Source organism: Streptomyces sp. NPDC037100 (assembly GCF_055606225.1).
Genome location: NZ_JBVJSX010000001.1, coordinates 227374 through 282915 on the forward strand (window position 1 = coordinate 227374; position 55542 = coordinate 282915).

Genomic DNA, 55542 nt, shown 5'->3' on the forward strand with positions numbered 1-55542 from the left:
GCACTCCCTCCCGGCGGCGTTCGCCGAGGTCCCGCTCACGGACCCGGGCCGCGGGTCCCGCGACACACGGGCCCGGCCGTCTGACGCACGGCACTCGCTCCGGCGGCTGGGCGGGTGAACCGCACCCCCGACACCCCTGCCCGGTCGGCCCACGGGCGGCGTGGCGCGTCGGCGGGCGACCGCCACTGCCCAAGGATCCGGGCGCGTGGCACACACCTTCGAAGAGCTCGTGGAGAAGCAGCGCGCGGCGGACGAGGCGTACGCCCGTGTGCGTCAGCTGCAGGACGCGTACGGGCCGCCCACCCAGACCACGTGGAGCGACCAGCAGACCAGCACCTGGGAGACGGCCTGGCGGGCCTGGCGCGATCTCGCCCGGGACGTCCAGGCGGCGGTGACGGGGTACGCGAAGCAGGAGGGCACACCGCGTCAGGAGGTCGAGGCGCGGGTGAAGGAGGCGGTACGGCACGGGGACAGCGGCGGGAACGGGGCGTAGCCGCCACCCGTCGGGCCGTCCTCGGGCCGCTGCCCCCGCTCACGGCCGCTAGGGTGGCTGGCGTGTCGTACGTAGGCCCGGACTTCGAACCTCCCCAGCCCCGCCGCCCCCGCCGCGGCCCCCTGACCGTCGCGCTCGCCGCGCTGGTGCCGGGGGCGCTGCTCGGCTGGCTGGTGTACGAGACGGTGGGCGGCTCCGGGGACGACGGGGGTTCGGGGCGGGCGACCGCAGGGTCCTCCTCGCCCGCCGCGTCGAGCGCGCCCTCCGACGACGCCAAGGAGCCGAGCGCCTCCCCGAAGCCCACGGCCACGCCCTCGGCGTCCGCGCCCGCCGCCTCCGGCCCGCTCAAGGGCAAGGTCGTCGTCATCGACCCGGGGCACAACCCGGGCAACTTCCGGCACGCTTCCGAGATCAACCGCAAAGTGGACATCGGGACGAACTCCAAGGAGTGCGACACCACGGGCACGTCCACCAACGACGGTTACACCGAGGCGAAGTTCACGCTGGACGTGGCGCACCGGATGCGCACGCTGCTGCAGAAGCAGGGCGCCACGGTGAAGCTGACGCAGGACGGCGACCGGCCGTTCGGGCCGTGCGTGGACGAGCGGGCCCGGATCGGCAACCAGGCGAAGGCCGACGCCGTCGTCTCGATCCACGCGGACGGCTCGGGCGCCGGCAACCGCGGCTTCCACGTGATCCTGCCGGGCGCGGTCCACTCCGGCGCCGCGGACACCCGGGCGATCGTCGGCCCCTCCCGCGATCTCGGCGAGCGCGTCGCGGGCCGCTTCGTGGCCGTCACCGGCAGCGCGCCCTCCAACTACATCGGCGACGGCGGTCTCGTCACGCGTAAGGACCTGGGCGGTCTCAATCTGTCAACGGTTCCCAAGGTGTTCATCGAGTGCGGCAACATGCGCGATAGCAAGGACGCGGCGTTGCTCACCAGCGGCGCGTGGCGACAGAAGGCGGCGCAAGGGATCTCCGAGGGAATCGTGAGTTTTCTGCGCGGGTAGTCCCGGACCGGCAGATCCCGGCGGACACCCTGACGTGGCGGACGATAGGGTCCTCCTTACGATGAGGGGCCTCCCCCGCGCTTCACACCGAGTCCGGACGGCGGCATGGTGACAGCGACGCCTCTACCGACGATGAGACGACCTACGAAGGACCTGAAGTGAATATCCGCTCCCTCACTCGGGGCGACGGCGTGGTGATCGGAGCAGCGGTATTGCTGTTGATCGCGTCGTTCCTCGACCTCTACTCGTTCGACAATGTCCCCGACAGCGTCGACCTCCCCAGCCTGTGGGGCAGCGGCCCGGTCGTGTTCAGCGTCGTGCTGGCCGGGATCATCGGCGCCGCACTCGTCGTCGTCGCGCGTGGCCTGCCGCAGGCCCCGAAGATCGCGGGGATCGAGCTCGGCCAGTTCGGCGCCGCCTTCACGGTGTTCGCCGCGTGGAGCGCGCTCGGCAACATCTTCGACGTGCCCGGTGGCTTCGACAACATCGGTGACAACGGCAGCGAGGGGGCCCCGAGCCCCGGCATCGGCATCATCCTCGCCCTCGTCGCCACGCTGCTGATGGCCGCCGCCGCCCTCGCCACCCCCCTCGTCCCGGCCCTCAAGGGCGCCCTCCTCCCGGCTCCCCGCCCGGCCGCCCCGCAGCCCTACGGCGCCCAGCCCCCCGGTGGTTACGGCTACCCGGGCGCGCAGCAGCCCGGTGGCTACGGCCAGCCGCAGCCGGGGCAGCCGTACGGCGGTCAGCCGCAGCCCCAGCAGGCGCAGGCGCAGGCCCCGCAGCCGCCGGCCGGGGACTTCTCCCCGTTCTGGTTCGCGGTGCCGGTGCCGCGGCCGCTGTTCGCGGAGGACGGCTCGCCGACGCCGATCGCCGAACTCGCCCCGGGCACCTGGTACCTGGCCGTCGAGCAGCGCGGAGCGGCCCTGGTCGCCCAGACGCAGGACGGCCGCCGCGGTGTCCTGCAGGACACGTCGGGCATCCAGCGCGGCTGAGCCCGCACACCTCTCGCACGGCCCCTCGCCCTTCCGGGTGGGGGGCCGTTGCCGTACAGTCGTCGCCTCCGTCAGCTGACGTACCGTCAGGAGGCAGGCATGCGGCTCGGTCTCGCGCTCGGCTACTGGGGCCGCGGCCCCTCCCCCGACCACGTGCGCCTCGCGCAGGAGGCCGAACGGCTCGGCTACGACTCGGTCTGGACGGCGGAGTCCTGGGGCTCGGACGCGTTCACCCCGCTCACCTGGATCGCGGCGCACACCTCCCGCATCCGCCTGGGCACGGCGGTGGCGCAGATGGCGGCCCGGTCACCGGCCACGACCGCGATGCACGCCCTCACCCTGGACCATCTCTCCGGCGGCCGCGTGATGCTGGGCCTCGGTCTGTCGGGCCCGCAGGTCGTCGAGGGCTGGTACGGCCGCCCGTTCCCCGCCTCGCCGCTCACCGCCACCCGCGAGTACGTCGACGTCCTGCGGCAGGTACTGCGCCGCGAGGGCCCCGTGGAACTGGCCGGCCGCTTCCACTCCCACCCCTACCGGGGCCCGGACGCCACGGGTCTCGGCAAGCCCCTCAAGCCGATCACCCACCCGCTGCGCGCCGATCTGCCCGTCCTGCTGGGCGCGGAAGGCCCGAAGAACGTCGCCCAGACGACCCGGATCGCCGACGGCTGGCTGCCGCTGTACTGGGCACCGACCCGGCCGGAGGTCTACGGCCCGGCCCTGGCGGAGCTGCCCGAGGAATTCATGGTCGCGCCGATGACACAGGTCCGGGTCTGCGACGACGTCGCCGAGGGCCTGCTGCCCGTGAAGACGATGCTCGGCTTCTACATCGGCGGCATGGGCCACGCGGCCCGCAACTTCCACGCCGACCTGATGGCGCGCATGGGCTACGAGGAGGAGGCCCGCCGGATCCAGCGGCTGTTCCTCGACGGCCGCCGGGAGGAGGCCGTGCTCGCCGTCCCCGACGCCTTCGCCGACGAGATCTCCCTGGTCGGGCCGCGTGAACGCATCGCCGAGCGGCTGGAGGCGTGGCGGAAGGGGCCGGTGACCGACCTGCTGGCCCTCGCCCCCGACCCGCACTCCCTGCGCGTGCTCGCCGACCTCAACTCCCGCTGAGCGGCGGCGCGGTCACCAGAAGATTGCGATCGCCTCCAGCGTCACCTCCCGGGTGTCCTCGCGCCAGCCGGTCATCTTGCCGAGGCAGCGGGCCGTGAAGGTGCCGGCCGGGATGGAGCGGCGCGCGTCCCCGGGGGCCACGACGCGCATGTGCACCGGGGGTTGTCCGGCGCCGTACTCGGCCCGCAGGACGAATCCCTCCGCCGCGTCCGGCACGCGGGTGAACACCCCTTTGACGGAGACGAATTCGCCGATGCGGCTCAGGGTCACCGCGCGGCCGTCCGCCAGGTTGTCGGCGAGGTTCCGGTTCGGGACGACCGTCAGCGTGGTCAGGTCGGCGTGCACGATGGCGTCGGCCCGGTCGAAGGCCTCCATGACCACGCCGATCACGTTGATCGGCTTGTCCTTGCGCACGAACTTGCGGAACGTCTCCTGGCTGACGTCCCGTTTCAGCCGGAACCGGAACAGCCATGTCAGCATCCGGCTCCAGAAGCCGACGCTCGTGTCGACCTTCGTCCGCAGCTCGACGGCCTCCTCCAGCGCGGACCGGTAGTTGCCGAGCTCGTACAGGTCCATCACCGCCTGCTCGTCCAGGTACAGGCAGATGCTGTACGCCGACTGCCAGCGCCGCAGGTTCCTGCCCCGCTCCCGGGCATGGCGCACCAGCACCACCGCGAGCACCACCGCGCCGGCGGCCGTCGCCAGCCAGACCGTCATCCACGGCCACCACAGGCTCCACCACAGTGCGTCAGTGACAGCCACGGATCTCCCTGAAAGCCTCGGAAAGGGACGAGTCGACGGCGTCCACCATCCGTCCGCCCGTTCTCTGCGCCGCGCGCCGCAGCTCACCGGCGTCGGCGTCGCCGAAGTGGACGGGGTAGGTGTGGACGGCGGCGCGCACGGCGGCGGGCAGCGCGCTGTGGCGGCGCACGAACTCCGCGTAGGGCAGGCCCGCGTTGTTCTCGCCGTCGGTCATCAGGACGAGTGAGACGGAGCGGTCGGGGTCGGCGGCCAGTTCGCGGGCGGCGGTGCGGTAGCCGTGGTCGAGGGCGGACCATACGGCGGTGGCGTCGCCGTAGCCTCCCCGGGCGACGGTGTCGGCGAGGGCCGTCAGATCCTTCGGGCCGGTGACGGTGACGGTCCTTTCCCCCAGCACCCGGCCGCCGAACCGGACGACGGTGAGCCGCTCGCCCCGGTGGAAGCGGGCGAACTTGCCGGAGGCGGTGGGGTCCGCGCCGCTGAGCCCGGCGAAGGCCTCGCGCAGGGCGGCCATCCGGGCGCCGCGCATCGAGCCGGAGAAGTCGAGCAGGAAGACCACCTGGCTGGTGGTGCGCCGGTCGGGGTCGCCGTAGTCCGCCAACAGGGTTCGCAGGACGACGGGTCGGTCGGGGTAGAAGAGGGCGTTGCCGACCGGTTCGCGCAGCCGGGCCTCCCGGGTGACCGTCATGTTCACGGGACGGCGCAGCGTGTGCCGCATGATCTGCCGCTGCACCGAGTCGCGCCGCAGCCACTGCGTGACCTTGTCGTACGCGGTGCGCCGGGCCGGGTTCAGCAGGAGCAGCGGGAAGTCCGCCAGGACCGTGCCGTCCTCGGGACGGACGATCTCCAGGCGTTCGTCGAGGCGGCCGCCGGCGTCGAGGGCGAGCAGATCGGACTCGTACGTGATGAGGGCGTTCGCCTCGTCCTGGTGGTCGGCGTAGGAGTCGACGAGGGCGGGGCCGGTGTCGGCGGTGAGGGTCTGGCCGGAGCGGAAGCCGCGCAGCCGGTCGCAGGAGACGTCCTCGGGGCGCAGCGCGGCTCCGGTGCCGGCCGCGGCGGTGGCGACGCCGACGAGAGCGGCCAGTCCGCTGCCGGCGTGCCCGGGGTCTGCCATGCCGAAGCGGACGGTGCCGGTGGCGGCGGCGTCGGCGATGTCGGCCCAGCTGAGCCGGGAGCCGGGCACCTGGGCGCGCAGCCGCCGCGCCACGTCCGGCTTCAGGCCGACGACGACGGGGGACGTCATGGTGGACGTGCGCTGCAGCCCGCGGATCGCGTTCTTGTCGCTGAGACGCAGATAGCTGTCGGAGGACAGCCACGCGAGGTCGTACCGGTCGCGGTCCGGGGCCCTGGTCTCGGCGTCGGCCCGGAGGTCGAGACGCAGATCGACACCGGTCTCGTCCTTCAACTCGTCCAGCAGCGGGGCGAGTACGGCGAGGTCGGGGCCGGCGAGCACGCGCAGCCGGACCGTGTCGCCGTCTCCGTCGCCCGAGCAGGCGGTGAGGAGGCTCGCGACGAGCGCCAGGCAGAGCGCCGGCAGACCCCGGCGGCGCCTCACCGGCTGCCCGCCCGGTCCTGGCAGTCGCCGACGATCTCGATCATTCTCTCCAGCAGGGGCAGGCTGGGCAGCACCGCCCGGGTGTCGTCGGAGGAGGTGGTGGGCACCGGGATGTGCCGCTCGGTGAGGAACCGGGCGAGCTCGTCGCCGGTCGCGCCGCCGGTGGCGTTGCGGGCCCGGAAGCCCAACTCCATGGCCCGGTGCTGGAGTTCCGGATCCTTGGCGACCAGTTCGCCGAGCCGGGCGCCCTTGCCGGTCAGCGCGACGAGCTGGGGTTCGGTGACGAAGCGGGTGGACGGGTAGAGCAGGACGCGCTCGTCGTCGGTCGCGCCCTTCTCGGCCTGGCGCCCGATCTGGTGGGCGAGGAACTGGTGCTCGTAGATCACCGTCACCGGGGCGATGCTCTGCCCGTCGGGTGACAGATACGTTTCGGCCCGCTCGGACGACGGCAGGCCCTGTTCGACGAGGAGCGGCTTGATCTTCCGGGCGAGCCGCTCCGCCTCGGCCTCGTTGTCCGGCGCGTCGTTCCCGTGCTCGACGAAGGCCACGAGTCCGAGGTAGGTGCCGGCGGAGTTGGCTTCGCAGATGTCCGAGGTCTGGGCGAGGATCTTGTTGCCGTTGCGGACGCGGTCGTCGCGGTCGATCTCGTCCCAGCGGTAGCCGTTCTCGGGGTCGCGTCGGACGCCCGCCCGCTTGCCCCGGGCCAGGTCGATGAACTTCCGCATGTCGAGGGTGTAGTACATCGGCCTGCCCGCCGGGCCCGGCAGGCGCTTCGCGACGCCTTCCGCCGTGAGCACCTCGGCGTAGTCCCGGTAGGTGGCCAGCACGATGGGGCTGACGAACGGGCGGTACAGCAGCACCGGACGGTTCGCCCGGGCGCGCTCCCGGCTGATCAGGTCGGCGGCCGGCTGACCGGAGGGGAAGACGACGTCGTATCCCTCGTAGTCCTGCTTGGCGATCTCACGCGAGCCCATGTTGGTGATGTGCACGCGGAAGCCGTGCTTCATCAGCAGCCGCTCGACGACGGGGTCCTGGAAGAAGTCCCTCTTCGAGGCCATCTTGGCCTCGATGGTGACCACCTGCCGCAGCGGCAGCAGCAGGTTCCCGGAGGCCACGAGCAGGGCCAGCCCGACGACCGGGACGGGCAGCGCCGACGCCAGCACTCTGCGCAGACGTCGGCGCGGGGGTCTGGTGACGGTCAGCCGCGGCTCTTCGATGGCGGGTCTGTTCGCGGGCACCTGCATGCTCCCCCCGTGACACCGGCGTCCTCCCCGAGTGGCCGGGCCAGGATCGTCGGTGATGCCGGTGTACCCCGAACGACCCTTCGGGGAACGTGGGTTGGCCGCACGGGGAAGCCCGCGAAGGAGGCCGGAGGAAGCGGCTCGACGGGCCGGGTTTCATCCAGAGTTCAAGGGCAATCCGGAAAGCATGTCCCCTCGATATCGCAACGGTGCGAATCAAGCCGGCACGATCGTCGCAGTCGTGGCCGACATCATGGCCCTCATCCTGGGTCTCTGGATCCTGATGTACCTGCTGGACGCCAACCCCGGCAATTCGTTCGTCCAGTTCATCCACGACGCGGCCCGCTGGCTCGCCGGCTGGTCGCACGACCTGTTCACGTTCGACGAGGCGTGGGCCCGAGTGGTCTGCGGCTACGGCCTGGCAGCCGTGGTGTACCTGCTTGTGGGCCACGCGATCGCCAATCGAGCACGGCACTGACATCCCGGTGAGGGGCTCGCCCTCCAGGGGCGCGGGGAACTGCGCGACAAGCCACGCACACCCCGCGCCCGCGCAACGGGCGAGCCCACCGAGCTCTCAGGCGCAGCAGTCCGAGTCCTCCAGCCCCACGGGCAAGTCCCCGCCGAAAACCTGGCACGTGGCCTCATGCCCACCCAACGCGGCAACGGCCAGCAACAGCGACCCCGCGGTCCACGTCGTCAACTCCCGCGGCCAGATCGCGTCGTCGTCGAAGACGTACCCGGTCCAGTAAAGCCCGCTCTCCGGATCCCGCAGATGCTGGATCGACTGCAGGATCTCCAGCGCCCGGTCGGACTCCCCCATCGCCCACAGCGCGAGCGCGAGTTCGGCCGACTCACCCCCCGTCACCCACGGGTTGGGCACCACGCACCGCACCCCCAGCCCGGGGACGACGAACCGGTCCCAGTCCTCCTCGATCCGGGCCTTGGCCTGCGCGCCGGTCAGGGCACCGCCGAGCACCGGGTAGTACCAGTCCATCGAGTACCGGTTCTTGTCGAGGAACCGCTCGGGGTGGTGGCGTATCGCGTGTCGCAGCGCACCCGCCGCCAACTCCCAGTCCGGTTGGGCCTCTTCGCGCTGCTCGGCGATGGCGAGAGCGCAGCGCAGGGCGTGGTGGATGGAGGAACTCCCCGTCAGCAGGGCGTCCGTGGTCTCGGTTCCGTCATCGTCGCGCCGCCAGCCGATCTGCCCGCCGGGCTGCTGCAGGCGCAGCACGAACTCGACCGCCGCGTACACCGCCGGCCACATCCGGTCCAGGAACGCGTCGTCGCCGGTGGAGAGGTAGTGGTGCCAGACGCCGACGGCTATGTAGGCGACGAAGTTGGTCTCCCGGCCCCGGTCGGTGACCGCGTCGAACTCGCCGTCGGTGTAGGCGGCGTACCAGGAGCCGTCCTCGTTCTGGTGCCGGGCCAGCCACAGGTAGGCCCGCTCGGCGGCCTCGTGCTCGCCGGCCGTGTCCAGGGCCATGGCCGCCTCGACGTGGTCCCACGGGTCGAGGTGGTGCCCCCGGAACCAGGGGATCGCACCGTCCTCGCGCTGCACGGCGAGGATGCCGGCGACGGTCGCGGCGGCCTCCCCCGCGGTGAGGACCCCGGGCAGGACCAGATGTTCCGTCCGGGGAGTGGTCACGTGGCGTCCGCCCCGGTGTCGGCCAGACGCGGCAGGTGCGGCTTGGTCGCGTACGCCACGAAGCTCTTGCCGATCAGCGGGTTCAGTGCCTGCTCGGCGACCCGGGTGGCCAGCGGCTTCTTCATGATGTCCCAGACGAGCAGCTTGTGGTACGCCCGCACCGGCAGCGCCTTGTCGTTGTCGACGCCGAACGCGCACTTGAGCCACCAGTAGGGCGAATGCAGGGCGTGGGCGTGGTGCGTGCCGTAGGGCTCCAGGCCGGCCTCGCGGATCTTCTCCAGCAGTTCGTCCGCCTTGTAGATGCGGATGTGGCCGCCCTCGACCTCGTGGTAGGCGTCGGAGAGGCTCCAGCAGACCTTCTCGGGGCCGTAGCGCGGGACGGTGACGGCGATGCGCCCGCCGGGCTTGAGCACCCGCACCATCTCCGCGAGGACGCCCTTGTCGTCCGGGATGTGCTCCATGACCTCGGAGATGATCACGACGTCGAAGGACTCGTCGGGGAAGGGCAGCGCGAGGGCGTCGCCCTCCATCGCGGTGGCGGTGGCGCCCTCGGGGGCCTCACCGGCCTCCTTCATCGCCGCGAACCACTTCGCGACCTCGCGGATCTCCTCGGCGTTCTGGTCCAGCGCCACGACCTGCGCGCCGCGCCGGTAACACTCGAACGCGTGCCGCCCGGCCCCGCAGCCGAGGTCCAGGACCCGGTCACCCGGGGCGAGCGGGAACCGGGAGAAGTCGACGGTCAGCACGTGGCCCTGCTTTCGGAGTTGACGCCTTCTACATCTGCCGGGGCTGCGGAGACAGCACCTGCCGTGACTGCGGGGGCTGTGGGTACAGCACCTGCCGTGGGGCCCGAACGGCCGGAAACCCGCGGCACGTAGCGCGCCCCGGCCCTGTCGATCGCCTCGCGGTAGCGGGCCACCGTGCCCTCCGCGGCCCTGGCCCAGGTGAAGTGCCGGAGCACGCGCTCCCGTCCGGCCGCGCCGAGGCGGGCGCGCAGGTCCGCGTCGGACAGCAGGCGGCCCAGGCCGGCGGCGAGGGCGTCCGCGTCGCCGGGCGGTACCGCCAGGCACGTCTCCCCGTCGCGGCCGGCGACCTCGGGTATGGCACCGCCGGTCGTGGCGAGCAGGGGCGTGCCCGTCGCCATGGCCTCGGCGGCCGGGAGCGAGAAACCCTCATAGAGCGACGGCACGCAGGCGACCTGCGCCGAGCGCACGAGGTCGACGAGTTCCGCGTCGGAGATGCCCTTGACGAACTCGACGGCACCGGCGAGGCCGTACCGCTCCATCGCCTGGGCGACCGGTCCTTCGGCGGGCCGCTTGCCGACGACGACGAGATGGGCGCCGGGGTGCTCGGTCCGGACCTTGGCCAGCGCCTCGACGAGATGCACCAGGCCCTTCAGCGGCACGTCGGCACTGGACGTCGTCACGATCCGGCCCGGCACGACGGGCACCGAGGGATCCGGCGAGAACAGGTCGGTGTCGGCGCCGATGTGGACCACGTGGATGCGGTCCCGCCGGACGCCGAGGTGGTCGACGATCTCCTGCTGCGAGGTGCCGGACACGGTGAGCACGGACGGCAGCCGGCGCGCGACGCGCTTCTGCATGCGCGTGAAGGCGTACCAGCGCCGCACCGAGGCGCGCCGCTTCCAGCCGTCCGCCGCGTCCAGCTCCAACTGCCGGTCGACGGTGATGGGGTGGTGGATGGTCGTCACCAGGGGCGCGCCGACGTCGCCCAGCAGGCCGTAGCCGAGGGTCTGGTTGTCGTGCACGACGTCGAACTCGCCACGCCGGGCGCGCAGGTGGCGGCGGGCGCGCAGCGAGAAGGTCAGCGGTTCCGGGAAACCGCCCGTCCGCATCGTCGCGACTTCCAGCGCGTCGACCCAGTCGCGGTACTCCCCGCGCCCGGGCGTGCGGAAAGGATCCGGCTGGCGGTACAGGTCGAGGCTGGGCAGCTCGGTGAGGGTCAGCCCGTCGTGGCCCTCGTCGAGGACGGGGTACGGCTGGGCGCCGATGACCTCGACGCGGTGGCCGAGGCGGGCCAGTTCGCGCGAGAGGTGCCGGACGTAGACGCCCTGGCCACCGCAGAACGGGTTCCCTTTATAGGTGAGGAGCGCGATGTCGAGCGGTCGCAAGCCGTCGGCAGCGGGGGCCTCCGGAGCCCCGGCCTCCCTGGCCTCAGCGGTCACTCTGGGCCCCCTTCTCCCTGCACTGTCCCGCGAGATTACGCCGGGACGCTAATCTAGAACAAGTTTCAGACTTGATCGTCCGGAGGCTCTGAATCTACCGGCAGGTAAGGGTGCTGTGAGCAGTGGATCAGGTGATTCACGCCACGACCGGCGCCGTGCCATGCTGTGTGATCACTCGTCCTCACGGACGGTCACGGAACGGGACCGACACATGCCCGCGGAAGCCAAGGTGAGCGCCAAGGTGAACAAGCCGGCCAAGGTGGAAGCCAGAGCGGCAGCCCCCGACTCCCCGCCCCTCACGGAGCGGCAGGAGGCCCGCCGTCGCCGCATCCTGCACGCGAGTGCGCAGCTGGCCAGCCGGGGCGGCTTCGACGCCGTGCAGATGCGGGAGGTCGCGGACTCCTCCCAGGTGGCGCTCGGCACGCTGTACCGCTACTTCCCTTCCAAGATCCACCTGCTGGTCGCCACGATGCAGGACCAGTTGGAGCACATGCACGGCACGCTGCGGAAGAAGCCGCCGCAGGGCGAGACGGCGGCCGAGCGGGTCGCGGAGACGCTGATGCGGGCCTTCCGGGCGTTGCAGCGCGAGCCGCATCTGGCCGACGCGATGGTCCGCGCACTGACGTTCGCCGACCGCAGCGTGAGCCCGGAGGTCGACCAGGTCTCCCGCCAGACGACGGCGATCATCCTGGACGCGATGGGCCAGGAGAACCCGACTCCGGAGCAGCTCTCGGCCGTCCGGGTCATCGAGCACACCTGGCATTCGGCGCTGATCACCTGGCTGTCGGGCCGGGCCTCGATCGCGCAGGTGAAGATCGACATCGAGACGGTGTGCCGTCTGATCGATCTGACGGCGCCGACCGCCCCGTGAGCGCCGCAGGCCCCGGGCACACGAAGGACCTACGAGACGGGTTCCCTTCGCCGGCATGGTCCGGATCAGGTGATGGGGGTCGCCTTCCGGTCGCCCGGCCTTTCGGCCCTGCGCCCTTCCGGCCTCTCAGCCCTACCGTCGCAGTCGGCACCAGCGGAAGCCCAAATGCCACTTCCCGCCGACGTCGGCTACTCCGGTCGGACTCCCTCACTCGCCTCGTAGGCCGACTTCCAGGATAGAACGCCCACAGGGGATTGAAACCCCCTTCAATCATGATTTTCCGGGCATTTACTCATCTCCACCCGGGCCCTATTCCTCCGGGGGGAAGACCGCCTCCCCGCTGTCCCTCAGCGTGATCACGATCGCCTCCGCCGGGCAGCACTCGGCCGCCTCCAGCACCCTCTCGTTCGCGTCCATGTCCGGGGCGGCCGGACGGGACTGGCGGGCGGCGTCCAGGCGGAAGCCGTCCGGCGCGTGGTGGAGGCACTGCGCGGAGCCGATGCACAGGGAGCGGTCGACCTCGACGTGCCAGCGGTCGCCCATCGCTACGCCTGCGCCGGGAGGTGGATCATCTTGTGCTCCAGGTACTCGCCGTACCCCTCGGGCCCGAACTCCCGCCCCAGGCCCGAGTTCTTGTAGCCGCCGAAGGGGCCCAGCATGTCCAGGCTGAACGTGTTGACGGAGTACGTGCCCGTGCGGACCTGCCGGGCGATGTCGATGCCGTGCTCGACGTCCGCCGTCCAGACGCTGCCGCTCAGCCCGTAGTCGGAGTCGTTGGCGATCTTCACGGCGTCGGACTCGTCGCCGTAGGGCAGCAGGCAGATGACCGGGCCGAAGATCTCCTCGCGGGCGATGCGCATGGAGTTGTCGACGTCGCCGAAGAGGGTCGGCTCGACGTACCAGCCGCGGTCCAGACCGGCCGGGCGTCCGCCGCCGGTCAGGATCTTGGCGCCCTCCTCCTGTCCGATGCGGATGTAGTCGAGGTTGCGCTGCTGCTGCCGCCGGGCCACCAGGGGGCCCACCTGGGTGGCCGGGTCCAGCGGGTCGCCGACCGTCAGGGCGCCGGCCGCGGCGGCCAGGGCGTCGGCGAACTCGTCGTAGCGGGAGCGCGGCAGGAGGATGCGGGTCTGGGCGACGCAGGCCTGGCCGTTGTTCATCCAGGCCGCGGGGGCGATGCCCGCCACGGCCGTCTCGACGTCCGCGTCGGGCAGGACGACGGCGGCGGACTTGCCGCCCAGTTCGAGCGTCACGCGGGTGAGGTTGCGGGCGGCGACCTCCATCACGCGCTTGCCGGCCGCGACCGACCCGGTGAAGGAGACCTTGTCGATCCCGGGGTGCCCGACCAGGTACTCGCTGACGTCCCGGTCGGCGGGCAGGATCGACAGCACGCCCTCCGGCAGCCCGGCCTCGCGGGCGATCTCGCCGAGCAGGTAGGCGTCGAGCGGGGATTCGGGCGACGGCTTGAGCACGACCGTGCAGCCGGTGAGCAGCGCGGGTGCGAGCTTGGCGGCGGCGACGAACTGCGGGACGTTCCAGGGGACCACGGCGGCCACGACCCCGACGGGCTCGCGCCGTACGAGAATCCGGCCCAGCACGCCGTCCCGCCGCTCCTCGTGGGTGAAGTTCCGGGCGACGGTGATCGCCGAGTCCCAGACCATGACCGCGCCGAGGGCCTGGGCGAGGACGCTCCAGGAGTAGGGCGAGCCGTTCTGGGCGGAGATCAGGCGGGCGATCTCGTCGTGCCGGACGGTGACGGCGTCCTTGATCCGGCCGACGACCTCGATGCGTTCGTCGAGGCTCATGCGCGGCCAGGGCCCCTCGTCGAACGCCCGCCGCGCCGCCGCCACGGCCCGGTCCACATCCGCCGTCGAGGCGTGCGGGACGCGTCCGATGACCTCCTCGGTGTGCGGCGAGACCACCTCGATGACGTCCTGGCCCAGGGGGTCGGTCAACTCCCCGCCGATGAACAGCTGTCCGTGTTCCACGAGCTCGGTCATGGCCGACTGCCTCCCCGGGAGCATCTCCTGACGGTGCATCAGATACGCCACTGATACCAGCCCCGCCCCGAGGAGTCCACGGACCGCGCACCGCTGGAGACTCCTCGCTGGAACCCGTTCTAGTTATAGTGACGGGGAGCCGGCGACTGGGGGACCCCATGACACAGGTGACCGACCACGGCGGAGGCGTCCGGTCCCTCCGGGTCCCGATCCCGGACAACCCGCTCGGCCACACGCTGGTGTACGTCGTCGACACCGACTGCGGCCCCGTGCTGATCGACACCGGCTGGGACGACCCGGAGTCCTGGGACACCCTCGCGCAGGGCCTCACGACCTGCGGCACCTCGGTCGCCGAGATCCACGGCGTGGTCATCACCCACCACCACCCGGACCACCACGGCCTGTCCAGCCGGGTCCGTCGGGCGTCGGGCGCCTGGATCGCGATGCACGCGGCGGACACCGCGGTCGTACGGCGGACCCGCGAGGCCCGTCCCGAGCACTGGTTCACGTACATGGCGGCCAAACTCACCGCGGCCGGCGCGCCCGAGGAGCACCTCGCCCCCCTGCGCAGGCCCGGCCGCCGCGCCCTGCCCGGCCTCTCCCCCGCCCTGCCCGACCGCGACATCGTCCCCGGCGAACTCCTCGACCTCCCCGGCCGCCGGCTGCGCGCGATCTGGACCCCGGGTCACACGCCCGGCCATGTCTGCCTCCACCTCGAAGAGGCCCACCCCGTACAACTCCCCGGCCACGGCCGCCTGTTCTCCGGCGACCACCTGCTGCCCGGGATCACCCCGCACATCGGCCTCTACGAGGACCCGGACGACGCCACCATCACAGACCCCCTCGGCGACTACCTCGACTCCCTCGAACGCGTCGGCCGACTGGCCCCCGCCGAGATCCTCCCGGCCCACCAGCACCCGTTCTCCGACGCCACCGCCCGCGTCGGCGCACTGCTCGCCCACCACGAGTCCCGCCTGGCCGACCTGCTGGCCCTGCTCGCCGAGCCCCTCACCCCCTGGCAGCTCGCCGAACGCATGGAGTGGAACCGCCCCTGGGACCGGATCCCGTACGGCTCCCGCACCATCGCCGTGTCCGAGGCCGAGGCGCACCTGCGGCGGCTGGTGAAGCTGGGACGGGCGGAGGCGGTGCCGGGGAGCGAGCCGGTGACGTACGTGGCGGTGTGAAGTCCAGGTCGGGACGGCACCCGTTCCGCCGGACGGACGGGACCGGCCGGCTCGCCTCGCGCACCCTCCACCTTCCCTCGGGGAACCCACACCGTGTCCGAGCCGCGCGTCCGAACCTGCCCTCGGCATAGGGCCCTTGACGATGCGGAGCGCCCCTAGGATGGTCGGAAGCAACGCTCGCACCGGGAGAGGCGCCCATGGGCACCGACAAAGCCGCACGCACGACGACCGGCAGCGGAGTCCTGGACGGCGGGTGCGCCGGGCCCATGGTGCCGCGGCTGGCCCTGGGCGCCCGGCTGCGCGGGCTGCGGGAGGAGCGGGGCATCGGCCGGGCGGAAGCGGGGCATGTCATCCGGTCCTCCTCCTCCAAGATCAGCCGGATGGAAGCCGGCCGCCACGGCTTCAAACTGCGTGACGTCGCCGATCTGCTCACCCTCTACGGCGTCACGGACGAGGCCGAGCGCGCCACGTTGATGGCGCTGGCCGAGCAGGCCAACACCCCCGCCTGGTGGCGGTCCTACAGCGATGTCGTGCCGACGTGGATGCAGACCTACCTCGGGGCCGAACAGGCGGCGGATGTCATCCGCTGCTTCCGCGTCCAGCGCGTCCCCGGCCTGCTGCAGACCGCCGACTACGCGCGTGCGGCCGTCCGGCTCGCGCACCCGGACGCCGGCGCGACGGAGACCGACCGCCGGGTCGCCCTGCGGATGGACCGCCAGCGGATCCTGCGCCGACAGCCGGCGACCCGGCTGTGGGCCGTGATCGACGAGGCGGCGCTGCGTCGCCCCGTGGGCGGCATCCGCGTGATGCGGGAGCAGCTCAGGCATCTCATCGAGAGCTGCCGGCTGCCGCACGTCACGGTGCAGATCCTGCCGTTGACCACCGGCGCACACGCCGCGGAGGTGGGTCCGGCCACCATTCTGCGCCTGCCCGGTGGACAGTTGCCCGACGTGGTCTACCTGGAGCAGCTCACCGGCGCCCTCTACCCCGACCGGCCGGCCGACATCGAGTGCTACTGGGACGCGATGAACCGGCTGGTGGTAGAAGCCGAGTCGCCCGACGAGACTCCGACCATCCTGCACCGCATCCTTCAGGAGACCTGACGGCTCAGACTCGACGGCCCAGACCTGAGGGAGCAGACCTGAGGGAGCAGACCCGAGGGAGCAGACCCGAGGGAGCAGACCCGAGGGCTCAGACCCGAGGGCTCAGACCCGAGGGCTCAGACCCGAGGGAGCAGACCCGAGGGCTCAGACCCGAGGGAGCAGACCCGAGGGCTCAGACCCGAGGGCTCAGACCCGAGGGCTCAGTTCTTGCGTGCGACGCCGCCGTACTGGTGCACCTCGGCCGGCAGGCCCAGGGCCGCCGCGTCGGGACGCCAGCGCGAGCAGGACGCCACGCCCGGTTCGAGCAGCTCCAGACCGTCGAAGTAGCGGGCGATCTGCTCGGGGCTGCGGAGGATGTACGGGATCGAACCGCCGTCGTTGTACGTCTGGATGGCCCGGACGTAGTCCTCGCTGGTGTCGGTGGAGTCGTACTGCACCAGGTAGCTGCCGGGGGGCAGGGCGTCCACCAGCCGCCGGACGATCGAGCGGGCCTCCTCGTGGTCCTCGATGTGGCCCAGGATGCCCATCAGCATGAGGGCGACGGGCTGGTCGAAGTCGAGCGTCTTCGCGGCTTCCCGGACGATGGTGTCGGGCTCGCGCAGATCGGCGTCCACGTAGTTGGTGACGCCTTCCGCCGTGCTGGTGAGCAGGGCGCGGGCGTGGGCCAGCACCAGTGGGTCGTTGTCGACGTAGACGATCCGGCTCTCCGGCGCCACCCGCTGGGCGATCTGGTGGGTGTTGTCCACGTTGGGCAGGCCGGTGCCGATGTCCAGGAACTGGCGGATGCCCTCTTCTGCGGCCAGGTGGCGCACGGCGCGGGCGAGGAAGTAACGGGCGGCGCGGGCCCCGGTCTCGATACCGGGGAACACCTCGCGGAACGCGTCACCGGCGACCCGGTCGACCTCGTAGTTGTCCTTGCCGCCCAGCCAGTAGTTCCAGATCCGGGCCGAGTGCGGCACCGAGGTGTCGATCTTGGGGAACGGCTCCTGCTCGGAGTTCTCCACCGGGTCGGTCATGGACGCTCCTGCGTGTGTGGTCGGAAAGCCCCACGTTAGCCGTTCTGCGCCCTGGAGAGGATCAACTCCGCTGCGGAATGCAGGAGTTCGACTTCGTCCCGGCCCGTCGTCGGCACCCCGGCGGCGCAGTGCCTCGGTCGGCCCTCCGGAGACTCGTCATACGCACCGCCGAAGATACGGCTTTCCCCGCACCACCGGTCCCCGCAGGGTGAGCAGTCGGATGAAGGCATCGTCAGGCCACGGAAACGCACTGGGTCACCGAACAGAAAACGACTTGAATCCACCTGTCCACCAGTAGAAGGGCACGACACAGTTATCGCTGTCCGAATGCGGCTGTTGCCCCAGTTCAGCCTGATCGACACCATCGTGTGACCCTGCTGCTGAGGCTGCCTGCCACCGGCATGGTCGGCACCCGCGCGGCGTCCTGGTCGCATCGTGGCGGCAACTGCCTCAGACGCAGCCAACGGAGGGCAGGGAATGCAGATCACGACACGTTGGATCCTGGCGTTCGACTCATCCTGCGGGACATGCACCACGGTGTCGTCCGCCGTCGCCCGGGCCAGCGGAGGCAAGCTGGAGGTGTTGCCGCTGACCGACGCGGACGTACGGCGGTGGCGCGAGGAGGCGATGGGCGCCGAACCCGTGTGGGCGCCGACCCTGTTGCGGGTGGCTGACGGCGCGGTACGCGCCTGGACAGGACCCCGTATGACTCCGCCGCTGGTGCGGCGACTCGGACTGCGGGCGACCGGCCGCGTACTCGTGGCCCTGGGCGAACTGCGTCGTGCGGCCCGCACCGGGCGGCCACTGACCACCGCGGACGGTGCTGCGGAGCAGGACCGCTCAGGCGTGAGCCGCAAGCGCTTCCTGCTGCTGGCGGGCGGCGTCAGTACAGCGGTCGGGATGACGATGGCGGGGCAGACCCCGGCATTCGCGCGCTCCGCGCAGACAGAGGCCCGGTCCTGGGTAGCCGCACACCGCAACGCGTTACCGCGCACGTACGCGGCCATCGCGCCGCTGCCCTCGGCTGTCCGTCAGGCCGTACTGGTGGAGCTTTCCCCGGCCGAGCGCAGCCGGGTGTGGACCGAACACCTGAAGCGGTTCCAGGACGCGCATCCGGCGCTGACCGCGCAACAGAAACGGGTCGTGCAGGAGGCGTTGGACCTGGCGGGCTCCGAGGCCAGCTTCGTCGGCGGCGAGCCGCAGAAGGGTTCGAAGCTGCAGAGCCGCATCTCCGCCGTGGAGGTGGCAGCGAAGGAAGCGTTCGGCATGGCCGACAGCGCCGCGCTCCTGGTGACTCTCGGGCCCGTCGACGCCGCTCCGGCCGCTCGAGGCAAAGCGGGGGCCGGGGTGCAGGCCACCTGTAACTGCAGCACCACCTCGCAGTGGTGCACCGTGTGGGAAGGCCCACGCTGCCAGTGCTGCTTCTGCAGCACGACATCGGGCTGCGGCTTCCTGGGCTTGTACCAGTGCAACGGAACCTGCACCGACTGACGCCGGCCGTCGAGGTTCGACAGCTGACCGAGCAGGCAGGCGCGGGCCGCAGCCGCAGGTCCCACCCGTCGGCAGCGGCCCGCGCTCCGGGCCATGACGCGGTTGCCTTCCCCCGCGGGGTTCGGCTGCCGGCCGCGCGCTGTCGGCCGCCATGCCGAACGAGACCACACCGGGCCCACCTTGAGACGGGGTGACGAGCCCTCCCCGAGGCCGCACCCCCCGCCGACGCAGGGCGAAGCCCTCCATGGCCCCTCGGCCGGTCCTCCCCGCCCAGGTACAGTAAGCGGGTCGTCATCACACCGTACGGGGGGAAGCCGGTGCAATTCCGGCGCTGACCCGCAACCGTGATCCGCCCCACCCGGGCGGTGAGCCGGATCGCCCCGTACGGTTTCGTGACCGGCTCGCGTGCCCGGCAGAGTGCCGGTGCGCGGCACCGTCGAGGTATACGGAGCCGAGCCGCCGGGGGGTGCCCCGCGCTGCCCGGCTCCCCCACAGGGAGAGGCACCCGCCGATCATGAACGTCCGCCGCAGCGCCGCGGTCCTGGCCGCCGTCGCCGTGATCGGCGCCGCCACCCCGGCCGCCGCCGCCCCGTCCCCGTCGCCCTCCCAGGCGTTCCCCTCCGCCCTGTACGGCGGCACCGACCCGAAGTACGACGGGGTCTGGCGACAGTCCCTCGCGCTGCTCGCGCAGGACACGGTGGGCGTGAAGCCGGCGGTGAAGTCCGTGCGGTGGCTGGCGCGTCAGCAGTGCGCGGACGGCTCCTTCGCCTCGTACCGCCCCGATCCCACCACCGCGTGCGACGCCAAGACCATGCGGGACACCAACGCCACGTCCGCCGCCGTCCAGGCCCTGACCGCGCTCGGCGGGCACGACGACGCCACCGGCAAGGCCGTCGACTGGCTGAAGTCCGTCCAGAACAAGGACGGCGGCTGGGGTTACTCACCCGGCGGTGCCAGCGACACCAACTCGACGTCGGTCGTCGTGGGCGCGCTGGCCGCCGCGGGCGAGAAGCCGGACCAGGTCGAGAAGGGCGGCAAGTCCCCCTACGACGCGATGCTGAAGCTCGCCCTGCCCTGCGGCGGGGACGGCGACGGCGCCTTCGCCTTCCAGCCGGACAAGAAGGGCAAGCTCGCCGCCAACGCGGACGCCACCGCAGCCGGTGTGCTCGGCTCCCTGGGCAAGGGCATGGTCGTCGAGCCCGGCAAGAAGTCCGACGCGACCTGCGAGAAGGCCGGGACGCCGGAGCAGGCCGCGGCCAACGGGGCCGCCTACCTCACCACCGCCCTCGCCAAGGACGACGGGCATCTCATGTCCGCCCTGGCCGGTGCCGAGCCCCAGCCCGACTACGGCAACACCGCCGACGCGGTCGTCGCGCTCGCCGCATCGGGTGAGACCACGCAGGCCGAGAAGTCCGTGCGGTGGCTGGAGAAGAACTCCGCGTCCTGGGCCGCGCAGAGCGGTCCCGCGGCCTACGCCCAGCTGATCCTCGCCGCCCACGCGACCGGCACGAACCCGCGCGACTTCGGCGGCGCGGACCTCGTCAAGCAGCTCAACGCGACGGGCCCCGCCCCGCAGACCGCCGAGCAGACCAAGGCCTCGGACGAGCAGGAGGACTCCGGCTCGGACTTCTTCGGGGTCTGGTGGTACGTCGGCATCTGCCTGGTCGCCGGAATCGGCATCGGCTTCCTGTTCACCGGCCGCAAGAAGCAGCAGCAGCTGTGATCCGCCGGGGCCTTCTCCTCCTCCTGGCCTCGCTCCTGCTGTGCGCGGGCGCGGGCCAGGCCCGGGCCGCCGGATACCGGTACTGGTCGTTCTGGGAGCGCGACGCCGGCCGCTGGGTCTACGCCACCCAGGGCCCGTCCCTGGCCCGCCCCTCGGACGGTGACGTCCAGGGCTTCCGCTTCGCGGTGAGCGAGGACTCCGATGACGCGGCCCGGCCGCGCGGGACGGCCGACTTCGCGACGATCTGCGCGAAGACGCCCGCGCGCGACGGCAGCAAGCGAGTGGCCCTGGTCCTCGACTTCGGTACCCCGTCGGACGCGCCCGAGGGTGAAACCCCGCCCGCCGCCCGCACGGCCTGCGCCCGGGTCTCCCCCGACGCGACGACGGCCGAGGCCCTGGCGGCAGTCGCCAAGCCGCTGCGCTACGACACCAACGCCCTGCTGTGCGCGATCTCGGGCTATCCGCAGAAGGGCTGCGGCGAACAGGTCCGGCAGAGCCAGGAGAAGAAGCAGCAGCCGGCAGCGGAGAAGAGGACCACGTCGGACGACGGCCCGTCCCTCGGCCTGGTGGCGGGTATCGCCGTGGTGGCGCTCCTGGGCGGCGCGGCGATCTGGCAGGTACGACGGCGTGGGTAGCCGTCCCGCCCGGCCTGCGGGCAGTCGTGCCGCTGGGGCGGTGGGGGTCCCGCCTGCTCATGGGGGTCCCCCCTGCTCGAGCGAAGCCGGGAACTTGGGGGAGAAGTCGCGAGCCTGGAGGAGGGTGGGCGCAGGCGGCACCCCGCAGCGCCGGGTCGCGCACCCATTCCGGCCCGGGCGCCGACGCCGTGCCCAACTGCACCCCGGAGCCTGGTGGCTCTGGGCGCTCGCCCTCGGCACCGCGGCCACCCGCACCACCAACCCCCTCCTCCTCGGCCTCCTCATCACCGTCTCCGCCTACGTCGTGGCCAGCCGCCGCCCCGACACCCCCTGGTCCCGCTCCTACGGTGCCTTCGTCAAACTCGCCCTCGCCGTGATCCTCATCCGTCTCGTCTTCGCGACCGTCCTCGGCTCCCCCATCCCAGGGACGCACACCCTCCTCACCCTCCCCGAGCTGCCCCTCCCCGCCTGGGCCCAGGGCATCCGCCTCGGCGGCGAGGTGACCGCGGAGGCCCTCACGTTCGCCCTGTACGACGGACTGAGACTGGCCACGCTCCTCATCTGCGTCGGCGCCGCGAACGCCCTCGCCAACCCCTCGCGCCTGCTGAAGTCCCTGCCGGGCGCCCTGTACGAGATGGGTGTCGCGGTCGTCGTCGCCCTCACCTTCGCCCCGAGCCTCATCGCCGACGTCCAGCGCCTGCGCGCCGCGCGCCGCCTGCGCGGCCGCCCGGACAGGGGCATCAGGGGCCTGCTGCAGGTGGGGCTCCCCGTCCTGGAGGGCGCGCTGGAGCGCTCGGTCTCCCTGGCCGCCGCGATGGACGCCCGCGGCTACGGCCGTACCGCCCAGGTCCCGCCCGCCGTACGCCGTACCACCGCCGCCCTCACCCTCGGCGGCCTGCTGGGCGTCTGCGCGGGAACGTACGGCCTGCTCACGGCCGAGGGCGCCGGCTACGGCTTCCCCGTCCTCCTCGCGGGTCTCACGGCCGCCCTCGCAGGCCTCAAACTCGGCGGCCGCCGGTCCCTCCGCACCCGCTACCGCCCGGACCGCTGGGACGTGCGCGCCTGGCTGGTCGTCGGCTCCGGCGTCGCGGTCGCGGCCCTGCTCGCCCTCGCCGCGGCCCGCGACCCCGCCGCCCTGCACCCGGGCGTGGTGCCACTGGTCGCCCCCGCCCTCCCCCTCTGGCCGGCCGCTGCCGTACTCCTCGGCCTGCTGCCGGCGTTCGTCGCCCCCGACCCCAAGGAGCCGTCGTGATCCGCTTCGAGGACGTCTCCGTGACCTACGACGGGGCCGACGGACCCACCGTCCAGGGCATCGACTTCGAAGTGCCGGAAGGCGAACTCGTCCTGCTGGCCGGCCCGTCCGGCGTGGGCAAGTCCACGGTCCTGGGCGCGGTCAGCGGACTCGTCCCGCACTTCACCGGCGGCACCCTGCGCGGCCGGGTCACGGTCGCCGGCCGTGACACCCGCACCCACAAGCCGCGCGAACTGGCCGACATCGTGGGCACGGTGGGCCAGGACCCGCTCTCGCACTTCGTCACCGACACCGTCGAGGACGAACTCGCCTACGGCATGGAGTCGCTGGGCCTCGCCCCGGACGTGATGCGCCGCCGCGTCGAGGAGACGCTCGACCTGCTCGGCCTCGCCGACCTGCGGGACCGCCCCATCGCCACCCTCTCCGGCGGCCAGCAGCAGCGCGTCGCGATCGGCTCGGTCCTCACCCCGCACCCGAGCGTCCTCGTCCTGGACGAGCCGACCTCCGCGCTCGACCCGGCAGCCGCCGAGGAAGTGCTGGCCGTCCTCCAGCGGCTCGTCCACGACCTCGGTACGACGGTCCTCATGGCCGAACACCGCCTGGAACGCGTCATCCAGTACGCCGACCAGATCGTCCTCCTGCCCGGGCCGGGCGCCGCCCCGATCCTGGGCCCCCCGGCCGAGGTGATGGCCGTGTCCCCGGTGTACCCGCCGGTGGTGGCCCTGGGCCGCCTGGCGGGCTGGACCCCCCTGCCACTGACGGTCCGCGACGCCCGGCGCAGGGCAGGGGAGCTGAAGCAAGAGCTGCAGGACGTCCCTCCTCAGGGGCGCGGGGAACCGCGCGACAAGCCACAGGCAGCCCGCCCCCGCGGACGATCCGCACCCGCCACCCCCATAGGCGAGGCACGAGCCCTCTCGGTCACCCGCGACCGCATCACAGCCCTGAGCCACATCGACCTCACCGTCACCCCCGGCGAGACCATCGCCCTCATGGGCCGCAACGGCGCCGGAAAATCCACCCTGCTGGGCGCCCTGGTCGGCCTCGTCAAGCCCAGCTCCGGAACCGTCCGCCTCGGCGAAGCCACACCCCACCGCACCGCCCCGAAGGACCTCGTCCGCAAGGTCGGCCTGGTCCCCCAGGAGCCCCGCGACCTGCTCTGCGCCGACACGGTCGCCGCCGAGTGCGCGGCGGCCGACAGGGACGCGGGCGCAGCCGCCGGCACCTGCCGGGCCCTGGTCACCGAGCTGCTGCCCGGCGTCACCGACGGCGCCCATCCCCGAGACCTCTCCGAGGGGCAGCGGCTCGCTCTCGCCCTGGCCGTGGTGCTGACCGCCCGGCCGCCGCTGCTCCTGCTGGACGAGCCGACCCGGGGCCTGGACTACGCGGCGAAGGCCCGGCTGGTGGCGGTGCTGCGCGCGCTGGCCGCCGAGGGGCACGCCATCGTGCTGGCCACGCACGACGTGGAACTGGCGGCCGAGATCGCCCACCGGGTCGTCCTGCTCGCCGACGGAGAGGTGATCGCCGACGGCCCGACGGCGGACATCGTGGTCTCCTCCCCCTCCTTCGCCCCGCAGGTCACCAAGATCCTCGCCCCGCAGCACTGGCTCACGGTCTCCCAGGTCCGCGCGGCCCTCCACCCCGAGGCTCCTGTGGCTCCCGAGGCCTGCTGATGACCAAAACCGGGACCACCCCCCAGCGTCAGGCCCGGGCCGTCCGCCTCGGCCCCCGCTCCGTCACCGCCCTGGCCCTCGTCAGCGCAGTCGGCGTCGTCGGTTTCGGCTGGCCGTTCCTGACGCCGCCCACCTCGCGGCTCAGCGCGCACGCGCAGGACGCGCCCTGGCTCTTCGCGGGCCTGCTGGTGCTGCTCGTGGCGGTGGTGGCCGCGGCGATCTCGGAGTCCGGTCTCGGTCCGAAGGCGGTCGCGATGCTCGGCGTGCTGGCCGCGACGGGGGCGGCCCTGCGGCCGATCGGCGCCGGTACCGCCGGGATCGAGCCGATGTTCTTCCTGATGGTGCTGAGCGGTCGGGTCCTCGGCCCGGGCTTCGGATTCGTCCTCGGCTCGGTGACGATGTTCGCGTCCGCGCTGCTCACCGGCGGTGTGGGCCCGTGGCTGCCGTTCCAGATGCTGGCGATGGGCTGGTTCGCGATGGGCGCGGGCCTGCTGCCGGGCCCGGACCGGCTGCGCGGCCGGGCGGAGCTCGTGCTGCTCGCGTTCTACGGTTTCCTCGCCGCCTTCGCCTACGGCACGGTGATGAACCTGGCCGGCTGGCCCTTCATGAGCGCCCTCGCCTCGAACGTCGCCTTCGACCCGCACGCGGCGGTCGCCGCCAACCTGGCCCGTTTCCTCGCGTACTGCCTGGCCACCTCGCTGGGCTGGGACCTGGGCCGGGCTGTCGTCACGGTCGTCCTGACCCTCACCCTCGGCCCCGCGGTCCTGCGGGCGCTGCGCCGCGCCACCCGCCGGGCGGCCTTCGAGACGCCGGTCACGTTCGACGCGCCCCGGACGTGAAGCCCCCCACATGACCCCCGTCACCTACGAAGCGGGGCCGTAGGGACAATCCCCGGTCACGGGGCAGGCCTTCCGCGCACATGCGGCCACACCTAGTAAACGGGTTCCTTGCGGGCATCCGGCGCGCCTGTTTGTCTGGCCAGGCCCAAGACCCGAGCCCACCCCCCATGGACCGAAGGCGGCGGCCCCCTGATCCCCGGGGCCGTCGCCTTCGCCTTCGCCTCTGCTTTCCGCCTTCGCCTTCGCCTCCGCCTGCGTCTACTTGCTCTGGAGCTTCCCCAGCGGCTCGGGGTCCTCCTCCAGCGCGACGGCCGCCGCCTTCCAGCCGGTGTCCCCGGGGTAGAGGACGCTGCGCAGGTAGGCGGTGGTGAGGCGCTGGAGCAGAGCGACGCGTGCGGGGCTCTCGTCGGTCGTCTCAGCCACCTCGTAGCCGGGGATGCCCCCGAGCGAGTGTTCCGCCCCGAACAGCGTGAGCAGGCTCTTGTCTCCCGGGCTGTAGGTGTAGGGGTCGGTGAACCAGTCCGGTCCGCGCGTGGACAGCGCGGAATCGTCGTGGTCCCCGGCGACGATGAGCGCCGGCGTGCTCATGGTGTCGAAGGACGGCCTCATGAAGGGGAGGTGCTCGACGGCGAACGGGGTCAGGTCGTCGCCCAGGCCGGCCATGGCGAGCAGCACGCCCGCCTTGACGCGGGGGTCGGACAGGTCCTCCCCGGGAACGCCGTCGGAGTCGAGGACGCGCGCGCCCAGCAGCGTGCCCGCCGTCTGGGCTCCCCAGGAGTGGCCCGCCACGGCGATGCGGTCGCGGTCGAGGCGCCCGGCGAGGCCCGGCACGGAGGCTTCCAGAACGTCGAGTCCGTCCAGCACGCGCTTGAGGTCCTCGATACGCAAGCGCCAGATCCGGGGCGTCCGGGGGTCCTCCGCAGGCAGGCCCAGCGTCCTGGAGTCCAGGTGGGTGGGCTGCACCACCGCGAAGCCCTGGGCGGCCCAGAAGTCCGTCAGCGGGGCGTAGCCGTTCATCGACCAGCCGAAGCCGTGCGAGAAGACGATGACGGGCAGATCGCCGCCGGTCGCGGGGGCGGACACGCGGACCTGGAGGTCCTCACCACGGTCGGGGGCGGGCAGGACCACCGGCTTCGCGGAGATCACCATGGTCGAGTCGGGCAGGGATGTGCCGGGCATGGGAGTGCCTTCCATTGGGGTCTGCCATCATGAATGAAGCGGAACCTTGTTCCGATTACGATACGGAACAACGTTCCGCTTCACAACCGACGGAAGACCGACGGAAGACCGACGGAAGGCAGACACGGTGCACGACAGCGGCCAGAGCGCCGGAAGCTCAGCCCGGTCCAAGCGCAAGGACGCCCGGCGCAACCAGCAGGCCCTGCTGGACGCGGCCGCCGAGGTCTTCGTCAGCTCGGGCGTGGACGCGCCGGTACGTGACATCGCGGCCCGGGCGGGCGTCGGAACGGGCACGATCTACCGCCACTTCCCCACCCGGGCGGACCTCGTCATCGCCGTCTACCGGCACCAGGTCGACGCCTGCGCCGAAGCCGGCCCGGCCCTGCTGACGGCCGGCCCGACACCCCATGCCGCCCTGGTGCGGTGGGTCGACCTCTTCGTCGACTTCCTGGTCACCAAGCACGGCCTGGCCACCGCGATGCAGGGGGACAGCACCTGCTTCGGGCCGCTGCACGCCTACTTCCTCGACCGCCTCCTGCCGGTGTGCGCCCAACTGCTCGACGCCGCCGCCGAGTCCGGCGAGATCCGCACCGACCTCGACGCCTACCAGTTCATGCGCGGCATCGGGAACCTCTGCGTCGGCGCGGACACCGACCCCCGCTACGACGCCCGCCGACTGGTGGCGCTCCTCGTCGCGGGACTACGCCGACCGCAGTGACCTACTGGGACCGAACCCGGAGTTCCTTCACCCCGTTGATCCACGCCGACCTCAACCGGCGGGGTTCCTGGACCAGTCGAAGACCCGGCATGGCGTCGGCGACGGCGTTGAAGATGAGGTCGATCTCCAGCACGGCGAGGGACTTGCCCAGGCAGTAGTGCGGGCCGCCGCCACCGAAACCGAGGTGCGGATTGGGATCGCGGGTGACGTCGAAGGTGTCCGGGTCGTCGAAGACCTCGGGGTCGCGGTTGGCGGAGGCGTAGAACAGTCCCAGCCGGTCGCCCTTGCGGATGCGCTTGCCGCCGAGTTCGGTGTCCTGGGTGGCCGTGCGCTGGAAGGCGGCGACCGGGGTCGCCCAGCGCACGATCTCCTCCGCCGCCGTCTGCGGGCGGTCGCCCTTGTACAGCTCCCACTGCTCGGGATGGGTGAGGAAGGCGTGCATGCCGTGGGTGATGGCGTTGCGGGTGGTCTCGTTGCCCGCGACGGCCAGCATCAGCACGAAGAAGCCGAACTCGTCGGAGCTGAGGTTGCCCTCCCCCTCCGCCGCGACGAGCTGCGTGACGATGTCGCGGGCCGGGCACTGCTTGCGGTCGGCGGCCATGTTCATCGCGTAGGCGATGATCTCCGTGGCCGATTCGGCACCGATCTCCTCGGTGATGGCGTACTCGGGATCGTCGTACGCGATCATCTTGTTGGACCAGTCGAAGATCTTGTCCCGGTCCTCCTGGGGGACGCCCATCAGCTCGGCGATCGCCTGGAGCGGCAGTTCGCAGGCGACCTGGGTGACGAAGTCGAACGGCCCGGTGTGCGCGCGGGCGGAGTCGACGATGGAGTGGGCCCGGTTGCGCAGTCGCTCCTCCAGGGCGCGGATCGCCCGGGGCGTGAACCCGCGCTGCACGATCTGCCGGACCCGGGTGTGCTCCGGGGGGTCCATGTTCAGCAGGATGAGCCGCTGCGCGTCGATGGCGTCGCGCTCGATGTGCTCGTTGAAGCGGATGATCGCCGTGTTGAGGGACGACGAGAACAACTCCGGGTGCGTGGAGACGTACTTGACGTCGGCGTGCCGGGTGACCGCCCAGTAGCCCTCGTCCTGGAAGCCGGCGAGACCGGCCGGCTGCGGCACCCAGCAGACCGGTTCGGCCCGGCGCAACTCGGCGAACTCCGGCAGGGGCACGCGGTGGTGCAGCAGGTCGGGGTCGGTGAAGTCGAACCCTTCGGGCAGCGCGGGACAGGGCATGGGCGGCTCCCACCACTCGTACCGACTCATCGGTCTGACGGCCCATCAGTTGTGCGGAGTTGCGGTGACGGTAGTAACGGGTTCTACAAGTAGCAAGAGGCACGGGCCCGCCAATTGCCCGCACGACTATTGCGGTCACCGAGCGACCCTCAGCACACTGCTTGCAGAACTAGAACGCGTACTAGTTCCGCTGAGCCTCCCGGAGAGGACCCGCACCCATGGCTGCCGAACCCGTGATCGTCGAAGCCGTACGCACCCCGATCGGCAAGCGCGGCGGCGCGCTCGCCCATCTGCACCCCGCCTACCTCCTGGGCGAGACCTACCGTGAACTCCTCGGCCGCACCGGCATTCCCGCCGACTGCGTCGAGCAGATCGTCGGCGGTACGGTCACCCACGCCGGCGAGCAGTCCATGAACCCCGCGCGCACGGCCTGGCTGACCATGGGGCTCCCCTACGAGACGGCCGCGACGACCGTCGACGCGCAGTGCGGCTCCTCCCAGCAGGCCTCGCACATGGTGGCCAACATGGTCGCGGCGGGTGTGATCGACGTCGGCATCTCCTGCGGGGTGGAGTCGATGTCGCGGGTGCCGCTGGGGTCGGGCTCGAAGCACGGGCCGGGCAAGCCGTTCCCCGACGAGTGGAACGTCGACCTGCCGAACCAGTTCGAGGCGGCCGAGCGCATCGCCCGCCACCGCGGCCTGACCCGTGAGGACGTCGACGCGCTGGGCCTCACCTCCCAGGAGCGGGCCGCCCACGCCTGGGCGGAGGAACGCTTCAAACGGGAGACGTTCGCGGTCCAGGTTCCCACGACCGAGGAGGAGCAGCACGCCGGGCAGGGCATGTGGCGCCTGGTCGACAAGGACGAGGGCCTGCGCGACACGACGGCGGAGGCGCTGGCCGCGCTGAAGCCGATCATGCCGACGGCGGTGCACACCGCCGGGAACTCGTCGCAGATCTCCGACGGGGCGGCGGCAATCATGTGGGCGTCGAAACGGATGACCCGGGCGCTGAAGCTGCGCCCCCGGGCCCGGATCGTGGCTCAGGCCCTCGTGGGATCCGACCCCCACTTCCACCTCGACGGCCCGATCGACGCGACGAAGGCCGTGCTGGGCAAGGCCGGGATGTCGTTGCGGGACATCGACCTCGTGGAGATCAACGAGGCGTTCGCGTCCGTGGTGCTGAGCTGGGCGCGGGTCTTCGACCAGGACCTGTCGAAGGTGAACGTCAACGGCGGCGCGATCGCGCTCGGGCACCCGGTGGGAGCGACCGGGGCCCGGCTCATCACGACGGCACTTCACGAACTGGAGCGCGCGGACAAGGAGTTCGCGCTGATCACGATGTGCGCGGGGGGCGGCTTGGCCACCGGCACGATCATTCAGCGCTTGTAGACGTCCAGTTGACGAAGGTGGTGAAGGCGGCGGGATCGAGGGTGAGGATCGGTCCCGCCGGGGTCTTTGAGTCGCGTACAGCGATGGTGGCAGAGGCTTCGGCGACCTCTACACAATCACCGCCTTGGTCACCGCTGTAGCTGGACTTACGCCACAGGATCCCCGCCTTGCTGGCCATAGCGTTCCTCCATTACGCGCCGGATCAAATCCGCCGAGTCCTTGAGGGAAAGCGCGGCGGCACGAAGATGATCGTAACGGAGCGAGCAGTCCTTGACGGTGTCCGGGTTTGCGGTCGGATGCCCGCTGCCATACCCCTCGGTATAGACAATGTCCGGGTCGCGTTCGAATCGGTAGAGGTTGAATGCGCCTTGGAGCCCGACGTGTGCTCCGGCCGAAAACGGGAGCACCTGGATGTTGATCCTGGGGTTGTGCTGGAAGGCCAACAGGTGGGCGAGTTGGTTCCGCATGGTCTCTGCACCGCCAATTTCCTGGTGCAGCGCCCCCTCGCTGATGACCATCCACAAGACCGGCGGCACCTCCTTGTCGAAGATGCGCTGACGGGCCAGACGTACGGCGGTGCGGTCGCCCAGATCCGCCTGATCCAACACACCGAGGACGGCACGGGCGTAGGACTGCGCCTGGAGGAGACCGTGCACCACGTGGGTCTGGAACGTGCAGATGTTCAGTGCCCTGGCCTCCAGCTCCGCCACCTGCTGGAACCACGCCGGAAGCCGACTCCGCAACACCAACTCGACGAGCCGGGAGAACATACCGTCCGTCCCCAGCGCCGCATCCGCCCGTTCGCTGAACTCCGGCGTCGGAAGCTTCCGAGCCGTCTCGATCTGGCCCACCAAGGAGCCGGTGTAGTTGAGGATGTCCCCCAGCTGCCGCTGCGTCAGCCCGGCGGCCTCCCGGTGCCGCCGCAGCTCGAAGCCGTAGTAGTCGAGCGGCGACGCACCCGGGTCGAGGGAGTTGATGTGGGTCACGGCAGAAGCCCCTCTCACGCAACGCGGTCCACAAAGGAACCGGTTGTATCCGTTCCGTAGCCGAGGGTAGTCACCGCACGTCAGCCTCGTCTCGTGAACGAATACTTTCCCGCCCAGTACTCGATGCGCCTCACCGTCGGTGAACACGCCCCCCGCCACGTCCGCCGCATCGTCCGCTCCTTCCTCGAGGAGTGGGGGATGCCCGAGCTGTCGGACGCCGTGGAGCTGGGCGTGACCGAGCTGCTCGCCAACGTCGTACGGCACGTCCCGGACCGGCGCTGCGCACTGCTGTTGCTGCGGCAGCGCACGGGCGTACGGGTGGAGGTCACGGACGGCAGCGATGAACTGCCGTGCGTTCGGGACGGATTGGACTCGGAGGCCGAGAACGGACGCGGGCTTCTCCTGCTGGACGCGATGGCCGACAAGTGGGGCGTGTCGCTGTGGTCCGGGGGCGGGAAGACCGTGTGGTTCGAATGCGGAGGCGAGCCCTGCGGGGATCAAGGCCCCTGCAGGCCGTCCCATTCCTCGTACCTGACACGGTAGGAGTGCCCGCCCCATTGAACGGCTGCCACGCCCCCGGTCCCGTCCTTATGACCAGGAGTCAAAGACGCACCGTTCAGTGTGTGGTCCCACCCGCTCGTGGTGGCCGTCAGGGGCACGGGGCGGTACGGCCTGCCGGCTCTGCGATCGTCCACACCGAGATGAACCCACGGCGTGCGCCGTACGCCCAGCACCTCGTTCCGTTGCACGGAGGCCCCTCTGGCGACCTTGAACGAGGACATGTGACAGACGGTGAGATTCATACCGTCGGCCAGGTCCATCCCGAGGCATCCGGTTTCTTCATCCCGCCAGCTCACCGTCCCGGGCGCCGGGGAATGGAGCTTCGCCGAAACGGCACCCAGCGTCGGCTCCAGGTCGACGGAGAAGAGCTGGTTGGCGCAGTGATCGGGGCCTCGCCCGATCACGCAGCGGCCCTCTTTGTTGTGGTATCCCTGAACGACGCGGTACGGCGCTTGGCCTCCATCGGAGTCACGGCGGAACGGATCGGTGAGCGCTGTGGCAGGAATCCCTCTGGACAGTTTCACCCGTACCGATCCCGCGTTGTCCGCCAGGCAGCGATCGTCGTCGTTGACGCGCAGGTGAACCGAACCGGCCCGTGATGCGTGAAGGATCTTCCCCTGAGCCACCGGGACGCCGGCATCGCCCGTGGCTTCCGCCAGGTAGAGGGTTCCATAAGGGCTTCGGCTGTGGTCTTTCAGCTTGCATCCTTGGTAGATGTGACTGTCCACCGACGATGCGTAACCACTGGCCCCGACCCTGGGGAAGGTTCGTCGGTCGACCGTCCAGGTGCCGCTCAGGTAGGAGACCGTGTAGGTCTCACCTTGCTCGACCTTGAACCCTGTGTCCTGCCACCCCTTGGTGGCGGAAACCCGGGAAACCACGGTCGGCCGGTCCCTCTGTGCGGCTTCTGCCGAATGAACGGACAGCAGGAGCACGGCGGTCGTTGCCGACGCGAGCCAAGCTGCCCACGTGCGAAGACGAGCGGTCATCGGGCTGCTCCTCCACCTTCGCGAGCGCGCCACCTGGCCGAGCGCTCGGCGGCACGACGATTCTCGGCACCGCCCGGAGCCCGTCAGCAGAAGGGCGCGTCCGGGGCGTTGGCCCAGAAGGAGAGGAACGACCAGGTCTGAGCTCCGATGCGACCATCGACGACGATGCCGGCACACTGCTGGAAGTCCCTGGTCGCGGATTGCGTGATGCGGCCGAAGTCTCCGTCCTCGTCCAGGCCGGCGCCGATCGCCTGGTTCAGATAGCACTGGGCCTGCTGGACCGCGGCCCCGGAGGACCCCAGACGGAGGGTCGGTCGGCTGTCGGTGAAATTGCAGACGTCGTCCGGCCCTTGGGCCACAAGGGCTGCTGGATGATTCAACTTGTCGGCCGCCGGGGCGTGTTTGACGACGGCGGACGCAGTAGTTGAATGTGATGCGGCTACAGCCGGTGTTCCCGCCAGGGAAATTGGAAGAGCCAGCGCCGCTACGGCGGTGAGTACACGTCGCATCCCGATCACCTCCACGGAGAGTGCCCCTCTTCTCATCGTGCGCGGCCCTCAACGGGGTTGCATCTCGTAGCGGGACCGCGCCCGAGCGGCCGGGCGGCCGGGGCGGGGCAGCGCGGACCCTGGAGGAGGTAGGTCAGGCCGAAGCCCGCACCCACCACCACCGCTCCCCCGGCCGCGTCGAGCACCCAGTGGTTCGCCGTCGCGACGATCGAGAGGGCGGTGCACAGCGGATGCAGCAGGCCCAGCGCCTTGACCCACCACCGGGACGCCAGGGCCGCGATCACGAGGCCGCACCACAGCGACCAGCCGAAGTGCAGGGACGGCATGGCCGCGTACTGGTTGGTGAGGGCGGTGAGCGTGCCGTAGTCGGGCCGGGAGAAGTCCTGGGTGCCGTGCACGGTGTCGATGAAGCCGAGTGTCGGCATCAGACGGGGTGGCGCCAGGGGGTAGAGCCAGAATCCGACGAGGGCGAGCAGCGTGGCGAAGCCCAGGGCGGAGCGGGCCCAGCGGTAGTCGCCGGGGCGGCGCCAGTAGAGGACCGCGAGGACTGCCAGCGGGACCACGAAGTGGAACGACGTGTAGTAGAAGTCGAGGAAGTCCCGCAGCCGGCCGATCCCGGCGACGGTGTGGTTGAGCCAGTGCTCGACGTCGATGCGGAGGGCGCGTTCGACGTCGTAGACCTGCATGCCGTGCTCCTCGGCCTCCGCGCGCCCGGCCGAGTTGCTGCCGCCGGTGGCCGCGAGGCGGACCTGGGAGTAGGCGGCGTAGGTGACGCGTAGGAGGAGCAGTTCGAGCAGGAGGTTGGGCCTGCTGAGGACCCGGCGCAGGAACGGCATCAGCGGCACGTGCCGGAAGCGGGCCGGGGTGGTGGGCGCGTAGGCGGGCGGTGCCGGTGACCGGTAGGCGGGCGAGGAGCGGGACAGGAACGGCACGGCGGTGGCGGCGGCCAGGGCGGCCAGCAGGACGACGTCGTCCCGCAGCGGCCGCAGGAGCGCCATGTCCGGCAACAGCATCCGGGCCGGCAGGGTCATGACCAGGACGACGGTGACCGGCCATACGTACCGGTCCGACGCGCGCGTGCCGACCCGGCCGACGACCGCGAGCAGCACCCACAGCAGCTGGTGCTGCCAGGCCGTGGGGGAAACGACGATCGCGGCGCAGCCGGTGATCGCGACGGCGAGCAGCAGCTGTCCGTCGTCGAAGTACCGCACGGCCCGGCGCAGGGCCAGGACGACGACGGCCGCGCCGAGCGCCAGGAAGAGCGCGACCTCCGCGGGGCCGACCAGGCCGAGCCGGAGCAGGGCCCCGTGCAGGGACTGGTTGGCGAGGTCGTCGGCCCGGCCGCCGAGGCCGGCGCCCGCCAGGTGGTGGACCCAGTACTGGGAGGAGTCGTGCGGCATCGCCGCCCAGGCGAGCCCGGTGCAGGCGGCGAAGGTGACGACGGTGGCGAGCGCGGCGCGTCTGCGGCCGGTGCACCACAGCAAAGGCGTGAACAGCAGCAGGGTGGGCTGGAGCGCCGCCGCGACGCCGATCAGCAGGCCGCTGGCGCGCTGGCCGTGGACGGTGAAGCAGCCGAGCAGGACGAGCAGGACCGGGATGATGCTGGTCTGGCCGAGCGACAGGGTGTCGCGGACGGGCAGGGACAGCATCAGCAGGCTGACGGCGACCGGCGCGGCCAGCAGTGCCGTACGGCGGCCGACCGGCTGGGGCAGGGCGCGGGCGGCGGTCAGGCCGAGGGCGACGACCAGCAGCAGCGTGCCGAAGGTCCAGCCCCAGCCGAGGGCCTGTTCGGCCGAACGGGTGAGGGGCTTGAGGGCGAGGCCCCCGAAGGGCGTGCCCGTGAAGCGGGTGGAGTCGTACAGCGAACCGTTCACATGCAGCACGCCGTTCGGCCCCACCCAGGTCTCCAGGTCCGTCAGCCGCTCACCGCGCGGGGTGGCGAGGACGGCGGCGACCTGCCGGGCGGCGAGGACGGCGGCGATCAGCCACAGCCCCAGGCGGGCGGCGCGCAGGCGTGTGCGGACCCCGTCGACGGCCGTCGCTCCGAAGCCTTCCGCCGGTCGTCCGCCGCGATCCGCATTCGCCACGTCTCATCGGCCTTCCGCAGCAGTTCATCCCACATGTCCAGAATGCGGGGATTCTCCCGCGAACCCTATGGGGATCACGCGACCCCGGGAAAGACGGCGCGGGCAACTGCGGAACACTTCGCTACTGCACACTCGAAAGCGAGAAGGATCACATGAAGATCAGGTGGGACCCCTCCCGGAGGGGGCAGAAACACCTGCACAGCGACGATTTACATGCAGCGTGCAACGACTTCCGTACCGCCCGTGAGCGGGGCAAAGCCGCCTATCGTCGCTCATTCGGCCCGTACGACAGCGCCGCCGCGCGGGACCGCGTCCCTGTCCCCGTCGAAAGGTAGGCGAGCGAGCCTTGTCGACTGCCTCAGTCGTCACACCCGCGTCTCCCGTGAAGACCCGCAAAGCGAAGGCCCCCGATCCCACCGTCACCGACCCCGCGCTCGTCAAGCGCGCCGTGAAGGCGGCCGCGCTGGGCAACGCGATGGAATGGTTCGACTTCGGCGTCTACAGCTACATCGCCGTCACGCTGGGCAAGGTCTTCTTCCCCTCGGGCAACCCCACCGCCCAGCTGCTGTCCACGTTCGGCGCCTTCGCCGCGGCCTTCCTGGTCCGCCCCCTCGGCGGCATGGTCTTCGGCCCGCTCGGCGACCGCGTGGGCCGCCAGAAGGTCCTCGCCCTCACCATGATCATGATGGCGGCGGGCACCTTCGCGATCGGTCTGATCCCGTCGTACGCGACGATCGGTGTCGGCGCGCCGATCCTGCTCCTGGTCGCCCGCCTCGTGCAGGGCTTCTCCACCGGCGGTGAGTACGCGGGCGCCTCCACGTTCATCGCCGAGTACGCCCCCGACAAGCGGCGCGGCTTCCTCGGCAGCTGGCTGGAGTTCGGCACGCTCGCCGGCTACATCGGCGGCGCCGGCCTGGTCACGATCATGACCGCCCTGCTCTCCGCCGACGACCTGACCTCCTGGGGCTGGCGCATCCCGTTCCTGATCGCGGGCCCGATGGGCATCATCGGCCTCTACCTGCGGATGCGCCTGGAGGAGACCCCGGCGTTCGCGGCCGAGGCGGAGAAGGCCGAGAACAACCGCCCGAAGACCCCCCTGCGCGAGATGGTGACCGGCCAGTGGCGCGCGCTGCTGCTCTGCGTCGGCCTGGTGCTGGTCTTCAACGTCACCGACTACATGCTGCTGTCGTACATGCCGAGCTACCTGACCGGTCAGCTCCACTACGACGAGACACACGGCCTGCTGGTCGTCCTCGGCGTGATGGCCGTGATGATGATCGCCCAGCCGTTCGCCGGCGCGCTGACCGACCGGGTCGGCCGCCGCCCGGTGATCGCCACCGGCTGTGCGGGGTTCCTGCTGCTCTCCGTCCCGGCCCTGCTGCTGATCCGCCAGGGCAGCCTGCTCGCGGTCGCGCTCGGCATGGGCGCCCTCGGCCTGCTGCTGGTCTGCTTCACGGCGTCGATGCCCTCCGCGCTGCCTGCGCTGTTCCCGACGAAGGTCCGCTACGGCTCGCTGTCGATCGGCTTCAACGTCTCGGTGTCCCTGTTCGGCGGGACCACCCCGCTGGTGGTCACGGCCCTGATCGGCGCGACCGGGAACATGATGATGCCCGCCTACTACATGATGGCCGCGGCGGTGATCGGCGGCTTCGCGGTGTGGCGCATGGCGGAGTCGGCGGGGCGCCCGCTGCCCGGTTCGGCGCCCTCGGTGGCGGGTCGACACGCCGAGTGAAATCCCGCTGACAGGGCCCCGCGCACCAACTATCTTCGTCAGCGCAGTAGTTAGGGAAGCTAACTGTGCTGACGAAAGGTAGAGGTGCATGAGCGAGTCGCACGTCTGGGACGAGGTCGACGCCTACTTCACCGCCCACCTCGCCCCGGACGACGAAGCCCTGGCGGCCGCCCTGCGCGACAGCGACGCCGCCGGGCTTCCGCACATCAACGTCGCCGGGAACCAAGGCAAGCTCCTTCAGCTCCTCGCCCAGATCCAGGGCGCCCGCCACATCCTGGAGATCGGCACGCTCGGCGGCTACAGCACCATCTGGCTGGGCCGCGCCCTGCCCGATGACGGTCGGCTGGTCTCCCTGGAGTACGACCCCCGGCACGCCGAGGTCGCCGTCCGCAACGTCGCCCGCGCCGGACTTGAAAAGCTGGTCGAGGTGCGGGTGGGCCCGGCCCTGGAGTCGCTGCCCAAGCTGGCCGACGAGAACCCGCCGCCCTTCGACCTGGTCTTCATCGACGCCGACAAGGTCAACAACCCGCACTACGTGGAGTGGGCGGTCCGACTCACCAGCACGGGCAGCCTGATCGTCCTCGACAACGTCGTACGGGGCGGCCGGGTCGTCGACGCGGACAGCACCGCCCCGGACGTGACGGGCACCCGCACGGCGATCGAGCTGATCGCCGGCCATCCGAGGCTGAGCGGCACGGCGATCCAGACGGTGGGGATGAAGGGCTACGACGGGTTCGCGCTGGCGCGTGTGCTGGCGTGAGACCCCGCCCTCACACCTCGTGGTAGAAGCCCACGTTGACGCTGCGCGGGGCGGTGCGGTCCTGGACGATGATCTCGCCGCTGCCGCCCCTGGGCAGCGGGACGGTGCCGCCGTAGGCGAGAGGCTGGGCGTACTCCCCCATCATCAGCCGTACCTCGGAGGACGGGTCGGGCTGGGAGCCGCGCAGCCAGGTGACCTGCCAGGTGCCCTCCGGCCCGCACAGGAACTCCAGGTGGACGCGGGAGACGAACAGCCAGTCGTCCGGTGTGCTCAGCCGGCACACGGACTTGTCGCGGCCCACCCGCAGCACCGCGCCCGGCTCGCTGGGCGCGTCGGCCATGAGCATGCCGGCCGTGGCGCCCGCCTCCGCCTCCGCGACGGTGGCCATGGTGAGTTCGAGCACGTGCGCTCCTCCTGAGACGTCCTGGTGGGCCGGCCGGGTTCATGGCCCGCCGCATGATAAAACGCCCGGCCACGCGGTGTCCGGCACAATGGCCTCATGACCGAGCGAAAGCCACCCGGCGTCGACTTCGAGTCCTGGGTCGACAAGCAGATCCGTGACGCGGAGGCGCGCGGGGAGTTCGAACGGCTGCCGGGCGCGGGCGCACCGCTCCCCCACGACATCGAGAGCACCTACGACGAACTGTGGTGGGTCAAGCGGAAGATGGCCCGGGAGGGTTTCTCCGTCCTCCCGCCGGCGCTGGCCCTGCGCAAGGAGGCGGAGGACGCTCTGGAGGCCGCGCTCGCGGCGCCCTCGGAGCGGATCGTTCGGAAGATCATCGACGAGGTCAACGTCAAGATCCGCGAGATGATGTTCAAGCCGCCGCCCGGCCCCCCGCTGGGAAAGAAGCCGTACGACGTCGAGGACGTCGTACGGCAGTGGCGGGAGCGCCGGGCGGATCGCTGACCGGGGGACGCGCCCCGGCTCACACGTGCAGCAGCCGTTCGGCCAGTTCCCGGTAGTCCTTCAGGGCCAGCCGGAGCTGCTCGGTGTCGGCCGACGACACGGACCTGCTCTCACCGCCCTCGACGGACTGCCAGGAGTGCCGCAGGGTGCGGCGGCGCTGCGTCACGGCCTCGGTGAAGCGGGCCGCGATCTCCTCCAGCACGTGGTCGGCCTCCTCGACGGCGGCCCGGGGCCCGTCGACGAACCCGGCGACGGCGTGCTGCAACTGCGAGCCGAGCTTGTCGCACTCCTCGTGGGCGAGGAGGTGGGCCCGTTCCTTGGCGGAGCCGACCTTGTCGGGGCCGGTGCCGTGGTCGCCGCGCAGGGCGTCGGTGCCGTGCCGGCCGGGGCCGTCGCGGTCGGTGCCATGCGGGTCGAGGCCGGTCCGGTCGGGGCCGTTACGGTCGAGGGCGTTCCGGTCGGTGCCGGGCACGTCCGTGCCGTGCGCCGCGGCGCGGTCCGCGTCGGTGCCGTACGGAACATCGCGGTCGGTTTCGACGCGGTGTGTGGTTCCGCGTCCGGTGTCGGTGCCGTGCGTGGTGCCGCGGTCGGCTTCCAGGTCACGGCCTGCGCCGCGGTCCGGTTCCGGTCCTCGGGCCGTCGCGCGGCGGTCCGTGCCCGGGGCGGTCTGGCGGTGGCCGGTGCCCAGGGCGCTCTCGCCGCGGGCGTCCGGGGCGGCCGGCGTGTGGTCGCCGGGCGGTCGGGTCATGTCGGTCATTGCCTCAACTCTCCTTCGCCTGACGTCGGTTCATCGCCCACGGCAGGTGCCCGCCACGGGCCGGGGCCTTGCGGCCGCCGTTCAGAGCGGCGCGCTCGCGGCCGCTGTCGTGCCTACCGCCGGTGTGGCCGCCGCCGTCGTGGCGGACCGGCTTCACCAGCTCCTCGAACAGGGCGCGGGCCGCCACCATGGCCTCACGCATGTCTTCCGTGCCCTGGCCGCCGTCGCGGGCGTCCTCCGCGCGCAGATGCGCCGCGCGGTGCACGCGCCGGTAGCCGTCCACGTGGTGGGCGTGGTGCACGGACAGCGCGGCCAGCTGTTCCTCGTACTGCCCGCCGTCCGGGAAGCCGCGGACACCGGCGAGCTCGGCGAGCAGCCGGTCCGCCTCGGCGACGGCGTCGCGCGGCGAGTCGACGAACCGCTCCTGGGCGGCCGTCCAGCGCGCCTCGTACTGCTCGCGCTGCGCCGGCTCCAGCGACCGCTCGCGCAGATCGCCGTGGCGCTGCACGCGCTCGGTCAGTTCGCGCTCGGCCGCTTTGGCGTCACCGTCGTGCCGGGCGACGGCCCGGTCGTACTCGGGTCCGAAGCGCCGCTTCAGGCTCGGGCCCCGCCGAGGCCCGCGGGCGCGCAGGGTCATGACGGCCGCGATGACGACGACCGCCGCGATCACGATCAGAGCAATGATCAGGCCAGTGGACATGAATGCCTTCCGGGTTCTCGGCCCAACCGGCTCTCCTCGCGAGCCGGTTCGCCCGTCGGGTGTCCCCAAAGCCCGTCTCCAAACGGCACCCGGGCGCAACCGGGGCGTGACCACGTGGCCGGGACTATTCGGTTGCGGGTCCGGTGGGGCGGCTGCGGAGAATGCGGTTCGTGATGTGGACCGTGACGCCGGAACCGTACGACTCACCCGTGGCCGCCGCTCTGTGGCGGGCGTACTACACCGAGGTCAGCGACCGCTGGTACCTGCTGCACGAAGGGCGCCGGACCGACCCGGCCGAGCTGGAGCGGGAGATCGCCGCCCAGCCGGGTGTCTATCTCGCGCCGCCGGACGGCCGGCTGCTCGTCGCCCGGTACGGCGGTGAGCCGGCCGGCAGCGCGGGCGTACGGCTGCTGGACGGGACGACCGCCGAGCTCACGCGGGTGTTCCTGTACGCATCGATGCGCGGCCGGGGCGGCGCGCCACTCCTGGTCGGGGCCGCCGAGGACGCCGCACGCGCGCTCGGCGCCGCCCGGATGATCCTCGACACCCGCGGCGATCTCGTCGAGGCCCGCCGCCTCTACGCCCGCCTCGGCTACACGGAGACCGGACCGCACAACGACGACCGGTACGCGGAGCACTGGTTCACCAAGGAACTGGCCCGGCCTCAGGCCGGCTCCTCGGTGGAGCGCACCCTGTAGGGCCGCTCGCGCCGCGATCCGCACAGTTCGTCGTTCAGCTCCCGCACGAGCTGCTCCAGCTCGGTCGGCCGGTCCGGCCCCCACCAGTCGCCGAGCAGCTCGGCGAGGGACTCCTCGCGGGCCTCGGCCAGCCGGTCGGCGACCTCGCGTCCCGCGTCGGTCAGGACCATGTCGACGCCCCGGCGCACGGCGAGGCGGCGTTCCTCGGCCTGCCGGCCCGCCTCCATGATCACGGTCAGGGGCAGGGACATGGTGTCGGCGAGCACGCCCGGCTCCACGGAGCCGTAGCGCCGCGTCCGCAGCAGCAGCCAGCTCGTCGCGGGCAGCAGGTCGTAGCCCGCCCGGGCGGTGATCCGCCGGTAGATCTCGCGCCGTCCCGCGCGGGAGCCGAGCACCGACAGCGCCCGGCACACCTCGTCGTACGAGGACCGCTCGACGGGGTTGCTGGCGAGGGTCTCGCTGGCGTCGGGCGCGGTGACCGAGCCGCGCAGCCGGTCCTCCTTCAGGAACCAGGCCAGCACGAAGCCGAGGAGCGCGACGGGGGCGGCGTACAGGAAGACGTCCGTGATGGAGACGGCGTAGGCGTGCAGGGCCGGCGGGCGCAGGCCGGGAGGCAGGGCGGCGATGCCCCGCGGGTCGGCCTCCAGCGTGTCCACGGAGGTGCCGGGCGGCAGCCGGGCGCCCCGGAAGGCGTCGGTGAGCTGCTCGCCGAGCCGGCCCGCGAAGACCGTGCCGAAGACGGCGACGCCGAACGAGGCGCCGATGGAGCGGAAGAAGGTCGCGCCGGAGGTGGCCACGCCCAGGTCCTCGTAGGGGACGGCGTTCTGCACGATGAGCACGAGGACCTGCATCACCAGGCCGAGCCCGAGCCCGAAGACGAAGAAGAAGCCGCTCAACTCGGCGGTGGAGCTGTGCTCGTCGAGCTGGTGGAGCAGGAGCAGCCCGAGCGTGGTGATGCCGGTGCCGGCGATCGGGAACACCTTCCAGCGGCCGGTCCGGCTGACGATCTGCCCGGAGGCGGTCGAGGCCAGCAGCAGGCCCAGCACCATCGGCAGCATGTGCACACCGGACATGGTCGGGCTGATGCCCTGCACGACCTGGAGGAAGGTCGGCAGGTACGTCATGGCGCCGAACATGGCGAACCCGACGACGAAGCTGATCACGGCGGCGAGCGTGAAGGTGCGTACGCGGAACAGTTTGAGCGGCAGGACGGGTTCGGCGGCCCGCTGCTCGACGGCCACGAAGGCGACGGCGAGGACGACGCCCAGGACCGCGAGGCCGACGATCTGCCAGGACCCCCATGCCCAGGTCGTCCCGCCGAGTGAGGCGACCAGCACCAGGCAGGTGGCGACCGAGGCGATGAGGAAGGTGCCGAGGTAGTCGATGACGTGTCGTTGCGCCCGGCGCGGGATGTGCAGGACGGCCGCGATCACGGCGAGCGCCACGACGCCGACGGGCAGGTTGACGTAGAACACCCAGCGCCAGCTCAGATGCTGGGTCAGCAGGCCGCCGAGCAGCGGTCCGAGCACGCTGGTCGCGCCGAAGACGGCACCGAACAGCCCCTGATAACGGCCGCGTTCGCGCGGGGGCACCAGGTCGCCGACGATCGCCATCGACAGCACGATCAGCCCGCCGCCGCCGAGCCCCTGCAGGGCCCGGAACGCGATCAGCTGGCCCATGTCCTGTGCGGCCCCGCACAGCGCGGATCCGACCAGGAAGATCACGATCGCCGTCTGGAAGAGCCTCTTGCGCCCGTACTGGTCGCCGAGCTTGCCCCACAGGGGGGTGGCGGCGGTCGCGGCCAGCAGATACGCGGTGACCACCCAGGACAGGTGATCCAGCCCGCCCAGATCGCTGACGATCGTGGGCAGCGCGGTCGCCACGATGGTCTGGTCGAGGGCGGCGAGCAGCAGGCCGAGGAGCAGGGCGCCGATGGAGACCAGGACGTTCCCGGGCACCTGCTCCCGAGGGGCCGTGCCGTGGGGCGTCAATGTGGTGGCGTTCCCGTCCTCGGCCATCCGACCTCCAGCGTCTGATGTGACTTTTTCCATCGTGACCGCTGTGACCTGTTATGGCCTGCCGGGCCCTTTTGGAAGCCGCGCTTCCGGGGGCTCCTCGACGGCACTGTGGAGAAGATCTGGATAATCTCTGGAGTTCGCGAGGGGAGGGAGGAACGCGTGGAACCGCCGAACGGCCACCCGTGCCCGGAGTGCGGCGCGCCCAGACAGCGGGACAACACCCCCGCCTGCGCCTGCACACACCGGGCCGCCGAGGCCCTGCGCGACACCCGCACGGCCCAGGCGGCGGCAGCGGAGGACTTCGACCCGCTGCGGATCCGCCCGTACGTGGAGATCGACCCCACCAGGACGACGACGCCCGCGGCTGTGCCTCCGGGCGACGCGGCCGCCCCGGAGTCGGGCACCGGCGCCTCGCCCGCGCACGCGGAGCCCGCGCCCGCCAGGAGTGCCGCTCCACCCCAGGGCAACGCGGCCCCGCCCGCCGGAAGCACCGCCTCACCCCAGGGCAACGCAGCCCCGCCCGCCGGAAGCACCGCCTCACCCCAGGGCAACGCAGCCGCGCCCGCCGGAAGCACCGCCTCACCCCAGGGCAACGCAGCCGCGCCCGCCGGAAGCACCGCCTCACCCCAGGGCAACGCGGCTCCGCCCGGCGGGGGTATCGCCCCCGCCGGGAGTGCAGCCCGGCCGCCCGTCCCCGCCGACGCCACCGTGCCGCTGCGGCCCGTCGAGACGGACGCCACCGCCGTGCTCCCGGCCGCGCCCCTCACTCCGGTGGTTCCGACTCCCCCGGCGCCCGCCGCGAACGAGCCGAGCGTCACCGACCTGCGGATGTTCGACGGCGCGGCGCGGGCGGACCGCGGCGCGCCGGACGCGGGCGGGACCGGCGCGCGGAGGCGGCGGCGCACCCTGCTGCTCGCCACCGCCGGTGCCTGTGTCGCCGTCGTCGCGGCGGCCGGGTACGCGAGTGGGCTGTTCTCCTACGAGAGCCCCTCCCGCGACACCGCGCTGCCGGACGGCATCCGCGCGAGTGTGCCGGACGCCCCGTCGAGCAGCGCGGCGTCCACACCCCCGCAGGGCAGCACCTCGGCGGCTGCGCCGGCCCCGGCGCCACCACGGCCGTCGCCGTCCCGCAGCGGGAGCCCGTCCGCCTCGCCGTCGCCGTCCGCGCCGAGCGCCTCGGCGAGCCCGTCGCAGTCGCCGTCCCCGTCGGCATCGCAGCCGTCGGCATCGGCGACCGGCCCCGGGCAGGCCCCTCCGGACAACTCCCGCCAGGACAAGGGCCCGGCCGTCCTGCGCCTCGGTGACAGCGGCCCGGAGGTCACCGAACTCCAGCTACGGCTGCGACAGTTGTACCTCTACGACGACGACACCGACGGCACCTTCGACGACCGCCTCCGGGAAGCGGTCCGCACCTACCAGTGGTCACGCGGCATCCAGAGCGACGACCTGGGCGTCTACGACCAGGAGACCCGGGCCAAGCTGGAGTCGGAAACCCGGGAGCCGTGACGGCCGGGGCGTCGTGCCGTGACACCATCACGGCGTGCCGTGACGCCGTGACGCCGTGACGGCTGACGTGATCACCGGCAACGCCGGTTCACGCTCGCGCGACGCGCACGCGCCATCCCTGCGAGCGGGGCGGCCTGGCGAGCGGGGCGGCCGGGCCCACCCGGGGGTGATGCATCACCCTGCACGTGCTCGCCGGCAACGCCGGGCCGGCCCACGCCGCCCACCCACCGCGCCGCCCGGGTGAGACGGACGGCCACGAGTTCAGCCGACGCACAGGCGGATCCCCGCGCCGCCCGGGCAAGACGGACGACCGCGAGTTCAGCCGACGCACAGGCGGATCCCCGCGCCGCCCGGGTGAGGCCGGCGGCCGCGAGTTCAGCCGATGCGCAGGCGGATCGTCCCGTCGCCCGCGTGCTCCACACGCACCTTCGTGAGGTCCTCGACCACCACGTCCGGTTCGTGGACCGCGGCCCGGGGGCCGATGCCCACCACCGTCATCCCGGCGGCGCGGCCGGCCGCTATCCCGGCTCCGGAGTCCTCGAACACCACACAGTCGGCGGGAGCGATCCCCAGCTCGGCGGCGCCCTTCAGGAAGCCCTCCGGGTCGGGCTTGCTCGCCCCGACGGACTCCGCCGTCACCCGCACCCCGGGCAGTTCCAGACCGGCCGCGGCCATCCGCGCCGTCGAGAGCGCCACGTCGGCGGAGGTCACCAGCGCGTGCGGCAGCCCCCGCAGCGAGGCCAGGAACTCCGGCGCCCCGGGGATCGCGACGACACCGTCGGTGTCGGCCGTCTCCTCGGCGAGCATCCGGGCGTTGTCGGCGTGGTTCTGCTCCATCGGCCGCTCGGGCAGCAGCAGCGCCATGGAGGCGTAGCCCTGCCGGCCGTGGACGACCTTCATGACCTCGTCCCCGTCCAGCCCGTGGCGCTCGGCCCAGCGCCGCCAGACGCGCTCGACCGAGGCGTCGGAGTTGACGAGGGTGCCGTCCATGTCCAGCAGGAGGGCGCGGGCGGTGAGCACGGCGGTGGCCGTCATCGGCAGCTCCAAGGCTCGGGGCGCGTTCCAGCGCGGGAGAGGGGCTGACGACGGATCGCGACCGGCACGCCCCCGGGGGACAAGGCGGCCCCGCCCGCCGGTCAGGGAAAACGGGCGGAGGCCACTTTGTTCCTCCACGGTACAAAATAATCCCGGCTCCGCGCCAGGGCCCCCACCGGACCTTCACCCCCTGTTCAGCCCGCCCGGGTCACCCGGTCACGGCCTCCCACAGGCTCCACAGCCCGAGCGTCAGCATCACCAGCGCCGCGATCTGCGTGATCAGCCGCAGCGGCACCTTCTTCATCAGGGCCTTTCCGCCCACGATGCCGATCCCGGCCACGGCCCACAGTGCGAGCACCGCGCCCAGGCCGACGGAGAGCGGGTCGTCGTAGCGGGCGGCCAGGTTCGCCGTCATGATCTGGGTCAGATCACCGAACTCGGCGACCAGGATGAGCATGAACCCGGCACCCGAGACCTTCCAGAAGGACTGGTTCTCCGGCTTGCGGACCTCCTCCTCGTCCTCACCCTTCTTCAGCAGCAGCACCGCGGCCCCACCCAGGAAGAGCACGCCCGTGAGGGCCTGCACGATCTGCTGCGGCAGCAGCGTCAGCACACTGCCGGCCGCGACGGCGAGCGCGACGTGCAGCGCGAAGGCGGCGGCCACACCGGCGAAGACGTACGAGGCGCGGTAGCGGGTGCCGAGCACGAGGCCGGCGAGGGCGGTCTTGTCCGGCAGTTCTGCGAGGAAGACGACACCGAAGACGACGGCCGTCACGGTCAGGCTGATCAAGGGTTCCTCAATCGGTCGGGGCTGCCCCACCGAGAGTGCTCGACCTTCGCACGCGACACCTCGGCACGGCAGCACATCGGTACCCGTGCCGGGGGCACGGACGTGCACTGCTTTGCCGAAGGTCTCGCTGGCAGGTCCGGGAAAGGACCGGCCTCCGGGCGCCGGCTCAGGCGGGCTGAGCAGTATGTCGACGGTCCGGCGAAGAGCTACTCCCCTTCTGCGCCGTCCATGGTACGGGACGCGCCTGGAGTGAAAAGTTCCGCCTTGAATCTTGTCATGTCATGGCCGCGTCACTAACTTCTCACCGGACGCACATCTGTGCGTCACACGGCAGCGCGAGCATTCCCTCGCTCGCAAGCCAACACCCCCCTCTCCCCAGGGAGTTCGCATGCCCAGGTTCTACGCGCGTCGACGGCTGAGCGTGGCCGCGGCGGCCACCGCGCTCATATCCTCCGTGGCCCTCTTCAACGCCCCCACGGCCTCCGCCGCCCTGCCCACGCCCGTGAGCGGCGCCACCGCCCGCTCCTACCTCGCCACGCTCACCGTGACGACCGAGGACCGCACCGGCTACAACCGCGACCTCTTCCCGCACTGGATCACCCAGTCCGGCACCTGCAACACCCGCGAGGTCGTCCTCAAGCGCGACGGCACCAACGTCCAGCAGGACTCCTCCTGCGCCGCCACCAGCGGCAGCTGGTACTCCCCCTACGACGGCGCCACCTGGACCGCCGCCTCCGACGTGGACATCGACCACCTGGTCCCGCTGGCCGAGGCCTGGGACTCCGGCGCGGACTCCTGGACGACGTCCCGCCGCCAGTCGTTCGCCAACGACCTCACCCGCCCGCAGCTCATCGCGGTCACCGACAACGTCAACCAGGCCAAGGGCGACCAGGACCCGGCCACCTGGATGCCCTCCCGGACGGCGTACCGCTGCACCTACGTCCGGGCCTGGGTGCAGGTGAAGTACTACTACGGCCTCTCGGTCGACTCGGCCGAGAAGTCCGCGCTGCAGAACTACCTGGCGAGCTGCTGACACGCTGATTCGTGTCGGGACCTCCCCGCTGACCTCCGTCGTTCCGTACCGTACGGGGCGACGGAAAGGGGAACGACATGAGCGCACTGCGCCTCGGACCGCTGCTGAGGTACACCGACGGCTCGTCCGCCACCGTGTGGGTCGAGACGAGCCGTCCGTGCACCGCCGAGGTGCGCTGCGCCGACGGCGCCGGCGGCACGGCCCGCAGCTTCCAGATCGCGGGCCACCACTACGCACTGATCCCGGTGACGGGCCTCACCGCCGGTACGACCACGACGTACGAGGTACTCCTCGACGACACCCGGGTGTGGCCGCTGCCCGGCTCCCCCTTCCCGCCCTCCGCGATCCACGCGCCCGGCCCGGAGGGCGACCTCAACGTCGCCTTCGGCTCCTGCCGCTGGGCCTCCCCGCCGGCGGGCGGCGACGACCCCGTCGGCCCGGACGCCCTGGACGCCCTCGCCACCCGCCTCGCGGCCGACCCCGGCGGTGAGCGGCCGCACGTCCTACTGCTGCTCGGCGACCAGGTGTACGCCGACGAGACCTCGGACTCGACGCAGCGCTGGCTGGCGGCCCGCCGCGATCTGAAGGAGGGGCCGGGCAACGGCGTCGCGGACTACGAGGAGTACACCCACCTCTATTACGAGTCGTGGCTCGACCCCCGCATCCGCTGGCTGCTGTCCACCGTGCCCAGTTTCATGATCTTCGACGACCACGACGTGATCGACGACTGGAACACCTCCGCCGCCTGGCTCACCGACATGCGCGCCACCGGCTGGTGGCAGGAGCGGCTGCTGAGCGGCCTCATGTCGTACTGGGTCCACCAGCACCTGGGCAACCTGTCCCTGGAGGAGCTGGCGGCCGACCCGGTCTACGAGGCGGTGTGCAAGGCCCCCGACGGCACCGACACGCTGCGCGACTTCGCCGCCCGGGCCGACGCCGACGCGGCCACGGCCCGCTGGAGCTACCGGCGCGACTTCGGGCGCGTACGCCTGGTGATGGTGGACAGCCGGGCCGCCCGGGTCCTCGCCGAGGGCGAGCGCGCGATGCTCGACCCGGGCGAGGAGACCTGGCTGCGCGAGCAGGTGCTGGACGGGCCCGAGACCTACGACCACCTCCTGATCGGCACCTCGCTGCCCTGGCTGCTGCCACACCTGGTGCACGACGCCGAGGGGTGGAACGCGGCGCTGTGCGGTGGCGAACGGGGCGATCGCTGGGCGCGGTTCGGGGAGAAGGTGCGGCGCGCCGCCGACCTGGAGCACTGGTCGGCGTTCCCCGAGTCCTTCGCCGGGCTGGCGGAGCTGATCGCCGAGGCGGGCTCGGGGCGGGACGCGCCGGCGACGGTGTGCGTGCTGTCCGGGGACGTGCACCACGCCTACATCGCCGAGCCCTCGTGGCCCGGCGGCGGCCCGGACGCCCGGGTCGTGCAGCTCGTCTGCTCCCCCGTCCACAATTCGGTGCCGCTGTCGATGCGGCTGGCCTTCCGCATCGGCTGGAGCGCGATGGCGCGAGGTCTCGGCCGCGGCCTCGCCCGGCACGGCCGCCTCCCGAGCCCGCCGGTCGGCTGGCGCAAGACGGGCGGCCCCTGGTTCGGCAACCAGCTCATGACCCTCACCCTGCGCGGCCGCGCCGCCCGGCTGCGACTGGAGCAGGCCAAGGCCCGCAAGGGGGCGGGACCCCGCCTGACGACGCTGCTGGACTCCGAGCTTGCCCCCTGACCCGCCCTGTTCCACCCGTTTGTCGTGCTGTGCTCGGGGATGTCCCACGATGCTCGTGAGGCATCCCACAGCGACGTCAATCCTTCCCCACGAACCCCGGCTTCCCTCCCAGGCGACGGCATGATGAGGCGGACCGTCCGCTTCCTGCCCGGCGGACCACCGAACGCGCCCCCCACGCCCGGGAGTCCCACCCTTGTCTGCGTCGCACGAGGAAACCCAGAAAGCTCAGGAAGCCCAGGAAACGTGGGAGACCCGGGAGGCCTGGAAATCCGTACCGGCCGAGGGTCCCGGACCGGCCACGAGACCCGCGGGTGTCTCCGTCGCCCTGGTCGGCGCCGGGCCACGGGGCACCAGCGTCCTGGAACGCCTGTGCGCCTCCGCCCCGGAACTCCTGCCGCCCGGCGCCCGGCTGACGGTCCACGTGATCGACCCGGACCCGCCCGGCCCCGGACGCGTCTGGCGCACCGCCCAGTCGCCCGAGCTGCTGATGAACACCGTGGCCTGCCAGGTGACCCTGTTCACCGACGACAGCGTGGACTGCGCGGGCCCGATCCGCCCGGGTCCGAGCCTGCACGAGTGGGCGGGCGGCAGGCTGGGCCCGGACGAGTACCCGACCCGGGCCGACTACGGCCGCTACCTGGAGTGGGTGTTCGCCGAGGTGGTGCGGCAGGCGCCGCCGTCCGTGCGGGTCGAGACACACCGGGCTCGCGCGCTGCGGCTCGACGACCGCCCCGGCGACCGCCAGGTCCTCACCCTCGACGACGGCCGCACCCTGACCGGCCTGTCCGCGGTGGTGCTGGCCCAGGGGCATCTGCCGAGGACCGCCGGCCCCGATCTGCTGCGGCACGCGGCCCACGCCGCGCGGCACGGCCTGCGTCACGTCCCGCCCGCCAACCCGGCCGACGTCGACCTGTCCTCGGTCCTCCCGGGCGAGCCCGTGCTGCTGCGCGGCCTCGGCCTCAACTTCTTCGACCACACGGCCCTGCTGACGACCGGCAGGGGCGGCCGTTTCGTACGGGACGCCGAACGCCTGCGGTACCTGCCCTCCGGCCGTGAGCCGCGGCTCTTCGCCGGCTCCAGGCGCGGCGTCCCGTACCAGGCACGCGGCGACAACGCGAAGGGGCCGTACGGCCGGCACGTCCCGCTCGCCCTCACTCCGGAGGTGATCGCGGGGTTCCGCAAGCGCGCGGACTCCGGGGAGGCGCCCGACTTCCTGGCGGAGATATGGCCGTTGGTGGCCAAGGAGGTGGAGACGGTCTACTACGGCGCGCTGCTCCGGCGGGCCGGGGCGCGGGCGGGGCGCGAGCGGGAGTTCGCCGACCGCTTCCTCTCCGTCCCGCACGGCGATCCCCTGGAGGCACCGCTGTTGGCGGAGTTCGGGGTGCCGGACGCCGACCGCTGGTGCTGGGAGCGGATCTCCCGCCCGTACGCCGGGCGGGACTTCGGGCATTGCGGCGAGTGGGACGACTGGCTGCTGTCGTATCTGCGCGAGGACGCCGCGCAGGCCGCTGCGGGCAATGTGCACGGCCCGCTGAAGGCGGCACTGGACGTGCTGCGCGACCTGCGCAACGAACTGCGGCTGATCGTCGACCACGGGGGTCTGGCCGGTGCCTCCCGCCGGGACCACCTGGACCGCTGGTACACCCCGCTCAACGCGTTCCTGTCCATCGGCCCGCCGCGCCGCCGCATCGAGGAACTCGCGGCGCTGGTGGAGGCGGGGGTGGTGCGGGTGCTCGGGCCGCGGTTGCGGGTGACGGACGAGGACGGGGGCTGGGTGGCGCACTCCCCCGACGTGCCGGGGTCGGCCGTGGTTGTGAGAACCCTCATAGAGGCCCGCCTGCCGGAACCGGACCTGCGGCACACCGCCGACGCCCTTCTGGCCGGCCTGCTGCGCAGCGGGCAGTGCCGCCCGCACACCACCGACGGTTATGAGACAGGGGGGTTGGACGTCACTCCGCGCCCCTACCGTCTGATGGATCGTCAAGGAGTTGCACACACAAGGCGGTTCGCGTTCGGTGTGCCGACAGAAGGCGTGCACTGGGTGACCGCCGCCGGAGCCCGGCCAGGGGTGGATTCGGTCACGCTTTCGGACGCGGATGCGGTGGCGAGAGCCGTTCTACGTGCGGCTGGACCCCAGACCGGGCTTCAGGGGGAGGCAAAGCAGTGGCCAAATGTTGAACTTGCAAGCATCAATTAGGCACACCTAACGTGGGCTACTCCGCGGCATCCGTCCCCGACCGGCCTCCCCAGGGCCGGCCAACCGAAGGAGTGACCCCCCACATGACCGCTCGCCTCAACGGCGCCCAGCCCTACGCGCTCGGACTGTTCCGGATCGTGATCGGCCTGCTGTTCGCCTGCCACGGCGCCGTCGCACTCTTCGGCGTCCTCGGCGGTGCGGACGGCAAGGGCGGCACCGCCGCGACCGGCGCCTGGCCCAACTGGTACGCGGCCGTGATCGAACTCGTCGGCGGCACCCTGGTGCTGCTGGGCCTCGGCACCCGCATCGCGGCGTTCATCTCGTCCGGCGCGATGGCGTACGCGTACTTCAAGGTCCACCAGCCCCAGGGCCTGTGGCCGATCGAGAACAGCGGCGAGGGCGCGGCCATGTACTGCTGGTCCATGTTCCTGCTGATCTTCACGGGCTCCGGCGCGTTCGGCCTGGACCGGCTGTTTGCCAAGCGCACCTCCACGCAGGAGCAGCGCTCCGCCGGCCAGACGCCGGTGGCCGCCTGAGCAGCCCGGCCCGTCGGACACGACAACGGCGCCTTCCCCTCGCGGGGAGGCGCCGTTCCGTCTGCGGCGACCCGCTGCCGAGGCAAGGGGGACGTCATGCATGCATATGCTGACAATCAGGGACAAGCCGAGGCGAGGTGAACAGTCCGCACCGAACGTATGAGCCCCCCGTGAACCGCTCGTCACACCCCAGGCGTACGCTCTATGGCTGTCATGGCCACCCCTGCCGCTCCCCCCGCGCCATCGCGGCACGGTCTGGCCCACGGGGGAGTCACGGGGAGTCGCGGTGCTGGAGCAAGTGGGGTTGCCGATCGGCAGCCCATGGATCTACGCGGTGGTGGCCTTGTCCGTCCTGCTCGACGTGTTCCTGCCGGTGCTGCCCAGCGGTGTCCTGGTGATCACGGCGGCCACGGCGGCGGCAGCGGGCACCGCGACCGACGTGCCCGACATCCTCGCCCTGACCCTCTGCGCGGCCACCGCCTCCGTCCTGGGTGATCTGGCCGCCTACCGCCTCGCCTGGCGCGGCGGCGCCCGCCTGGACCGGGCGATCTCCCGCTCCCGGCGGCTGACCACCGCCCAGGAACGTCTGGGCGCGGCGCTCGCCCGGGGCGGCGGCGCCCTCGTCGTCGTCGCCCGTTTCGCTCCCGCGGGCCGCTCGGTGGTCTCCCTCGGCGCGGGCGCCGCCCGCCGCCGCGCCCGCGACTTCCTGCCCTGGTCGGCCCTGGCCGGCTTCACCTGGGCCGTGTACAGCGTCGCCCTCGGCTACTTCGGCGCCCACTGGCTGGGCGCGACCTGGCTGGCGACGGCCGTATCGGTGGGGGCGCTCTTCGGTGCCGGGGCAGGAGCGGCGTATCTGATGCAGCGGGAGCCGCGGACGTCGTAGTCCGGACTCCGGCTCACCCCACCCCGACCACCACGACCTGGAAGCGGCTGAGACATTGACGACGACGGCGTCGCGGAAAGCCTCCCGAATAGAACGGATCACCTCCACCGCGAGGCGGCACCCACGGGCGATGCTGTGGGCCGCGGCAGGAGCGATCACTCTCGGCTTCCTCGTCGCCCTCCAGATCACCGCGTACCACCTCGGCATACCGGGGCCGATCACCACGCAGGCACGCGAGGTGATCTACGCCCCCAAGTCCGGGTTCCTGCTGTACGCCAGCCTCGCACTGACGATGGTGGTGCTGACCTGGCGGCAACGGCTCGTCGCCCTCGGCACCGCGATCGGCATCGACCTGGTGTTCCTGCTGGTCCGCTGGGCGATCGGCGCCTATCCCGACGAAGGCCACCCGTTCGGCAACGGCGCGCTGTGGGTGATCCTGGGCTGCGGGATCATCGCCCTCACCCGCCGCACCGGACCGGAACGCGTCCTGATGCTGAAGGGCGTGGGGCTCGGCCTGTTGCTGGTGACCGGACGCAAGACCGGCGACACCTGGCTGCTGATCACGTCGAAGACCCGACCGCTCGTACTGGACCCGTACATCGCCATGGCCGACCACGCGCTGGGCAACCCGTCGTGGTTGGCGGGCCGGCTGCTCAGGGCGAGCGGCCCGGTCGGCGAGCACGCCCTCGACTACGTCTACGCCCAGCTCGCGGTGGCCGCGGTGTGTGTGGCGCTGTACCAGCTGCGCAACGTGGCGGCCGAGCAGCGCTTCCCACGCCACCACCTGGTGCGCACCTTCCTGCTGATCGGCGTACTCGGACCGGCCGTCTACATGATCTACCCCGTGGTCGGGCCGATGTTCGCCTACGGCCCCGAGGGCGGGCACTGGGCGGCGGCCGACCTGTGGCCGGACACGCTGCCGCCGGTCACGACCCCGTACGCGATGCCGTTCGACGGGATCACCCCGCGCAACTGCATGCCCAGCCTGCACACGGCGTGGGCCACCACGATCTTCATCCACTCGCGCAGGGGACCGCGTGCTCTGCGTCTCGCCGGCACGTTCTGGCTGATCGCCACCCTCGCCGCGACGCTGGGATTCGGCTGGCACTACGGCGTGGACCTCATCGCCGGCGTGGTCTTCGCGTACACGGTCGAGGCGGCGCTGCGCACGTACGACCGCGACTGGGACCGGGCGGGTCTCCGGCTGGTCGGCTACGGGACGGTCGTCTTCGCGGTGCTGCTCGCGTCCTACCGCTTCCTGCCGCTGGAGATGGCCGCGTACCCGTGGCTCTTCGCGCCTCTGCTCCTGCTGGCGATGGCCTCGGTGGTCCACGGCTACCGGCGGACCACCAGGCTGTGGGAGGCGGCGTCCATCCCGGCGCCACGCCCCGAACCACAGCCCGAACCGGCGGTCTGAGCCCCGGGGCCGCCCCGGCTCGCCCTCCGCGCCCGGGTTCGGCCGGCTCACCGTCCGCACCCCGGCTCCGGCCCGTTCGCCTTCCATGCCCGGACCCGGCTAGCTCACCCTCCGCGCCCAGGGCCCGGCTAGCTCGCCTTCCGTGCCCCGGCCCCGCGGATCTCGAGGCCGTCCAGCAACTCGGCCGTGGCCCGTGCGACGGCCTCCACTGCGCGGTCGAACACCTCCTGGTTGTGAGCGGCGGGGGCGCGGAATCCCGAGACCTTCCGCACGTACTGCAGGGCGGCAGCGCGCACATCCGCCTCGGTGGCCTCTTCGGGCATCGCGGGCGGGCGCAGCGTCTTGATACTCCGGCACATGCCCCCAGTCTCACCCTTTCGGCCCTCGTACGACAGCGACGCCTGCCATGATCGCTCCGAGGCGGCCACCGTCCCGGGGCCGACCGACGAGAGGAAATCCTCGTGGCGAACGAACTCACCGTGGCCGTTCTGGGCCCCGGCGGCGTGGGCGGTCTGCTCGCCGCCCTGCTCTCCCGCACCGGCCACCGTGTGATCTGCCTGTCCGGCGAGAAGACCGCCGAGACCCTGCGCACCGACGGCATCCGGGTGCGCAGCGCCCGCTTCGGCGACTTCACGGCCCGCGTCGAGGCGGACACGGAGCTGCGGGAGCCGGTCGACGCGTGCCTGGTCACCGTCAAGCACACGGCCCTCGACACCGCCCTGGCCCGGGTCCCCGCGCCGGTGCTGTCCGACGGCCTCCTCGTCCCGTTCCTCAACGGCGTCGAACACCCGGCGGCCCTGCGCGCCCGCTACCGGCCCGACCGGGTGGCCCCCGCAGTGATCCGCGTCGAGTCGACCCGTGTCGCTCCGGGCGACATCGAACACGGCAGCCCCTTCGCGGAGGTCGACCTGACCGGCACGGGCGTGCCCAGGGCCCGCCTCGACGCCCTCGCCGAGGCCTTCACCGCGGCCGGTCCGGCCACCCGCGTCCTGGAGGACGAGACGGCGGCCCTGTGGGCGAAGATGTCGTTCCTGGCGCCGTTCGCCCTGCTCACCACGCGCTACGGCCTCCCCCTGGGGGAGGTCCGCACCCGCCACCGCGACGAGCTGACCGCCCTGGTCGAGGAGACGGCCGCGATCAGCCGCGCGTGCGGCGGCCCGGCGGACCCGGCGCAGGCCCTCGCCCGCTACGACGCCTTCCCGCCGTCCACGAAGTCCTCGATGCAGCGCGACGCCGAGGCCGGCCGGAACCTCGAACTGGACGCCATCGGCGGGGCGTTGCTGCGCGCGGCCGAGCGGCACGGGATTCCGGCTCCGGTGGCGGCCCGGGTGGTGGGTGAGCTGCACCCGTTCGCATGAACCCCAGGAAGGAACTCGCCTGCTAAATTCGAACAGGCGTATCATTGGGTCGTGGCTACGACCTATGACTTTCCGAGTGACCTCCTGGCCGGCCAGGAGGAACTCCATCAGGTCCGGGCCGAGCTGTCGGCCCTGCTGAAGCGGCTCCCGTGGTCGGTGGAGCCACTGGACGGCTTCAGCGACGACAACGGCTGGCGCAAGGTGGAACGGCCCGCCTCCCCCGGCTGGAGCGCAGACGAACAGGCCGAGGTGGAGAAGCTCCGGCAGCGGGAGCACGAGCTCGCGGTGTTCGTCAGCACCCACCGCTACTGGTCCGAACTCACTGGCTCCGAGCGGGTGGCGGCCCGCTCGGAGCTGAAGCACGCGCACGAGGCTCCGCCGGAGGAGACCGGCGGAGCCTCGTGACGGGGCCCGGCTGTCAGCTCAGCTCCTGCCCCCGCTCCGGCACTTGCTCTAGCTCTTGCTCCCGCTCTTGCCCAGGAGCTTGTTCATCTCGCCGATCTCGGCCTTCTGAGCGGTGACGATGTCGTCGGCCATGCTCTTGGCGTGGCCGTAGCGGCCCTTGCTCTGTTCGGTCCGGGCCATCTCCACGGCCCCTTCGTGGTGCTCGACCATCAGGGTCAGGAACTGCACGTCGAAGGCCTTGCCCGTCAGCCTCTCCAGCGCGGCCATGTCCTCGGCGCCCATCATGCCGGGCATACCGGAGTGGCCCGACGCGGAGTGGTCCATGCCGCCGCCGGAGGCCTTGGGGAGGTCCTCGCCCCAGGTCTTCAGCCAGCCGGTCATGGTCCGGATCTCCGGATCCTGCGCCTTCTCGATCCGCCCCGCGAGGTCCTTGACCGCGTCCGAGGAGGCCCGGCCACCGGCCATCCGCGCCATCTCCAGCGCCTGCCGGTGATGCGGGATCATGCCCTGCGCGAAGGCGACGTCCTGGGCGTTGTGGGCGCCGGCGGACGACGGGGTCCCCGTGGGGCTGTGGCTTCCGGCGTCGCCGTGACCGGCACCGGCGGCACGGTCGGCTCCGTCACCGCCACAGGCGGCGAGAACGACGGCCGCGGCACCGGCCGCCACCGCC

General features: G+C 71.9%; 54 protein-coding genes and 1 riboswitch (1 of these 55 only partly in view). Of the genes, 30 read left to right on the forward strand and 24 right to left on the reverse strand.

Going from position 1 to position 55542, the window contains the following annotated elements:
- Positions 1-205 precede the first annotated feature (205 nt).
- From ACZ7EG_RS01075 to ACZ7EG_RS01090, 4 genes are all read left to right on the forward strand, one after another.
- Complete coding sequence (locus ACZ7EG_RS01075) at positions 206-493, forward strand: hypothetical protein (protein ID WP_471070431.1); 288 nt, start codon at positions 206-208, stop codon at positions 491-493.
- 62 nt (positions 494-555) lie between these two features.
- Positions 556-1503, forward strand: coding sequence for an N-acetylmuramoyl-L-alanine amidase (locus ACZ7EG_RS01080; RefSeq protein WP_471070433.1), 948 nt, complete (start codon positions 556-558; stop codon positions 1501-1503).
- A 158-nt stretch (positions 1504-1661) separates the two neighbouring features.
- Positions 1662-2492: a hypothetical protein gene (locus ACZ7EG_RS01085; protein ID WP_471070435.1), complete on the forward strand. Its 831-nt coding sequence runs from the start codon at positions 1662-1664 to the stop codon at positions 2490-2492.
- Between the two features lie 99 nt (positions 2493-2591).
- Positions 2592-3605 carry an LLM class F420-dependent oxidoreductase gene (locus ACZ7EG_RS01090; protein ID WP_471070437.1) on the forward strand — a complete coding sequence of 338 codons (1014 nt, stop codon included), beginning with the start codon at positions 2592-2594 and terminating at the stop codon, positions 3603-3605.
- Between the two features lie 12 nt (positions 3606-3617).
- Here the strand turns inward: ACZ7EG_RS01090 and ACZ7EG_RS01095 are convergent, their stop codons facing one another.
- The 3 genes from ACZ7EG_RS01095 to ACZ7EG_RS01105 are packed head-to-tail and all read right to left on the reverse strand — an operon-like array spanning position 3618 to position 7163.
- Complete coding sequence (locus tag ACZ7EG_RS01095) at positions 3618-4367, reverse strand: hypothetical protein (RefSeq protein ID WP_471070439.1); 750 nt, start codon at positions 4365-4367, stop codon at positions 3618-3620.
- Entirely contained in the window at positions 4354-5919 is a 1566-nt protein-coding gene (locus ACZ7EG_RS01100) for a vWA domain-containing protein (protein WP_471070441.1), read from the reverse strand. Before ACZ7EG_RS01100 ends, ACZ7EG_RS01095 begins: the two co-directional genes overlap by 14 nt.
- On the reverse strand, positions 5916-7163 hold the full coding sequence (locus ACZ7EG_RS01105; protein WP_471070443.1) for a hypothetical protein: 1248 nt from the start codon (positions 7161-7163) through the stop codon (positions 5916-5918). Before ACZ7EG_RS01105 ends, ACZ7EG_RS01100 begins: the two co-directional genes overlap by 4 nt.
- Positions 7164-7347: 184 nt before the next feature.
- Here ACZ7EG_RS01105 and ACZ7EG_RS01110 point away from each other — a divergent pair, with 184 nt between their 5' ends.
- Entirely contained in the window at positions 7348-7638 is a 291-nt protein-coding gene (locus ACZ7EG_RS01110) for a hypothetical protein (protein WP_471070445.1), read from the forward strand.
- A gap of 96 nt (positions 7639-7734) precedes the next feature.
- Here the strand turns inward: ACZ7EG_RS01110 and ACZ7EG_RS01115 are convergent, their stop codons facing one another.
- From ACZ7EG_RS01115 to ACZ7EG_RS01125, 3 genes are read right to left on the reverse strand one after another with little or no spacing between them, the layout of a single operon-like run.
- Positions 7735-8805, reverse strand: a complete 1071-nt coding sequence (locus ACZ7EG_RS01115; protein WP_471070447.1) for a prenyltransferase/squalene oxidase repeat-containing protein — start codon at positions 8803-8805, stop codon at positions 7735-7737.
- Positions 8802-9551, reverse strand: coding sequence for a class I SAM-dependent methyltransferase (locus ACZ7EG_RS01120; protein ID WP_053672097.1), 750 nt, complete (start codon positions 9549-9551; stop codon positions 8802-8804). Before ACZ7EG_RS01120 ends, ACZ7EG_RS01115 begins: the two co-directional genes overlap by 4 nt.
- Complete coding sequence (locus ACZ7EG_RS01125; protein ID WP_471070450.1) at positions 9545-10990, reverse strand: glycosyltransferase family 4 protein; 1446 nt, start codon at positions 10988-10990, stop codon at positions 9545-9547. Before ACZ7EG_RS01125 ends, ACZ7EG_RS01120 begins: the two co-directional genes overlap by 7 nt.
- A 211-nt stretch (positions 10991-11201) precedes the next feature.
- Between ACZ7EG_RS01125 and ACZ7EG_RS01130 the strand changes: the two genes are divergently transcribed.
- Positions 11202-11861: a TetR family transcriptional regulator gene (locus ACZ7EG_RS01130; protein ID WP_471070452.1), complete on the forward strand. Its 660-nt coding sequence runs from the start codon at positions 11202-11204 to the stop codon at positions 11859-11861.
- A gap of 309 nt (positions 11862-12170) precedes the next feature.
- Here the strand turns inward: ACZ7EG_RS01130 and ACZ7EG_RS01135 are convergent, their stop codons facing one another.
- Positions 12171-12404, reverse strand: a complete 234-nt coding sequence (locus tag ACZ7EG_RS01135; RefSeq protein ID WP_344457593.1) for a ferredoxin — start codon at positions 12402-12404, stop codon at positions 12171-12173.
- A gap of 2 nt (positions 12405-12406) precedes the next feature.
- Entirely contained in the window at positions 12407-13858 is a 1452-nt protein-coding gene (locus ACZ7EG_RS01140; protein ID WP_471070454.1) for an aldehyde dehydrogenase, read from the reverse strand.
- A 158-nt stretch (positions 13859-14016) separates the two neighbouring features.
- Between ACZ7EG_RS01140 and ACZ7EG_RS01145 the strand changes: the two genes are divergently transcribed.
- Together ACZ7EG_RS01145 and ACZ7EG_RS01150 are read left to right on the forward strand one after the other, a co-directional pair.
- Positions 14017-15042 carry an MBL fold metallo-hydrolase gene (locus ACZ7EG_RS01145; protein ID WP_471070456.1) on the forward strand — a complete coding sequence of 342 codons (1026 nt, stop codon included), beginning with the start codon at positions 14017-14019 and terminating at the stop codon, positions 15040-15042.
- 197 nt (positions 15043-15239) lie between these two features.
- Entirely contained in the window at positions 15240-16145 is a 906-nt protein-coding gene (locus ACZ7EG_RS01150) for a helix-turn-helix domain-containing protein (protein WP_471070458.1), read from the forward strand.
- Positions 16146-16345: 200 nt separating this feature from the next.
- Here the strand turns inward: ACZ7EG_RS01150 and ACZ7EG_RS01155 are convergent, their stop codons facing one another.
- Complete coding sequence (locus ACZ7EG_RS01155) at positions 16346-17161, reverse strand: SAM-dependent methyltransferase (protein ID WP_471070460.1); 816 nt, start codon at positions 17159-17161, stop codon at positions 16346-16348.
- Between the two features lie 477 nt (positions 17162-17638).
- On the opposite strand from ACZ7EG_RS01155, the gene ACZ7EG_RS01160 reads away from it, so the two are divergent.
- The 6 genes from ACZ7EG_RS01160 to ACZ7EG_RS01185 all read left to right on the forward strand — a co-directional run bounded on the left by ACZ7EG_RS01160 (position 17639) and on the right by ACZ7EG_RS01185 (position 24771).
- Positions 17639-18652, forward strand: a complete 1014-nt coding sequence (locus ACZ7EG_RS01160) for a bacteriocin fulvocin C-related protein (RefSeq protein ID WP_471070462.1) — start codon at positions 17639-17641, stop codon at positions 18650-18652.
- 298 nt (positions 18653-18950) lie between these two features.
- Positions 18951-19041, forward strand: a riboswitch (adenosylcobalamin-variant (AdoCbl-variant) riboswitch).
- A 125-nt stretch (positions 19042-19166) separates the two neighbouring features.
- Entirely contained in the window at positions 19167-20375 is a 1209-nt protein-coding gene (locus ACZ7EG_RS01165) for a prenyltransferase/squalene oxidase repeat-containing protein (RefSeq protein WP_471070464.1), read from the forward strand.
- The gene (locus ACZ7EG_RS01170) at positions 20372-21010 is read left to right on the forward strand and encodes an SCO2322 family protein (RefSeq protein ID WP_471070466.1); all 639 of its coding nucleotides are present in this window, start codon (positions 20372-20374) and stop codon (positions 21008-21010) included. The genes ACZ7EG_RS01165 and ACZ7EG_RS01170 overlap by 4 nt, the downstream gene beginning before the upstream one ends.
- Positions 21011-21134: 124 nt before the next feature.
- Complete coding sequence (locus tag ACZ7EG_RS01175; protein ID WP_471070468.1) at positions 21135-22262, forward strand: energy-coupling factor transporter transmembrane component T; 1128 nt, start codon at positions 21135-21137, stop codon at positions 22260-22262.
- On the forward strand, positions 22259-23932 hold the full coding sequence (locus ACZ7EG_RS01180; RefSeq protein ID WP_471070470.1) for an ABC transporter ATP-binding protein: 1674 nt from the start codon (positions 22259-22261) through the stop codon (positions 23930-23932). Before ACZ7EG_RS01175 ends, ACZ7EG_RS01180 begins: the two co-directional genes overlap by 4 nt.
- Complete coding sequence (locus ACZ7EG_RS01185; protein WP_471070472.1) at positions 23932-24771, forward strand: ECF transporter S component; 840 nt, start codon at positions 23932-23934, stop codon at positions 24769-24771. Before ACZ7EG_RS01180 ends, ACZ7EG_RS01185 begins: the two co-directional genes overlap by 1 nt.
- Positions 24772-25029: 258 nt before the next feature.
- On the opposite strand, the gene ACZ7EG_RS01190 is transcribed toward ACZ7EG_RS01185, so the two are convergent.
- Complete coding sequence (locus ACZ7EG_RS01190) at positions 25030-25950, reverse strand: alpha/beta hydrolase family protein (protein ID WP_471070474.1); 921 nt, start codon at positions 25948-25950, stop codon at positions 25030-25032.
- A gap of 127 nt (positions 25951-26077) precedes the next feature.
- Here ACZ7EG_RS01190 and ACZ7EG_RS01195 point away from each other — a divergent pair, with 127 nt between their 5' ends.
- A complete protein-coding gene (locus ACZ7EG_RS01195; RefSeq protein WP_471070476.1) occupies positions 26078-26668 on the forward strand; it encodes a TetR/AcrR family transcriptional regulator in 591 nt (196 codons plus the stop codon).
- A gap of 1 nt (position 26669) precedes the next feature.
- Here the strand turns inward: ACZ7EG_RS01195 and ACZ7EG_RS01200 are convergent, their stop codons facing one another.
- Positions 26670-27905 (reverse strand): cytochrome P450, encoded by a 1236-nt coding sequence (locus ACZ7EG_RS01200; RefSeq protein WP_471070478.1) that lies wholly within the window; start codon positions 27903-27905, stop codon positions 26670-26672.
- A gap of 218 nt (positions 27906-28123) precedes the next feature.
- Between ACZ7EG_RS01200 and ACZ7EG_RS01205 the strand changes: the two genes are divergently transcribed.
- Positions 28124-29293, forward strand: coding sequence for a steroid 3-ketoacyl-CoA thiolase (locus ACZ7EG_RS01205; protein ID WP_471070481.1), 1170 nt, complete (start codon positions 28124-28126; stop codon positions 29291-29293).
- Here the strand turns inward: ACZ7EG_RS01205 and ACZ7EG_RS01210 are convergent.
- Positions 29277-29471 (reverse strand): DUF397 domain-containing protein, encoded by a 195-nt coding sequence (locus ACZ7EG_RS01210; protein ID WP_471070483.1) that lies wholly within the window; start codon positions 29469-29471, stop codon positions 29277-29279. The two genes, ACZ7EG_RS01205 and ACZ7EG_RS01210, sit on opposite strands and share 17 nt — an antisense overlap.
- On the reverse strand, positions 29440-30279 hold the full coding sequence (locus ACZ7EG_RS01215) for a helix-turn-helix domain-containing protein (protein WP_471070485.1): 840 nt from the start codon (positions 30277-30279) through the stop codon (positions 29440-29442). Before ACZ7EG_RS01215 ends, ACZ7EG_RS01210 begins: the two co-directional genes overlap by 32 nt.
- A 93-nt stretch (positions 30280-30372) precedes the next feature.
- Here ACZ7EG_RS01215 and ACZ7EG_RS01220 point away from each other — a divergent pair, with 93 nt between their 5' ends.
- Complete coding sequence (locus tag ACZ7EG_RS01220; protein ID WP_471070488.1) at positions 30373-30822, forward strand: ATP-binding protein; 450 nt, start codon at positions 30373-30375, stop codon at positions 30820-30822.
- Here ACZ7EG_RS01220 and ACZ7EG_RS01225 read toward each other — a convergent pair.
- The 3 genes from ACZ7EG_RS01225 to ACZ7EG_RS01235 all read right to left on the reverse strand — a co-directional run bounded on the left by ACZ7EG_RS01225 (position 30777) and on the right by ACZ7EG_RS01235 (position 34425).
- Positions 30777-31829 (reverse strand): hypothetical protein, encoded by a 1053-nt coding sequence (locus ACZ7EG_RS01225; RefSeq protein ID WP_471070490.1) that lies wholly within the window; start codon positions 31827-31829, stop codon positions 30777-30779. The genes ACZ7EG_RS01220 and ACZ7EG_RS01225 overlap by 46 nt on opposite strands.
- A gap of 83 nt (positions 31830-31912) precedes the next feature.
- A complete protein-coding gene (locus tag ACZ7EG_RS01230; RefSeq protein ID WP_471070492.1) occupies positions 31913-32338 on the reverse strand; it encodes a peptidoglycan-binding domain-containing protein in 426 nt (141 codons plus the stop codon).
- A 32-nt stretch (positions 32339-32370) separates the two neighbouring features.
- Entirely contained in the window at positions 32371-34425 is a 2055-nt protein-coding gene (locus tag ACZ7EG_RS01235) for a bifunctional glycosyltransferase 87/phosphatase PAP2 family protein (protein ID WP_471070494.1), read from the reverse strand.
- A gap of 346 nt (positions 34426-34771) precedes the next feature.
- Here ACZ7EG_RS01235 and proP point away from each other — a divergent pair, with 346 nt between their 5' ends.
- Positions 34772-36157, forward strand: coding sequence for a glycine betaine/L-proline transporter ProP (gene proP / locus ACZ7EG_RS01240; protein WP_471070496.1), 1386 nt, complete (start codon positions 34772-34774; stop codon positions 36155-36157).
- Between the two features lie 88 nt (positions 36158-36245).
- Positions 36246-36917 carry an O-methyltransferase gene (locus tag ACZ7EG_RS01245; protein WP_471070498.1) on the forward strand — a complete coding sequence of 224 codons (672 nt, stop codon included), beginning with the start codon at positions 36246-36248 and terminating at the stop codon, positions 36915-36917.
- A 10-nt stretch (positions 36918-36927) separates the two neighbouring features.
- Here the strand turns inward: ACZ7EG_RS01245 and ACZ7EG_RS01250 are convergent, their stop codons facing one another.
- Positions 36928-37320, reverse strand: coding sequence for a hypothetical protein (locus ACZ7EG_RS01250; RefSeq protein WP_471070500.1), 393 nt, complete (start codon positions 37318-37320; stop codon positions 36928-36930).
- A gap of 96 nt (positions 37321-37416) precedes the next feature.
- Between ACZ7EG_RS01250 and ACZ7EG_RS01255 the strand changes: the two genes are divergently transcribed.
- Positions 37417-37824, forward strand: coding sequence for a DnaJ family domain-containing protein (locus ACZ7EG_RS01255; protein ID WP_471070502.1), 408 nt, complete (start codon positions 37417-37419; stop codon positions 37822-37824).
- Between the two features lie 19 nt (positions 37825-37843).
- Here the strand turns inward: ACZ7EG_RS01255 and ACZ7EG_RS01260 are convergent, their stop codons facing one another.
- Together ACZ7EG_RS01260 and ACZ7EG_RS01265 are read right to left on the reverse strand one after the other, a co-directional pair.
- Complete coding sequence (locus ACZ7EG_RS01260; protein WP_471070504.1) at positions 37844-38581, reverse strand: hypothetical protein; 738 nt, start codon at positions 38579-38581, stop codon at positions 37844-37846.
- A 4-nt stretch (positions 38582-38585) separates the two neighbouring features.
- Complete coding sequence (locus tag ACZ7EG_RS01265; protein ID WP_471070506.1) at positions 38586-39281, reverse strand: hypothetical protein; 696 nt, start codon at positions 39279-39281, stop codon at positions 38586-38588.
- A 170-nt stretch (positions 39282-39451) separates the two neighbouring features.
- Between ACZ7EG_RS01265 and ACZ7EG_RS01270 the strand changes: the two genes are divergently transcribed.
- The gene (locus ACZ7EG_RS01270) at positions 39452-39979 is read left to right on the forward strand and encodes a GNAT family N-acetyltransferase (protein WP_471070508.1); all 528 of its coding nucleotides are present in this window, start codon (positions 39452-39454) and stop codon (positions 39977-39979) included.
- Here the strand turns inward: ACZ7EG_RS01270 and ACZ7EG_RS01275 are convergent.
- Positions 39946-41997, reverse strand: coding sequence for an MDR family MFS transporter (locus ACZ7EG_RS01275; RefSeq protein ID WP_471070510.1), 2052 nt, complete (start codon positions 41995-41997; stop codon positions 39946-39948). The two genes, ACZ7EG_RS01270 and ACZ7EG_RS01275, sit on opposite strands and share 34 nt — an antisense overlap.
- Before the next feature lie 159 nt (positions 41998-42156).
- Between ACZ7EG_RS01275 and ACZ7EG_RS01280 the strand changes: the two genes are divergently transcribed.
- Complete coding sequence (locus tag ACZ7EG_RS01280) at positions 42157-43503, forward strand: peptidoglycan-binding protein (protein ID WP_471070512.1); 1347 nt, start codon at positions 42157-42159, stop codon at positions 43501-43503.
- A 375-nt stretch (positions 43504-43878) separates the two neighbouring features.
- Here ACZ7EG_RS01280 and ACZ7EG_RS01285 read toward each other — a convergent pair whose 3' ends face one another.
- A complete protein-coding gene (locus ACZ7EG_RS01285; protein WP_471070514.1) occupies positions 43879-44538 on the reverse strand; it encodes an HAD-IA family hydrolase in 660 nt (219 codons plus the stop codon).
- A 208-nt stretch (positions 44539-44746) separates the two neighbouring features.
- Entirely contained in the window at positions 44747-45328 is a 582-nt protein-coding gene (locus tag ACZ7EG_RS01290) for a TMEM165/GDT1 family protein (RefSeq protein ID WP_471070516.1), read from the reverse strand.
- A gap of 388 nt (positions 45329-45716) precedes the next feature.
- Between ACZ7EG_RS01290 and ACZ7EG_RS01295 the strand changes: the two genes are divergently transcribed.
- From ACZ7EG_RS01295 to ACZ7EG_RS01320, 6 genes are all read left to right on the forward strand, one after another.
- The gene (locus ACZ7EG_RS01295) at positions 45717-46361 is read left to right on the forward strand and encodes an HNH endonuclease family protein (protein ID WP_471070518.1); all 645 of its coding nucleotides are present in this window, start codon (positions 45717-45719) and stop codon (positions 46359-46361) included.
- Positions 46362-46438: 77 nt separating this feature from the next.
- A complete protein-coding gene (locus ACZ7EG_RS01300) occupies positions 46439-48076 on the forward strand; it encodes an alkaline phosphatase D family protein (protein WP_471070520.1) in 1638 nt (545 codons plus the stop codon).
- Between the two features lie 325 nt (positions 48077-48401).
- Positions 48402-50273: an FAD/NAD(P)-binding protein gene (locus ACZ7EG_RS01305; RefSeq protein WP_471072408.1), complete on the forward strand. Its 1872-nt coding sequence runs from the start codon at positions 48402-48404 to the stop codon at positions 50271-50273.
- An 83-nt stretch (positions 50274-50356) separates the two neighbouring features.
- The gene (locus ACZ7EG_RS01310; RefSeq protein WP_471070523.1) at positions 50357-50809 is read left to right on the forward strand and encodes a DoxX family protein; all 453 of its coding nucleotides are present in this window, start codon (positions 50357-50359) and stop codon (positions 50807-50809) included.
- A 286-nt stretch (positions 50810-51095) separates the two neighbouring features.
- Positions 51096-51692 (forward strand): DedA family protein, encoded by a 597-nt coding sequence (locus tag ACZ7EG_RS01315; RefSeq protein WP_471070525.1) that lies wholly within the window; start codon positions 51096-51098, stop codon positions 51690-51692.
- A 130-nt stretch (positions 51693-51822) separates the two neighbouring features.
- Positions 51823-53109 (forward strand): phosphatase PAP2 family protein, encoded by a 1287-nt coding sequence (locus ACZ7EG_RS01320; protein ID WP_471070527.1) that lies wholly within the window; start codon positions 51823-51825, stop codon positions 53107-53109.
- A gap of 128 nt (positions 53110-53237) precedes the next feature.
- On the opposite strand, the gene ACZ7EG_RS01325 is transcribed toward ACZ7EG_RS01320, so the two are convergent.
- Positions 53238-53468 carry a DUF2277 domain-containing protein gene (locus tag ACZ7EG_RS01325; protein ID WP_471070529.1) on the reverse strand — a complete coding sequence of 77 codons (231 nt, stop codon included), beginning with the start codon at positions 53466-53468 and terminating at the stop codon, positions 53238-53240.
- Between the two features lie 102 nt (positions 53469-53570).
- Here ACZ7EG_RS01325 and ACZ7EG_RS01330 point away from each other — a divergent pair, with 102 nt between their 5' ends.
- Both ACZ7EG_RS01330 and ACZ7EG_RS01335 read left to right on the forward strand, forming a co-directional pair.
- Complete coding sequence (locus ACZ7EG_RS01330) at positions 53571-54467, forward strand: ketopantoate reductase family protein (protein WP_471070531.1); 897 nt, start codon at positions 53571-53573, stop codon at positions 54465-54467.
- 51 nt (positions 54468-54518) lie between these two features.
- The gene (locus tag ACZ7EG_RS01335) at positions 54519-54872 is read left to right on the forward strand and encodes a hypothetical protein (RefSeq protein WP_471070533.1); all 354 of its coding nucleotides are present in this window, start codon (positions 54519-54521) and stop codon (positions 54870-54872) included.
- Positions 54873-54920: 48 nt separating this feature from the next.
- On the opposite strand, the gene ACZ7EG_RS01340 is transcribed toward ACZ7EG_RS01335, so the two are convergent.
- On the reverse strand, positions 54921-55542 hold the 3' portion of the coding sequence (locus ACZ7EG_RS01340) for a DUF305 domain-containing protein (protein ID WP_471070535.1). It continues 41 nt past the right edge of the window; the window shows 622 of its 663 coding nt (coding positions 42-663); its start codon lies off the right edge, out of view — the gene reads right to left on this strand; it ends in the stop codon at positions 54921-54923.

Bases quoted from the DNA above. Each gene is read 5' to 3' on its own strand.
- ACZ7EG_RS01090 (WP_471070437.1), top strand. From the start codon at position 2,592: ATGCGGCTCGGTCTCGCGCTCGGCTACTGGGGCCGCGGCCCCTCCCCC.
- ACZ7EG_RS01105 (WP_471070443.1), bottom strand. From the start codon at position 7,163: ATGCAGGTGCCCGCGAACAGACCCGCCATCGAAGAGCCGCGGCTGACC.
- ACZ7EG_RS01110 (WP_471070445.1), top strand. From the start codon at position 7,348: ATGTCCCCTCGATATCGCAACGGTGCGAATCAAGCCGGCACGATCGTC.
- ACZ7EG_RS01130 (WP_471070452.1), top strand. From the start codon at position 11,202: ATGCCCGCGGAAGCCAAGGTGAGCGCCAAGGTGAACAAGCCGGCCAAG.
- ACZ7EG_RS01135 (WP_344457593.1), bottom strand. From the start codon at position 12,404: ATGGGCGACCGCTGGCACGTCGAGGTCGACCGCTCCCTGTGCATCGGC.
- ACZ7EG_RS01140 (WP_471070454.1), bottom strand. From the start codon at position 13,858: ATGACCGAGCTCGTGGAACACGGACAGCTGTTCATCGGCGGGGAGTTG.
- ACZ7EG_RS01145 (WP_471070456.1), top strand. From the start codon at position 14,017: ATGACACAGGTGACCGACCACGGCGGAGGCGTCCGGTCCCTCCGGGTC.
- ACZ7EG_RS01150 (WP_471070458.1), top strand. From the start codon at position 15,240: ATGGGCACCGACAAAGCCGCACGCACGACGACCGGCAGCGGAGTCCTG.
- ACZ7EG_RS01155 (WP_471070460.1), bottom strand. From the start codon at position 17,161: ATGACCGACCCGGTGGAGAACTCCGAGCAGGAGCCGTTCCCCAAGATC.
- ACZ7EG_RS01160 (WP_471070462.1), top strand. From the start codon at position 17,639: ATGCAGATCACGACACGTTGGATCCTGGCGTTCGACTCATCCTGCGGG.
- ACZ7EG_RS01165 (WP_471070464.1), top strand. From the start codon at position 19,167: ATGAACGTCCGCCGCAGCGCCGCGGTCCTGGCCGCCGTCGCCGTGATC.
- ACZ7EG_RS01185 (WP_471070472.1), top strand. From the start codon at position 23,932: ATGACCAAAACCGGGACCACCCCCCAGCGTCAGGCCCGGGCCGTCCGC.
- ACZ7EG_RS01190 (WP_471070474.1), bottom strand. From the start codon at position 25,950: ATGCCCGGCACATCCCTGCCCGACTCGACCATGGTGATCTCCGCGAAG.
- ACZ7EG_RS01200 (WP_471070478.1), bottom strand. From the start codon at position 27,905: ATGCCCTGTCCCGCGCTGCCCGAAGGGTTCGACTTCACCGACCCCGAC.
- ACZ7EG_RS01205 (WP_471070481.1), top strand. From the start codon at position 28,124: ATGGCTGCCGAACCCGTGATCGTCGAAGCCGTACGCACCCCGATCGGC.
- ACZ7EG_RS01210 (WP_471070483.1), bottom strand. From the start codon at position 29,471: ATGGCCAGCAAGGCGGGGATCCTGTGGCGTAAGTCCAGCTACAGCGGT.
- ACZ7EG_RS01225 (WP_471070490.1), bottom strand. From the start codon at position 31,829: ATGACCGCTCGTCTTCGCACGTGGGCAGCTTGGCTCGCGTCGGCAACG.
- ACZ7EG_RS01230 (WP_471070492.1), bottom strand. From the start codon at position 32,338: ATGCGACGTGTACTCACCGCCGTAGCGGCGCTGGCTCTTCCAATTTCC.
- ACZ7EG_RS01245 (WP_471070498.1), top strand. From the start codon at position 36,246: ATGAGCGAGTCGCACGTCTGGGACGAGGTCGACGCCTACTTCACCGCC.
- ACZ7EG_RS01255 (WP_471070502.1), top strand. From the start codon at position 37,417: ATGACCGAGCGAAAGCCACCCGGCGTCGACTTCGAGTCCTGGGTCGAC.
- ACZ7EG_RS01260 (WP_471070504.1), bottom strand. From the start codon at position 38,581: ATGACCGACATGACCCGACCGCCCGGCGACCACACGCCGGCCGCCCCG.
- ACZ7EG_RS01265 (WP_471070506.1), bottom strand. From the start codon at position 39,281: ATGTCCACTGGCCTGATCATTGCTCTGATCGTGATCGCGGCGGTCGTC.
- ACZ7EG_RS01275 (WP_471070510.1), bottom strand. From the start codon at position 41,997: ATGGCCGAGGACGGGAACGCCACCACATTGACGCCCCACGGCACGGCC.
- ACZ7EG_RS01285 (WP_471070514.1), bottom strand. From the start codon at position 44,538: ATGACGGCCACCGCCGTGCTCACCGCCCGCGCCCTCCTGCTGGACATG.
- ACZ7EG_RS01295 (WP_471070518.1), top strand. From the start codon at position 45,717: ATGCCCAGGTTCTACGCGCGTCGACGGCTGAGCGTGGCCGCGGCGGCC.
- ACZ7EG_RS01300 (WP_471070520.1), top strand. From the start codon at position 46,439: ATGAGCGCACTGCGCCTCGGACCGCTGCTGAGGTACACCGACGGCTCG.
- ACZ7EG_RS01310 (WP_471070523.1), top strand. From the start codon at position 50,357: ATGACCGCTCGCCTCAACGGCGCCCAGCCCTACGCGCTCGGACTGTTC.
- ACZ7EG_RS01320 (WP_471070527.1), top strand. From the start codon at position 51,823: ATGCTGTGGGCCGCGGCAGGAGCGATCACTCTCGGCTTCCTCGTCGCC.
- ACZ7EG_RS01325 (WP_471070529.1), bottom strand. From the start codon at position 53,468: ATGTGCCGGAGTATCAAGACGCTGCGCCCGCCCGCGATGCCCGAAGAG.